Source organism: Candidatus Neomicrothrix sp. (assembly GCF_035329545.1).
GTDB classification, from domain to species: Bacteria; Actinomycetota; Acidimicrobiia; order Acidimicrobiales; family Microtrichaceae; genus Microthrix; species Microthrix subdominans.
In genome coordinates, this window is the sequence record NZ_DAOLGP010000002.1 from 172,108 (window position 1) to 212,765 (window position 40,658).

At 67.2% G+C, this 40,658-nt stretch carries 38 protein-coding genes, 1 tRNA gene and 1 pseudogene (1 of these 40 running past the window's edge); 19 read left to right on the forward strand and 21 right to left on the reverse strand.

All coding sequences use genetic code 11. The features are described from left to right. Both PKD89_RS02270 and PKD89_RS02275 read left to right on the forward strand, forming a co-directional pair. Positions 1–541: the final stretch of a DUF4349 domain-containing protein gene (locus tag PKD89_RS02270; RefSeq protein ID WP_324332250.1), read on the forward strand. The gene continues 662 nt to the left of window position 1, outside the view; 541 of the gene's 1,203 nt are visible here — the last part of the coding sequence; its start codon lies beyond the left edge, outside the window; it ends in the stop codon at positions 539–541. Positions 542–613: 72 nt separating this feature from the next. Next, positions 614–1,072, forward strand: coding sequence for a hypothetical protein (locus PKD89_RS02275; protein ID WP_287375875.1), 459 nt, complete (start codon positions 614–616; stop codon positions 1,070–1,072). Here the strand turns inward: PKD89_RS02275 and PKD89_RS02280 are convergent. The 7 genes from PKD89_RS02280 to PKD89_RS02310 all read right to left on the reverse strand — a co-directional run bounded on the left by PKD89_RS02280 (position 1,050) and on the right by PKD89_RS02310 (position 6,879). Beyond that, on the reverse strand, positions 1,050–2,312 hold the full coding sequence (locus tag PKD89_RS02280) for a serine hydrolase domain-containing protein (RefSeq protein WP_289011745.1): 1,263 nt from the start codon (positions 2,310–2,312) through the stop codon (positions 1,050–1,052). The two genes, PKD89_RS02275 and PKD89_RS02280, sit on opposite strands and share 23 nt — an antisense overlap. Positions 2,313–2,349: 37 nt before the next feature. Then, positions 2,350–2,898: a hypothetical protein gene (locus tag PKD89_RS02285; protein ID WP_289011746.1), complete on the reverse strand. Its 549-nt coding sequence runs from the start codon at positions 2,896–2,898 to the stop codon at positions 2,350–2,352. Beyond that, complete coding sequence (locus PKD89_RS02290; RefSeq protein WP_287375864.1) at positions 2,895–3,236, reverse strand: hypothetical protein; 342 nt, start codon at positions 3,234–3,236, stop codon at positions 2,895–2,897. The genes PKD89_RS02285 and PKD89_RS02290 overlap by 4 nt, the downstream gene beginning before the upstream one ends. A 51-nt stretch (positions 3,237–3,287) precedes the next feature. Then, positions 3,288–4,397 (reverse strand): nitronate monooxygenase, encoded by a 1,110-nt coding sequence (locus PKD89_RS02295; protein WP_324332251.1) that lies wholly within the window; start codon positions 4,395–4,397, stop codon positions 3,288–3,290. Beyond that, positions 4,390–5,172 (reverse strand): CoA-transferase subunit beta, encoded by a 783-nt coding sequence (locus PKD89_RS02300; RefSeq protein WP_289011750.1) that lies wholly within the window; start codon positions 5,170–5,172, stop codon positions 4,390–4,392. The genes PKD89_RS02295 and PKD89_RS02300 overlap by 8 nt, the downstream gene beginning before the upstream one ends. Further along, positions 5,169–6,032 carry a CoA transferase subunit A gene (locus tag PKD89_RS02305; protein WP_289011752.1) on the reverse strand — a complete coding sequence of 288 codons (864 nt, stop codon included), beginning with the start codon at positions 6,030–6,032 and terminating at the stop codon, positions 5,169–5,171. The genes PKD89_RS02300 and PKD89_RS02305 overlap by 4 nt, the downstream gene beginning before the upstream one ends. A gap of 88 nt (positions 6,033–6,120) precedes the next feature. Continuing rightward, positions 6,121–6,879: an enoyl-CoA hydratase family protein gene (locus PKD89_RS02310; RefSeq protein ID WP_289011754.1), complete on the reverse strand. Its 759-nt coding sequence runs from the start codon at positions 6,877–6,879 to the stop codon at positions 6,121–6,123. A 176-nt stretch (positions 6,880–7,055) separates the two neighbouring features. Here PKD89_RS02310 and PKD89_RS02315 point away from each other — a divergent pair, with 176 nt between their 5' ends. From PKD89_RS02315 to PKD89_RS02345, 7 genes are all read left to right on the forward strand, one after another. Beyond that, positions 7,056–7,886 carry an SDR family oxidoreductase gene (locus tag PKD89_RS02315; RefSeq protein WP_289011756.1) on the forward strand — a complete coding sequence of 277 codons (831 nt, stop codon included), beginning with the start codon at positions 7,056–7,058 and terminating at the stop codon, positions 7,884–7,886. 44 nt (positions 7,887–7,930) lie between these two features. Beyond that, on the forward strand, positions 7,931–8,707 hold the full coding sequence (locus tag PKD89_RS02320; RefSeq protein ID WP_289011758.1) for a DUF4349 domain-containing protein: 777 nt from the start codon (positions 7,931–7,933) through the stop codon (positions 8,705–8,707). Positions 8,708–8,827: 120 nt separating this feature from the next. Further along, complete coding sequence (locus PKD89_RS02325) at positions 8,828–9,331, forward strand: Zn-ribbon domain-containing OB-fold protein (RefSeq protein ID WP_287375845.1); 504 nt, start codon at positions 8,828–8,830, stop codon at positions 9,329–9,331. Continuing rightward, the gene (locus PKD89_RS02330) at positions 9,328–10,524 is read left to right on the forward strand and encodes a lipid-transfer protein (RefSeq protein WP_289011761.1); all 1,197 of its coding nucleotides are present in this window, start codon (positions 9,328–9,330) and stop codon (positions 10,522–10,524) included. The genes PKD89_RS02325 and PKD89_RS02330 overlap by 4 nt, the downstream gene beginning before the upstream one ends. Positions 10,525–10,581: 57 nt before the next feature. After that, entirely contained in the window at positions 10,582–11,820 is a 1,239-nt protein-coding gene (locus tag PKD89_RS02335; RefSeq protein ID WP_289011763.1) for an aminotransferase class I/II-fold pyridoxal phosphate-dependent enzyme, read from the forward strand. After that, positions 11,817–12,557: an ATP-dependent dethiobiotin synthetase BioD gene (gene bioD / locus PKD89_RS02340; RefSeq protein WP_289011765.1), complete on the forward strand. Its 741-nt coding sequence runs from the start codon at positions 11,817–11,819 to the stop codon at positions 12,555–12,557. Before PKD89_RS02335 ends, bioD begins: the two co-directional genes overlap by 4 nt. 9 nt (positions 12,558–12,566) lie before the next feature. Beyond that, the gene (locus PKD89_RS02345; protein WP_289011767.1) at positions 12,567–13,805 is read left to right on the forward strand and encodes a saccharopine dehydrogenase family protein; all 1,239 of its coding nucleotides are present in this window, start codon (positions 12,567–12,569) and stop codon (positions 13,803–13,805) included. 282 nt (positions 13,806–14,087) lie between these two features. On the opposite strand, the gene PKD89_RS02350 is transcribed toward PKD89_RS02345, so the two are convergent. The 3 genes from PKD89_RS02350 to PKD89_RS02360 all read right to left on the reverse strand — a co-directional run bounded on the left by PKD89_RS02350 (position 14,088) and on the right by PKD89_RS02360 (position 22,699). Continuing rightward, positions 14,088–18,101: a DNA-directed RNA polymerase subunit beta' gene (locus PKD89_RS02350; RefSeq protein WP_324332252.1), complete on the reverse strand. Its 4,014-nt coding sequence runs from the start codon at positions 18,099–18,101 to the stop codon at positions 14,088–14,090. Between the two features lie 94 nt (positions 18,102–18,195). Beyond that, positions 18,196–21,783, reverse strand: coding sequence for a DNA-directed RNA polymerase subunit beta (locus PKD89_RS02355; protein ID WP_289011770.1), 3,588 nt, complete (start codon positions 21,781–21,783; stop codon positions 18,196–18,198). Positions 21,784–22,003: 220 nt separating this feature from the next. Continuing rightward, a complete protein-coding gene (locus tag PKD89_RS02360) occupies positions 22,004–22,699 on the reverse strand; it encodes a class I SAM-dependent methyltransferase (RefSeq protein ID WP_289011772.1) in 696 nt (231 codons plus the stop codon). 207 nt (positions 22,700–22,906) lie between these two features. Here PKD89_RS02360 and PKD89_RS02365 point away from each other — a divergent pair, with 207 nt between their 5' ends. Continuing rightward, positions 22,907–24,565 carry a DUF2142 domain-containing protein gene (locus tag PKD89_RS02365; protein ID WP_289011774.1) on the forward strand — a complete coding sequence of 553 codons (1,659 nt, stop codon included), beginning with the start codon at positions 22,907–22,909 and terminating at the stop codon, positions 24,563–24,565. 30 nt (positions 24,566–24,595) lie between these two features. On the opposite strand, the gene rplL is transcribed toward PKD89_RS02365, so the two are convergent. The 6 genes and pseudogenes from rplL to secE all read right to left on the reverse strand — a co-directional run bounded on the left by rplL (position 24,596) and on the right by secE (position 28,831). Beyond that, a complete protein-coding gene (rplL, locus tag PKD89_RS02370; protein WP_287375823.1) occupies positions 24,596–24,973 on the reverse strand; it encodes a 50S ribosomal protein L7/L12 in 378 nt (125 codons plus the stop codon). A 2-nt stretch (positions 24,974–24,975) separates the two neighbouring features. After that, positions 24,976–25,716 carry a 50S ribosomal protein L10 gene (gene rplJ / locus PKD89_RS02375; RefSeq protein ID WP_289011775.1) on the reverse strand — a complete coding sequence of 247 codons (741 nt, stop codon included), beginning with the start codon at positions 25,714–25,716 and terminating at the stop codon, positions 24,976–24,978. A 275-nt stretch (positions 25,717–25,991) separates the two neighbouring features. Continuing rightward, positions 25,992–26,687, reverse strand: a complete 696-nt coding sequence (rplA, locus tag PKD89_RS02380; protein WP_320415448.1) for a 50S ribosomal protein L1 — start codon at positions 26,685–26,687, stop codon at positions 25,992–25,994. Positions 26,688–26,981: 294 nt separating this feature from the next. Beyond that, a pseudogene (gene rplK, locus PKD89_RS02385) lies at positions 26,982–27,401 on the reverse strand (50S ribosomal protein L11); the annotation flags it as partial. Positions 27,402–27,531: 130 nt separating this feature from the next. After that, positions 27,532–28,389, reverse strand: a complete 858-nt coding sequence (gene nusG / locus PKD89_RS19760) for a transcription termination/antitermination protein NusG (protein ID WP_289011776.1) — start codon at positions 28,387–28,389, stop codon at positions 27,532–27,534. Positions 28,390–28,465: 76 nt separating this feature from the next. Next, entirely contained in the window at positions 28,466–28,831 is a 366-nt protein-coding gene (gene secE / locus PKD89_RS02395; RefSeq protein ID WP_287375816.1) for a preprotein translocase subunit SecE, read from the reverse strand. 302 nt (positions 28,832–29,133) lie between these two features. On the opposite strand from secE, the gene PKD89_RS02400 reads away from it, so the two are divergent. The 3 genes from PKD89_RS02400 (at position 29,134) to PKD89_RS02410 (ending at position 31,353) form a co-directional block, all read left to right on the forward strand. Then, a complete protein-coding gene (locus tag PKD89_RS02400; protein WP_287391093.1) occupies positions 29,134–29,526 on the forward strand; it encodes a PPOX class F420-dependent oxidoreductase in 393 nt (130 codons plus the stop codon). Positions 29,527–29,624: 98 nt separating this feature from the next. Then, entirely contained in the window at positions 29,625–30,101 is a 477-nt protein-coding gene (locus PKD89_RS02405; RefSeq protein ID WP_289011777.1) for a MarR family winged helix-turn-helix transcriptional regulator, read from the forward strand. Then, entirely contained in the window at positions 30,091–31,353 is a 1,263-nt protein-coding gene (locus PKD89_RS02410) for an MFS transporter (RefSeq protein WP_287375808.1), read from the forward strand. Before PKD89_RS02405 ends, PKD89_RS02410 begins: the two co-directional genes overlap by 11 nt. 829 nt (positions 31,354–32,182) lie before the next feature. On the opposite strand, the gene PKD89_RS02415 is transcribed toward PKD89_RS02410, so the two are convergent. Further along, positions 32,183–33,496 (reverse strand): cation:proton antiporter, encoded by a 1,314-nt coding sequence (locus tag PKD89_RS02415; protein ID WP_287375806.1) that lies wholly within the window; start codon positions 33,494–33,496, stop codon positions 32,183–32,185. A 72-nt stretch (positions 33,497–33,568) separates the two neighbouring features. Here PKD89_RS02415 and PKD89_RS02420 point away from each other — a divergent pair, with 72 nt between their 5' ends. From PKD89_RS02420 to PKD89_RS02440, 6 genes are all read left to right on the forward strand, one after another. Next, complete coding sequence (locus PKD89_RS02420) at positions 33,569–34,669, forward strand: ABC transporter ATP-binding protein (protein ID WP_287375803.1); 1,101 nt, start codon at positions 33,569–33,571, stop codon at positions 34,667–34,669. Next, entirely contained in the window at positions 34,666–35,532 is an 867-nt protein-coding gene (locus PKD89_RS02425) for a carbohydrate ABC transporter permease (RefSeq protein ID WP_289011778.1), read from the forward strand. The genes PKD89_RS02420 and PKD89_RS02425 overlap by 4 nt, the downstream gene beginning before the upstream one ends. After that, positions 35,522–36,370: a carbohydrate ABC transporter permease gene (locus PKD89_RS02430; protein WP_289011779.1), complete on the forward strand. Its 849-nt coding sequence runs from the start codon at positions 35,522–35,524 to the stop codon at positions 36,368–36,370. Before PKD89_RS02425 ends, PKD89_RS02430 begins: the two co-directional genes overlap by 11 nt. 135 nt (positions 36,371–36,505) lie before the next feature. Further along, positions 36,506–37,876: an extracellular solute-binding protein gene (locus PKD89_RS02435; protein WP_289011780.1), complete on the forward strand. Its 1,371-nt coding sequence runs from the start codon at positions 36,506–36,508 to the stop codon at positions 37,874–37,876. 302 nt (positions 37,877–38,178) lie between these two features. Then, positions 38,179–38,421: a type II toxin-antitoxin system RelE/ParE family toxin gene (locus PKD89_RS19775; RefSeq protein ID WP_425591222.1), complete on the forward strand. Its 243-nt coding sequence runs from the start codon at positions 38,179–38,181 to the stop codon at positions 38,419–38,421. Positions 38,422–38,424: 3 nt separating this feature from the next. After that, positions 38,425–38,733: an XRE family transcriptional regulator gene (locus tag PKD89_RS02440; protein WP_287375792.1), complete on the forward strand. Its 309-nt coding sequence runs from the start codon at positions 38,425–38,427 to the stop codon at positions 38,731–38,733. A gap of 394 nt (positions 38,734–39,127) precedes the next feature. Here PKD89_RS02440 and PKD89_RS02445 read toward each other — a convergent pair. From PKD89_RS02445 to rpmG, 4 genes are all read right to left on the reverse strand, one after another. After that, a tRNA-Trp gene (locus PKD89_RS02445) sits at positions 39,128–39,200 on the reverse strand. Between the two features lie 94 nt (positions 39,201–39,294). Further along, a complete protein-coding gene (locus PKD89_RS02450) occupies positions 39,295–39,663 on the reverse strand; it encodes a hypothetical protein (protein ID WP_287375789.1) in 369 nt (122 codons plus the stop codon). Continuing rightward, on the reverse strand, positions 39,653–40,330 hold the full coding sequence (locus PKD89_RS02455; RefSeq protein WP_287375786.1) for an RNA polymerase sigma factor: 678 nt from the start codon (positions 40,328–40,330) through the stop codon (positions 39,653–39,655). Before PKD89_RS02455 ends, PKD89_RS02450 begins: the two co-directional genes overlap by 11 nt. A 100-nt stretch (positions 40,331–40,430) precedes the next feature. Next, on the reverse strand, positions 40,431–40,592 hold the full coding sequence (rpmG, locus tag PKD89_RS02460) for a 50S ribosomal protein L33 (protein WP_012229764.1): 162 nt from the start codon (positions 40,590–40,592) through the stop codon (positions 40,431–40,433). Positions 40,593–40,658: the final 66 nt, after the last annotated feature.

Here is a 40,658-nt window from a genome sequence, read left to right on the forward strand (position 1 = left end):
GGCGATCCCACCGAAGAACTTCGATGCGGCCATGGAGCAGCTGTCCGAGCTGGGCAAGGTGAAGAACCGCAGCGTGTCGACCGACGACGTCACCGGCACGGTGACCGACCTGGAGGGGCGAATCACCACGCTCAAGGCCTCGATCACCCGGCTTCAGGGCTTCCTCGCCGACGCATCGGATGCCGGCCAGATCGGCATGCTCGAAAGCGAGCTGCTGCGCCGGGAGACCGAACTGGAGGGCATCCAGGGGCAGCTGCGCACGATCGAGGCCCAGGTGGCCGAGTCGACGGTGACGCTGACGATCACCGAGCCCGGTAAGCGCCTCGACCCGGTGATCGACGAGGACGACAGCGTCGGCTTCATCGACGGGCTGACCAGCGGCTGGCAGGCCTTCACCGCCGTCGTGAACGCCATCGTCGTCGCCGTGGCCGCCATCGCCCCGTTCCTGGCCATCGGGCTGCTCGTGTGGTTGGTCGTTCGCCTGGTCCGTCGGCGCCGCGGCGCCGGGCACGCAGCCGACACCACATCGTCGGGCAGATGACATGACGCTGGCGCCTCCCGGTCCGGGGCTCCGCCCAGGAGGTGCCGACAGGCCCCTGGATATGGTTGCCACATGGGGAGATCGTTGACGGAGCAGCTCGTTCGATGGCCGGTGGACCTGGCCACCGAGGTGATCATGGTTCCCAGCACCCTCCGGTCGCTGCGTGAGACCGTCTCCGTGCTGCCGGCCACCATCCACGAGTTGCAGGCCCAGATCGACACGACCACCGCCGTCGTCAACCGTGCGGTCCCGCAGATCGAGCGGGTGGCCGAGCAGATCGGCGCCAACATCGACGGCGCAGTCGCGGTCGTCGATGCCATCGATGGCCGCATCGAACCGCTCCAACAGTCGCTGGACCGGGTCCTTCCCGATGTGTTGCGCCTGGTGGAGGTGGTCGACGGCAAGGTGCAGACGATCGGCGCCGACGTCAGCGAGTTGTCCGAGGCGCTGATGGTGGCGCTTCGGTTGATCCCCGGAGTTCGCAAGTCGTCCCGGGCGGCCGATCAGCTCAGGCGAGGATCGCCTGGCTGACCAGCTGGGTGAGCTGGCTGCGCAGCGGCCACGTACTCGACGGCAGCAGCTGGGTCATGAACAGCGCTGTGACCTCCTCGACCGGATCAACGTAGAAACCGGTCGAGGCGGCCCCTCCCCAGGAGAACGTTCCCGGCGAGGTGAGCACCTTGTTGGCCGCCGGGTCCACGACGACGGAGAACCCCAGCCCAAAACCGACCCCGGCGTAGGCGGTCTCGGCGAACATCGACCGGGCGTACCCGGCCAGGTCGGACCCGCCTGGCAGGTGGTTGCGGGTCATGTAGTCGACGGTGCGGGGGCTGAGCAGACGCACCCCGTTGCGCTCACCCTGGCGCAGCAGGAAGTCGCAGAAGCGCAGGTAGTCGTCCGCTGTCGACACCAGGCCACCGCCGCCCGACAGGAACGACGGCACGGTGCGGCTGACCGGCGCCAGCTCGTCGAAGCGCACCGCCTTCCTGGAGGCCGGGTCGGGCACGTGCAGCGCCGCCAGCCGGCTGCGCTGGTCCTCGGCCAGGCCGAAGGCAGTGTCGACCATGCCGAGCGGCCCCAGGATTCGTTCTGCCAGGAAGACGTCCAGGCTCTGCCCGCTGAGCACCTCGACCAGGCGGCCGAGCACGTCGGTGGACACCGAGTAGCACCAGGCGGTCCCCGGCTGAAACGCCAGCGGCAACCCCGCCCAGGTCTTCACTGCGTCGGCCAGGGTGACCCCGGCGGGGGCACCCAACTCGTAGCCGGCGTCCCGATACAGGGCATCGGTCGGGTGGCTGCGCTGAAAGCCGTAGGTGAGGCCCGAGGTGTGGGTGAGCAGGTGCCAGATCCGCAGCGGCTCGGTGATCGGCTCGGTGACCGGCGCCGTGCTGGAACCACCCCGCCACACGCGGGTGTCGGCAAACTCGGGCAGGTAGGCCTCAAGGGGGTCGGTCAGCTCGAAGCGACCCTCCTCGTAGAGCATCATCGCCGCCACCGACGTGATCGGCTTGGTCATCGAGTAGATGCGAAAGACGGTGTCGTCGGTGACCTGTCGCCCATCGGCGGGGTCGGCGGCGCCGTAGTTGGTTCGGTGTACCAGCTGGCCACGCCGGGTGACCGCGATGGTCCAACCGGGCAGGCGGCCATCGTCGACATAGGCGCGGAAGTGGTCGTCGATGCGCGCCAGACGTTCGGCGTCCATGCCCACCTTGGCGGGATCGGTCAGCTCCCGCACCTTCAGCACTGGTCCCCTGCGCTCCGGCAGCATCATCGTGTAGGCATCCTCTTCTGAGCTATTTTCAGCACCGTCAGCGCTCCCTGAAATCGGAACGACGGACCGTTATGAGGGTGAAGAGCGCTTCTCGGCTGGCTGCGGATGGAGCTGCGAGCAGCTCCCGCGACCGGGTCGCGTCCCGGAGCGCAGACAACAACGTCAGCTTGTCGAAGGACGCATCATGGTCGTAGTCAGCCAGATGTCGTCGCCCCTGAAGTTCGCTGAACAGTCTGAGCGCCTCGACCAGCGCCACATCCTTTGCAGCCATGTCTACGAGGGGCCCCCATGCCTGAGCGGGCTTTGGGAGTTCTGCGTGCGGGTCTCGCTTAAGAACGTTGGAGCGCTCGTCGATCATGTCAGCTGCCGCCGCCAGTTCTCCGTGCGACCAAGTGCGACGGATTTTGTTCTGGTCGAGCTGGGGTGCCGAACCAATAAGGTGCCGAGCAGCTTCGTCAGTGAGATGTTGAAAGACGGCGTAGTAGGCAGCGCTCGTGCCCCGCCGCAAGTCAACTTCCTTTGGACGCCCGCGTCGCGACGGAAGCAACGCCCGGGCGTGGTCCAACAGATCGTCGGGGCGGATCATTGACGGCCAGCACCGGCTTTCGTACCAAGGGATACCAACCACCGCCAACGGTCCATGTCGGTACCGGCGACCTTCGCTCGAAGCGCAGACGCCAAGACCTGCAGCTCATCCATCGGGTACTCCTCCGACGGAAGGTCGTCCGCTAGGTCGACATTGAGCTGAAACACATACAGAGGCTGGTCATCTCCCCCGATCGTCCGATGGACCGAGACTTCTGGGGCCAGATCGACGCGTTCGTAATCCTTGTTGAATGCCTCTGCCAGCTGCCGAGCCAATCTGTCGGCCTCTCCCAGCGCAAAGTCCTCTTCATTGAGGTCAGTCGAAGTGTGACGGCCCATGGAAAACCCTACCTGACCTTTTCGGACTGCGGGTTGGCAGTTTGGCACTGCTCAGCCGGCGAGGCGCTCCAGGGTGGCCTCGGCCTCGGTGACGATGTCGCCAAGCACCTCGGCGACCCTCGGCAGCGAGTCGATCACGCCGACCACCTGACCGGTGGGCAGGATTCCCACCTCGGCCTGGCCGTCGACCATCGCCGCCTTGGTCAGCATCGGCGCGTTGGCCGCCATCGCCAGCTGGGCCCAGGTGAGGTCCTGGTTCTTGCGCATCGCCAGCCCGGTCGTGATGAGGTCCTTCATCGAGGTGCCGGTCAGCGCCCGGAACTTCAGCGCGTTGCGCAGCGCGTTGGCCACCCGCACCGGGGCGATGCCCGACTCGAGCGCCGCGATGACGTCGGTGGCGATCACCCGCTGGGGCGCCCCGTCGATGGCGGTGGTGCGCACCGTGCCGGTCACCGGGGTCTTGAGGTAGATCGCCTTGATCTCGTCGGGCACGCCCGACTCGGCGGTGAGCAGAAAGCGGGTGCCCATGGCGATGCCGTCGGCCCCCTGGGCCAGCGCTGCCACCAGGCCGCGCCCGTCCCGATAGCCGCCGGCGCCGAGCACGATGACGCCGTCGCCGGTCGGGCCGGCCGTCGTGCCTGCACCGACCGCGTCGGCCACGTCGGGCACCAGAAGGCTGGTAGGCACTGCTCCAGTGTGGCCGCCGCCCTCGCCGCCCTGGGCGATGATGCAGGCGACCCCGAGGCCGGCCATTTTCTCGGCGTGTCGGCGTGCGCCGACGGTGACCATCGTGTGGATGCCGGCATCGTTGAGGCGGGTGACCACCTTGGCCGACGGGGGCCCGGCAAAAGACGCAACCGCCACGCCCCGCTCCTCCATCAGGCCCAGCCCCCTGTCCAGATCGGCCTGGGCGGGCAACAGGTTGACGCCGAACGGGGCGTCTGTGGCGGCCGCAACGCGGGTGATGGCGTCGTCGAGCTCGTCGAAGGTCATCGTCGCCGAGGCGAGGATGCCGAGACCGCCGGCGTTGGCGGTCGCCGCTGTCAGCGTCGCACCCGAGACCCAGCCCATGCCGGTCTGCACCACCGGCAGACGCACGCCCACCAGCTTGCTGAACCGTGTGGTGAGGGCAGCGTGCGTGGTGTTTGGCCCCTCACTCATTCGGGACTTCCCGTCCGGCGAGACCATCGGGATCGATCTGGTTGCGCAGCAGCGCCACCTCATCCGCGGTCGGAGCACGGGACTCGGGGACGTCGTCGGGTAGGGCCAGCTCGAAGCCGGTGGCGGCAACCACGTCATCGACGCTCGACCAGGGGTGAACCGAGCGCAGCCGGGCGCAGTGCACGCCGTTGGCGTCGGTGGCCTCAAAGTCGATGACGCACAGGTTGGTGACCACCCGGCGAATCTCGTGGAACCGTGAGGTCTCCGGGCCCAGCTCGGCGGCCCGGTCGTAGCCCACACCCGAGACGACGTCGACGGCCTCGACCAGCGACTTGGGCGAGTGATTGCCCACGAAGTAGCTGGTGGCGTGACTGATCGTGTTGCCCGGCGCCCCGCGGAAGCCCAGCAGCTGGGCCTTGGGCTTGTGCCAGTCGCCGATGGCGGCCAGGTTCTGGTTGCCGTAGCGGTCGACCTGGCTGGCGCCCATCATCACGTGGCGTTGGCCGTTCCAGAGCAGCTCGAACATGCGCCGGTAAGGGTTCCAGTGCTCGACGACGCGGTCGGGGTCGGGCCGTCCGACCGCGGGCGTGTTGGCGGTCAGGGTGGCGAGCCCGTCGGTGATCGCCAGGTCGGGCTCGAAGGAGGCCCGCGCCAGGCGGCCGCCGATCAGCGGCACGTTGCCGATCGGGTTGCAGAGGATCTCGCCGTCGCCCCGGAACGCCTCGGCGATGGCGACGGCGCAGTAGTCGGCGCGGGTGACATCTTGGTTGCTCATCGGGTGGCCTCCTGGCTGATCTGACGGCTGGGGTTGGCGATGAACGCGGCGAGCCACTCGTCCCACGCCTCGTCGCTCTTGGCGGTGGCGACGTAGGCCCGCTGGGCATCCTCGTCGCGTTCGTAGTCGGGCAGGCACTGGGTAAAGCCGGCGCCACCGGGGGCCTCGACGACGGCGTCGGTGTTCAACCGGCTGACCAGCAGGGTCTGCACCGGCCCCTCGTCGAGAAACTCGGCCGTGTCGACCAGGCGTTCGCAGCTGACGATCGCCCGGTCGGCTGCCCGCACAAACAGGTCATCGAAGAACGGGTCCTCGCCGAGCAACTGGGCGTTGCCCTGGGCGTCGGCGCGCTGGGCGTGAATCAGGGCGGCGTCCAGGTGCAGCGCCGGCACGGCGAGCAGCTCCTCGGGCTCACCGCCGTTGCGCCCGGGGTAGGGGCTGGTGACCATCTTCAGGTCCGGCATCACCCGGGGTACGTCGGAGCCCAGGCCACCGCGGGTGGGCAGGAACGGGAGGTTCCAGCCGGCGGCGTTCAGCCCGAGCAGGATCATGCCCTCGTCCCACTCGGCCGCCTCGATCGACCCGGTCTGGCGGGCGATGCGGTAGTGGGGCTCGAGCGGGATCGTGTCGAGGGTGACGAACCCGGAGATCACCTTGGCCACCTTGCCGGCGCGGCACAGGATGCCCACCTCGGGGCCGCCGTAGGCGACGACGGTGAGGTCGGTCAGGTCGTCGCGGGCGACAAGTTCGGCGATGAGCGCCAACGGCTTGCGCCTGGCCCCCCAGCCGCCGATGCCGATCGTCATTCCCGAGGTGATGTGCGAGGTCGCCTCGGCCGCTGTGGTGACTTTGTTGGCCACGTGGGCCCTCCTTGTTGAGACCTGAGTGATGCCGAACTGCGTGTTCAACATCTGAAGAACTGGTGGTGCCTTGCGCTCGCCGGTGGGGTCAGCGCTTGTAGGTCGGATCGCGTTTCTCGACGAAGGCGTCGCGGGCCTCGTCGGACACGCCGGACAGGTTGAGCTCGAACGTGAAGCCCTGCTCCATGCGGTAGCTGCGGCGCACGTCGACCGGATCGATGGCGTTCAGCGACTCCTTGGCCGCCCGGATCACCAGGTTGCTGTGGCGGGCGATCTGCTCGGCGATGCGCTCGGCGGTGGCCAACAGCTCGTCGCGTGGCACCACCTCGGCCACCGACCCCCACTCGTGCAACATCGAAACGTCGATCGGCTCGGCGGTATAGACCATCTGACGCATGCGGTGCGGGGGCACCAGCCGGGACAGGTGGGTGGCGGCGCCGAGCGCGCCCTGCTTCACCTCCGGCAGCCCAATGGTCGTGCCCTCGGCGGCGACGATGACGTCGGCGTTGCCGATCAGGCCGATGCCGCCGCCGAGCACGAAGTCGTGCACGGCACAGATCACCGGCACTTCGCAGTCATAGATGGCGCCGAAGGCCGCAGCACAGCCACGGTTGGCGCCGATCAGGGCGTCGAAGCCCTCGGTGTTCTGCATCTCCTTGATGTCGACACCGGCGTTGAAGCCCTTGCCTGCCGCCGAGAGGATGACCACCGCCACCTCCGGGTCACGCCCGGCCTCGGTGAGCAGTTCGGCCAGCTCGAACCAGCCGGCGACCATCAGGGCGTTGACCGGAGGGTTGTCCATCACCAGGTGGCGGATCCCGTTGGTGGTCGTAACTTCAAAGCCCATGGTGTTCGCCTCCACGCTGTGAGTGCTCGGAGCCATGGTCACCCGGCTCGAGCCTGCGATCGCGGCTCGCTCCCTGCGCCGGGACGACCCGTTCCCACACATCTGACGACGCGTCAGATTCTTGTGGCAACGTAGTCCAGCCCGCAGTCGAATTCGATCTGAGGAGAGGATCCCCCATGACGAACGCCCCCAACCCCCGCCCCACCCCGGTTGGCGATGCAGCCGACCCGTTGGACTTCTCCGGATCGGTCGTCCTGGTCACCGGCGGCTCGCGTGGCATCGGGCGGGGCATCAGCGAGGCCTTCCTCGGCCACGGTGCCGACGTGGTGATCTGCGGGCGCAACGAGCCGGACGAGCTTCCCTCCTCCGGGGGGCGGGAGGCCCGCTTCGTCGCCGCCGACGTCCGCGATGCCACCGCTGTCGACGCCTTGATCTCCGACATCGAGGCCACCGAGGGACGCCTGGACGTGGTCGTCAACAATGCCGGGGGCGCCCCGCACGTCGATGCCGCCGAGGTGAGCCCCAGGTTCCACGAGGCGATCATCGCACTCAACCTGACCGCCCCGCTCCACGTCGCCCAGCGGGCCAATCGGGTGATGCGTACCCAGGACACCGGTGGGTCGATCATTAACATCGCCTCGGTCTCAGGCGTTCGGCCGTCGCCGGGAACCGCCGCCTACGGCGCGGCCAAGGCCGGATTGATCGGACTCACCCAGTCCCTCGCTGTGGAGTGGGCCCCCAAAGTGCGGCTCAACGCCGTCGTCGCCGGCCTGATCGAGACCGAGCAGGCGCACCTGCACTACGGCGACGAGGAGGGCGTCGCGGCGGTGGCCGCCACCGTGCCGCTCGGTCGCATGGGCACTCCGACCGATCTGGCCAACGCCTGCGTCTTCCTGGCGTCCCCGCTAGCGTCCTACGTCACCGGGTCGACCCTCACGGTGCACGGGGGCGGCGAACGGCCAGCGTTCCTCGAGGAGGCCCAAGTTGATCACGAAGATTGCAGCTAGGCCGGTGCCACAGCGGGCCCTCCCCCGTCCCTTCCGGCCTGATCATGGTCGCTAACCCCCAACCCAAGAAGTCCCCAATCAAAGCAATCGTCATCGCAATCATCGTCGCCACAGCGACACTGCTCCTCGCCGGCGTGTTCCTCGGGGCCCGCGACTGGAACCCCGGGCCCGGCCCGAAAGGCGAGTACAACGCGAAGCTCAACATCGAGACGTCGGACGTTGCCGAAGCGCACGACGACGTCCGCGTCATCATTCAACAAAGCCATCAAGGTCAGCTCGAGAAAGAAAACACCGACCTCCCCCGCAAGGCGTTCGGGATCATTCCCCGGCGGTCCGAGACGGTCATGACGTTTCGTGTCCCGGCCGCCCAGTTCGACGCTGCGTTGGCCGACCTCAACACGGCTGGCGTGGGCACCGTGGTCGACCAGGAGATCAGGGGCCGCGACGACATCGAGCGCCGGAGCGAACTCACCGAGATCGCCCAGATCCTTGACGAACGTCTGACGACGGAGCCTGCAACCGACGACAGCGACCAAGAGGCGGTCGAAGCCCAGAAGAAGCTTCAGGAGCTGGCCGAGACGGCCAACTTCCCGGTGATCGTTGTGCAGATCCAGCCGGGCCGGGGAATCCTCGGTTCGACAACCTGGCTGCTCCTCAGCCGCACGGTTTGGCTGCTCATAGGCATCGGCATCGGATTCGTTTGGATGCGGCGCAAGACCCACCACAAGCCCAGCCCGGTGATCGGCCCGGTTGAGGAGGACCCCCGCCAAAACAGCCCGGAGAAGAACCCTGGCGTGCAGGATTGGGGTCAGACGACCTGACCCGTTCGACGCTGTGGATCGGGATCTGACAAGGTTTGTCTCAAGATCTGACGCATCGTCAGGTTTGGGCCCGCACCCCACCTCGATCGTCTGCCCCGCCCCGGACCCCAGGAGAACGCCATGAGCGCTCAGCAGTCCACCAACCCGACAGCGCAGCTTGCCATCGAGGGCTGGTTCGAGACCGATCCCGAGCCGGCGTTGATCGGCTCGCGCTGCATCGGCTCGGGCACCTACTTCTTTCCGCCCACCGACACCTCCCGGGCTCCGGGCCACGCCGGCGGCGCCACCGAGCCGGTTCGGCTGAGCACCCGAGGCACGCTGTGGAGCTACACCTCGGCCGGCTATCAGCCGCCGGCGCCGTACATCGAACCACCGGGCGGTTTCGAGCCGTTTGCCATCGCTGCGGTCGAACTGGCCGAGGAGGGGCTGGTCGTACTCGGCCAGGTGCCGAGCGACGTCGGCATGGCCGATTTGAAGGTGGGAATGGAAATGGAGCTCGTCATCGACACGCTCTTCGTCGACGATGACGGCGAGCGGGTGGTGTGGAAGTGGCGCCCTGCCGCCAACACCACAGCATCGAGCAACGCAACGGCATCGGGCCCGGCCGAGGAGGCAACGCAATGAGCAGCACCAACGAGGTCGCCGTCGCCGGCGTCGGCATGCACCCGTGGGGCAAGTGGGGTCACAACTTCGTGACCTACGGCGTCCATGCCGCTCTTGCTGCGCTGAGCGACGCCGGTATCCCGTGGGAGGACGTCGGCTTCGTGTCCGGCGCCGACACGATGCGCAACGGCTATCCCGGCTACGTCGCAGGAGCGACGTTCGCCCAGGCACTCGGGTGGACCGGCGTGCCGGTGACGTCGAACTACGGGGCGTGTGCCTCCGGCGCCATGGCGATCGAGGCCGCTCGAGCCCGCATCCTGTCGGGACGCTGCGACGTTGCGTTGGTTGTCGGTGCCGACACCACCCCCAAGGGTTTCCTGGCCCCGCAGGGCGGCGAGCGCACCACCGATCCGGACTGGCTGCGCTTTCGCCTGCTCGGGGCAACCAACCCCACCTACTTCGGCATGTACGCCCGGCGCCGCATCGACCTCTTCGGGGCGACCGTCGACGACTTCACCGCGGTGAAGCTCAAGAACGCCAAGCACGGCCTCAACAACCCGTACGCCCGCTACCGCAAAGCGTTCACGGCTGAGGACGTCGCCGCCTCGCCGGTGGTCGCCGATCCCTTGCACCTGCTGCACATCTGCGCCACCTCTGACGGCGGCGCGGCGATGGTGCTCACCTCGATGGAGTACGCCAAGAAGCGTGGTCTTGACCGCCCGGTGAGGGTGGCGGCGGTGTCGACGACGACGCCGACCTACCCCAACACGGTCATCGAGATGCCGCACTTCGCCACCGACTCGACGGTGGGCTATCCCCTGCCGGAACGCACCTTCAAGCAGAGCATCGGGCACTCCGCCTACGAGGAGGCGGGCCTCGGTCCCGAGGACGTCGACGTCGCCGAGGTGTACGACCTGTCCGCCGCCTTGGAGCTCGACTGGTACGAGGACCTGGGCTTCTGCGAGCCCGGCGAGGCCGAAGGGATGATCCGAGAGGGCGCAACCACCCTGGGCGGACGCCTGCCGGTCAACCCGTCGGGCGGCCTGGCCTGCTTCGGCGAGGCCGTGCCCGCACAGGCGATCGCTCAGGCCTGCGAGCTCACCTGGCAGCTGCGCGGCGAGGCGGAGGGCCGTCAGGTCGAGGACGCCAAGGTGGGCATCACCGCCAACCAAGGCCTGTTCGGCCACGGATCCTCGGTCATCCTGACCCGCTGAGCCCTGTCCCGACGGTCGCCGCCGCTCCGGGGCGGTCAGCCCGCTACCGTCGCGCCGGTGAGCCGATCCCCGCGGGAACACGAGATACCCGGTGCCTCAACGGCTGACTGCGCCCGGGGATCGGGTGCACGCCCGAGCAGCGGCGCCCCGAGACCCGAGGGACACCCCGACCGCAGCGCCTGGGCCGATCACCTGGCGGAGCGAACCGAGTCGATCCGCGCAGCTGGACGGTGGCGGACGACGCGCACCTACGACGCGCTCGGCCCCCGCGGGACCCTCGATTCGGCCGCCGCCCCGATCGTCACGTTTGCCTCCAACGACTATCTCGGTCTGAGCGCCCACCCGGCGGTGATCGAGGCGGCGGTGACGGCCACCCGCCGCTGGGGCACGGGGGCGGGTGCGTCCCGGCTGGTCTGCGGCACACGGCCGGTTCACGACCAGCTCGAGGCCCGGCTTGCCCGTTGGAAGGGCACCGAGGCGGCGCTGGTGTTCCCGACCGGCTTCGCCGCCAACCTGGGAGTGCTCAGCGTGCTCGGTGGCCCCGGCGCCCGGATCGTCTCCGACGAGCTCAACCACGCCTCGATCATCGATGGCGCACGGCTGGCCAGCGCCGACGTGGCGATCTATCCCCACCTCGACCTCGCTGAGGCGTCCCGGCTGATCTCCGAATGGCCGGGCCGGTCGGTGCTGGTCACCGATGCGGTGTTCTCGATGGATGGCGACGCCGTCGATCTGGCAGAGGCGCTCGAGCGCTGCGCCCGGCACGACGCTGCTCTGGTGGTGGACGAGGCCCACTCGGTATGGGGCCCTCATCTCCCCGACACCACGGGGTCGGACGGTCCTCCGGTGGTCCGGGTGGGCACGCTGTCGAAGACCCTCGGTGCCTTGGGGGGCTTCGTCGCCGCCTCCCGGTCGGTCATCGACCTGCTGGTCAACGCCGCCCGGCCATTCATCTTCTCGACCGGGCTCTCCCCCGGTGACGCCGCCGCCGCCCTCGCCGCGCTCGACGTCGTGGGCTCACCGAAAGGCGAGGATCTGGTGGCGCGGCTCCGGGCCCACACCGACCGGCTGGCCCCCGATCACCCCAGCCCGATCGTGCCGATCATCATCGGCGACGAGCGATGGGCGGTGGCGGCCTCCGAGGCGCTCCTCAAGCTCGGCTACTGGGTGCCGGCCATCCGGCCGCCAACCGTGGCGCCCGGCACCAGCCGCCTGCGCATCACGTTCTCCGCCGCTCACAGCGACGAGGACGTCGATGGGCTGCTGGCCTCGCTCGCCCGGCTGGGCCTGGGATGAGCGAGCCCAGCATCGACGGTGCGGTTCGGCCGAACCTGCTCGTCGCCTGCGTCGGCACCGCCACCGAGGTGGGCAAGACCTGGGTGGGGGCCCAGGTGGTCGAGTCGTTGCGCCATCGGTCCATCGACGTGGCGGCCCGCAAGCCCGCCGAGAGCTTCGCCGGCCATGGGCACGACCCGCTCGACTCCACGGTGCTCGCCCACGCCAGCGGCGAACCCATCGACCACGTCACCCCACCCCATCGGCGCTACGGCGTCGCCCTCGCACCGCCGATGGCGGCCAAGCAGCTTGGCCTGCCGCCTCCATTCCTTGCGGCACTGCTCTCCGAGCTGACCTGGCCCCGGGGGTGCCGCGTGGGCTGGCTGGAGACGGTGGGCGGGGTCCGTTCGCCGGTGGCGGCCGACGCCGACTCGCTCGCGCTGTGCGCCGCCGTCGCCCCCGACGTGGTCGTGCTGGTCGGCGATGCGTCGCTGGGGGCGATCGGGGCGGCCCGATCGGCCATCGACTCGATTGCGCTCGGTGCGCCGGCGCTGGTCGATCGAACCGTCGTGCTGCTGAACCGTTTCGACCCCGCCGACGCCGACCATCGAGAGAACCAACGCTGGCTGGCCGCGCACCTGTCCCAGCCGGTCCTCACCGACGTCGAAGCGCTGGTCGAGCATCTCGCCGTCCCACTACGGCGCACCGGCGGCTCCTCGGACCTGGGTGGGGAAAGCGCACGGGAAGACGGTCGTTAGCCTGGCCCAATGCCGACATCAGATCCCGCCGATCGCCCCTACGACGTGGTGCTCTTCGGAGCGACCGGCTTCGTGGGCAAGCTCACCGCCAGGCATCTGGCGGCCCACGCCGACGACTCGACCCGAATCGCGCTCGCCGGTCGCTCCCTGTCCCGCCTGGAGCAGACCCGCGCCGAGCTTGGCGGGGCCGCCGCCGACTGGCCATGGATCGTGGCTGACGCCGACGAGCCCGACACGATCACCGCGCTCGCGGAACAGACCCGGGTGGTCGCCACCACGGTCGGCCCCTACGCCAGGTGGGGTCTGCCACTCGTCGAGGCCTGTGCCCGGGCGGGTACCCACTACGCCGACCTCACCGGCGAGGTGCTGTTCGTACGCGACAGCATCGACCGATTCCACGACACGGCCGTCGCCTCGGGAGCTCGCATCGTGCACTCCTGCGGGTTCGATTCGGTGCCCTCCGACCTGGCGGTCATGGTGGCTGCCCGCGAGGCGGACACTGCCCACGGCGATCCGTTGAGCGAGGCCACTCTGGTCGTCGTCTCGGCCAAAGGCGGCGTGAGCGGTGGCACGATCGATTCGATCCGCAACCAGGTTGCGGTCATGGCTGCCGACCCGTCCAAGCGTCGCATCGGGATGGACCCCTATGCGCTCAGCCCCAATCGGGCAGCCGAGGCCGACCTTGGGCCGCAGCGCGACGTGGGCCCGCCCCGCTACGACCGCCGGCTGGGCATGTGGGTGGCACCGTTCGTCATGGCGCCATACAACACCCGGATCGTGCGGCGCAGTAACGCGCTACTCGACCACGCCTACGGCCGCCGGATGCGCTACTCGGAGGTGATCGGCTTCGACTCGCCGATTACCGGGCCGTTCCTGGCCACCGGCATCGCCGCCGGCACGGTCGCCGGTGCGGCCGCCATGGCATTCGGTCCCACCCGCTCGCTGCTCGACCGGGTGTTGCCCTCCCCCGGGGAGGGGCCCGACGCCGAGACCCGCGCCAACGGCCACTTCCGCGTCGATGTGCATGCCACCACCGCCGGGGGCCGCAAGGTGGTCTCGACGGTCGCCGCCGACGGCGATCCGGGCTATGCAGCCACCGCTGTCATGTTGGGCCAGAGCGCCTTGGCTCTGGCCATCGATGGTGACGCGCTCCCAGAGGCTGCCGGCGTGCTTACCCCGGCCACCGGGATTGGTCGGGCGCTGGTCGACCGGCTGATCACCCGCAACTTCGACATCTCGATCCGCTAACCCGGGGCCAATCGCACAGCACCTCTCGGCAACTCGGGAGCCCAAACAACCGCCAGACCGCGCCCTGGGCTCCCCAGTTCGCCCTGGTGACGGCGGCTCACCGCAACTCGGGAGCCCAAACAACCGCCAGACCGCGCCCTGCACTCCCCAGTTCGCCGGGTAAGGGTCAGGTAAGGGTCAGGTTCGCCGGTAAGGGCCGGGGCCGGACGCGGCACTGCCCGACAGCCGTCGCTGCCGGGCAGGGCCGTAGTCATCGGTGGCGGCACACGTCGTGCCGCCCGGCTAGCCGCCGACGCCGGCTTCGGGGGTGGTCCCGGCGTCGGGCAGGGAGCCGATCACGCCACTGCCCTCGGCGGGCGCTGCTGCGCCGACCAACTCGGCGTTGGCGCCGGCCTGCTGTGCCAGGTAATCGGCACCGCCCTGTCCGTCGTCGTCGGAGCTGAAGTACGCCATCGGCTCGTAGTCGGGGGCATAGGTGTCGATCTCGGTGAAGCGCTCCATACCGGTACCGGCTGGGATGAGCTTGCCGATGATGATGTTCTCCTTCAACCCCATCAGGCCGTCGTAACGGCTCTCGATGGCGGCCTCGGTGAGCACCCGGGTGGTCTCCTGGAACGACGCTGCCGACAGCCACGAATCGGTGGCCAGCGACGCCTTGGTGATGCCCATCAGCTCCGGGCGGCCGTCGGCTGGGCGACGACCCTCTTGAAGCAGGCGGGCGTTGGTCTCACGGAACGTCTGGGAATCGACGCGCTCGCCGGGCAGGAACGACGAGTCGCCAGGCTCCTGAATGGCCACGCGGCGGGTCATCTGGCGGACGATCAACTCGATGTGCTTGTCGTGGATCGACACACCCTGGTCGCGGTACACCTTCTGTACCTGGTCGACCAGGTACCGCTGGGTGGAGTACACGCCCTGGATGTCCATCAGCTCCTTCGGGTCGCGAGGACCCTCGACCATCGGGTCGCCGGCGGTGATCTCGTGACCGTCGGCTACCTCGAGGCGAGCCTCGCGGGCCACCGTGTAGGTGTCCTCCTCGCCGTCGTCGGAGACGATCGTGATCACGCGGCCCTTGCCGTCGTCCTCGCCGATGCGCACGAGGCCGGAGGTGCGAGCCAGCACGGCCTTGTTCTTCGGGGTACGGGCCTCGAAGAGCTCGACCACGCGGGGCAGACCACCGGTGATGTCGCCGCCGGCGGAGGCGATACCGCCGGTGTGGAAGGTACGCATGGTCAGCTGGGTACCGGGCTCGCCGATCGACTGAGCGCCGATGACGCCCACCGCTTCGCCGGGCTCGATCGTCTTCGACGTGGCGAGCGACGTGCCGTAGCCCTTGGCGGTGATGCCGAAGGTGGACTCGTCGGTCAGCGGCGACAGCACCCGAACCCGGGTGACCGAGTCGTCATCTCGCAGGGTGGCCATCAACTCGAGGCCAACCTCGGTGCCCTTTTCGACAACCCGGCCATCGCTCAGCGTGATGTCATCGGCCAGGGTGCGGCTGAACAGGCGGGTATCGAGGTAGCTCTTCACGGCGCGGTCGCTGGGCGACGTGCGCTCGGTGCCGACGAAGTTGCCGTCGGCGTCGGAGAAGCCGTCGGGGTGCACCTCGTTGACCCAGATACCGCGAACCGGACCACCGGTGGAGAAGGGGTCCTCCTCGTTGATGATCAGTTCCTGGGCGACGTCGACCAAGCGGCGGGTGAGGTACCCCGAGTCGGCGGTACGCAGCGCCGTGTCGACCAGGCCCTTACGGGCGCCAGGCGTGGCGATGAAGTACTCCAACACATCCAACCCCTCACGGAAGTTGGACTTGATCGGGCGAGGAATCATGTCGCCGCGAGGGTTGGCCACCAGGCCACGCATGCCGGCGATCTGACGTACCTGCATCATGTTTCCGCGGGCACCGGAGCCGACCATCATGTTCAGCGAGTTGAACTTCTCGTTGCCCATCGCCTCGGACACGGCCTCGGTCACCTCGGTGGTGGCCTCCGACCAGATCTCGACCGCTTTCTGGATGCGCTCGCCGTCGGTGATGACACCACGGCGGAAGTTGCGCTCCACCTTCTCGGTGTCGTCCTCGAAGCGGTCGAGGATCGACTTCTTCGACTCCGGGGTCTTGACGTCGGAGATCGCCATGGTCAGACCCGACTTGGTCGACCATTTGAGGGTCAGTTCCTTCAACAGGTCGAGGCTGTGAGCGACGGTCGAGTTGGGGTAGAAGATCACCAACTGGTCGACCAGATCGGACATCTCGTTCTTGCGGATCGAGTGGTTCCAGTAGGGGAAGTCCTCAGGCAGCACGGTGTTGAACAACACTCGGCCGGCGGTGGTTTCCAGCCGGTCGGAGCCGTCGGGGCCAGGACGCAGCGTGATGCGGGCGTGGGCCTCGAGCATGCCGGCCTCGATGTCGCGCTCGACCTGCTCGAGGTGGCGGTAGGTACGCCCCTCGCCGATCGCGCCGTCTTCGGGCTCGGTGAGGTAGTAGGCGCCGATGAGCATTTCCTTGGTCGGTGTGACCATGGGGCGACCGTGGGCGGGCGACAACAGGTTGTGCGCCGACAGCATCAGCACCCGGGCCTCGGCCTGGGCCTCGGCGCTCAGCGGCAGGTGCACCGCCATCTGGTCGCCGTCGAAGTCGGCGTTGAACGCAGTGCACACCAGCGGATGGATCTGGATTGCCTTGCCTTCGACCAGCACCGGCTCGAAGGCCTGGATACCGAGGCGGTGCAGGGTTGGTGCCCGGTTCAACATGACCGGGTGCTCGCGGATGACGTCCTCGAGGACGTCGTAGACCGCCGAGCGGCGCCGCTCGACCATGCGCTTGGCCGACTTGATGTTCTGGGCCAGCTCACGGTCGACGAGCGCCTTCATCACGAAGGGCTTGAACAGCTCGAGGGCCATCAGCTTGGGCAGGCCGCACTGGTGCAGCTTCAGCGTGGGACCAACCACGATGACCGAGCGGCCGGAGTAGTCGACGCGCTTGCCCAGCAGGTTCTGGCGGAACCGGCCCTGCTTGCCCTTCAGCATGTCCGACAGCGACTTCAGCGGGCGGTTGCCCGGCCCGGTGACGGGACGGCCACGGCGGCCGTTGTCGAACAGTGCGTCGACGGCCTCCTGCAGCATGCGCTTTTCGTTGTTGACGATGATCTCGGGTGCGCCCAGGTCCAACAGTCGCTTCAGGCGGTTGTTGCGGTTGATCACGCGGCGGTACAGGTCGTTCAGGTCGGAGGTGGCAAAGCGGCCACCGTCCAGCTGCACCATCGGGCGCAGTTCCGGCGGGATCACCGGCACCACGTCGAGGATCATGGCCCGCGGGTCGTTCTCGCGGGCGCCCTCTTCGGCGGTGCGGTTGAAGGCGGCAACGATCTTGAGGCGCTTGATCGCCTTCTGCTTGCGCTGGGCCGACAGTGGCTTCTGGCCCTCGGCCGGGTCGATCTGCGCCCGCAGCTTGACCTCTTCCTCCACCAGGTCGATCTCCTCGATCAACAGCTTGATGGCCTCGGCGCCCATGCCGCCGGTGAAGTAGTCGCCGTAGCGGTCCTCCAGCTCACGCCAGAGCTCTTCGTCCTCGATGATCTGACGGGCGTGCAGGCTCTTGAACTCGTCCCACACCCGCTCGAGGAGGTCGAACTCCTCCTCGTAACGCTCGCGGATGGCGGTCAGGTCCTTCTCCGCAGCCTTCTGGCGGTTGCGGATTTCGGCGTCCTTTGCACCACCCTTTTCCAGCTTGCGAACCTCGCCCTCGAGCTCGTCGTGGCGCTCGGCCAGCTCCAGCTCGAGCTCCTTGTTGATCTCGTCACGCTCGGCCAGGTAGTCGGCCTCCAGGCTCTGGAGGTCCTCGTCGCGCTGGTCGACGTCGATCGTCACCACCAGGTTGGCGGCGAAGTAGATCACCTTCTCCAGCTGCTTGGCCTTGAACTCCTCTTTGGGCTCGGTGCCCGACAGCAGGTAGGCCAGCCACGAGCGGGTGCCGCGGAGGTACCAGATGTGAACCGACGGGGCGGCCAGCTCGATGTGCCCCATGCGCTCGCGCCGAACCTTGGAGCGGGTCACCTCAACGCCGCAGCGCTCGCAGATGATGCCGCGGAAGCGCACCCGCTTGTACTTGCCGCAGTAGCACTCCCAGTCTTTCGTGGGACCGAAGATCTTCTCGCAGAACAAGCCGTCCTTCTCTGGCTTGAGCGTGCGGTAGTTGATGGTCTCCGGCTTCTTGACCTCGCCGTTGGACCACATACGGATCTGTTCGGCGGTGGCGAGTCCGATGCGCAACTGGGAAAAGTTGTTGACGTCAAGCATGAAAGGCGCTGGCTCCTCTATCTGGGCTTGTCTGGCTTGCTGGTGTGGCGGTGCGTTCTTGAAAGGGTCTCAGGTTGCAGGCGGGCGCAACGGGTCAGCCGCGCATGGCGGGGCGACGCATGTCGTCCTCGTCCGAGCCACGCTCGGGGCGGGACAGGTCGATGCCCAGCTCCTCGGCGGCACGGAAGAACTCCTCGTCGAGCTCCCGCATCTGAATCTCGTCGCCTTCCTCGGAGAGGACCTCGACATTGAGGCAGAGCGCCTGCATCTCCTTGATGAGCACCTTGAAGCTCTCGGGGATGCCCGGCTCGGGGATGTTCTCGCCCTTCACGATGGCCTCGTACACCTTGACCCGCCCGAGCGTGTCGTCGGACTTGATCGTGAGCAGTTCCTGCAGGCAGTAGGCGGCGCCATAGGCCTCCAGGGCCCACACCTCCATCTCACCGAAGCGCTGACCACCGAACTGGGCCTTACCACCAAGCGGCTGCTGGGTGATCATGGAGTACGGGCCGGTGGAGCGGGCGTGGATCTTGTCGTCCACCAGGTGGGCCAGCTTCAGGATGTACATGTAGCCGATGGAGATCGACTGGTGGAACGGCTCGCCGGTCAGACCGTTGAACAGCGTGGTCTTGCCGGTGGTCTCGATCAGCCGCTGACCGTCGACGCCCTCGGGGTTGAGGTTCTCGAAGATCTTCTGGATGGTCGGGTGCTTGCCGGCCAGCTCGGTCTCGTCCCACTTGGCGCCGTCGAACACCGGGGTGGCGATCAACGTGGCGGGCCGTGTGGTGGGCCGCGTCTTGGTCTCGGTGCCACGCAGCGGCGGCTCACCGATGAAGTCGCCCTCGTTCTGCCAGCCCCAACGGGCCGCCCAACCGAGGTGGGTCTCCAGCACCTGTCCCACGTTCATGCGGGACGGAACGCCCAGCGGTGTCAGCACGATGTCAACCGGGGTGCCGTCGGCCAGGTAAGGCATGTCCTCGATGGGCATGATCCGGCTGATGACGCCCTTGTTGCCGTGGCGTCCGGCCAGCTTGTCGCCGACCGAGATCTTGCGCTTCTGGGCCACGTAGACCCGAACCAGCTGGTTGACGCCGGGAGCCAGCTCGTGATGCTCTTCACGGCTGAACACCTTGACGTCGATCACCTTGCCCTGCTCGCCGTGGGGCACCTTCAGCGAGGTGTCGCGCACTTCGCGGGCCTTCTCACCGAAGATGGCCCGCAACAGGCGCTCTTCGGGGGTCAGCTCGGTTTCGCCCTTGGGCGTCACCTTGCCCACCAGCACATCGCCGGCGTCCACCTCGGCGCCGATGCGCACGATGCCGCGCTCGTCGAGGTCGGCCAGGATCTCTTCGGAGAGGTTCGGAATGTCCCGGGTGATCTCCTCTTCGCCCAGCTTGGTGTCGCGGGCGTCCACCTCATACTCGTGGATGTGGATCGAGGTGAGGACGTCGTCCTTCACCAGCCGTTCCGACAAGATGATGGCGTCGTCGTAGTTGTAGCCCTCCCACAGCATGAAGGCGATCAGCAGGTTCTTGCCCAGTGCCAGCTCGCCGTTGTCGGTGGAGGGACCCTCCGCCAGGATGTCGCCTTCGACGATCCTCTGGCCGGCGGCCACGCGGGGCCGCTGGTTGATCGAGGTGTCCTGGTTGGAACGCTCGAACTTGTGCAGGCGGTAGCTCTTGCGACCCGTCTTGGCGTACTCCACGGTGATGGTGCGTCCATCCACCTGGGTGACGATGCCGTTGTCCTCGGCGATCACCATGTTGGCGGCGTCGCGTGCGGCCCGGGGCTCGATGCCGGTGCCGATGAACGGGGCCTCGGCACGCACCAGCGGCACGGCCTGCTTCTGCATGTTGGCGCCCATGAGCGCCCGGTTGGCGTCGTCGTGCTCGAGGAACGGAATGAGGGCGGCGCCGACCGACACGATCTGCTTCGGCGACACGTCCATCAGCTGAACCTCGGCGGGCACCACCAGCTCGATGGCGGTGGTGGCACCGAGGAACACGTCGCGCTCCAGCTGCAACCTGAGGTCCTGGAGGGATGCGGCCTGCGGCGAGCGGCGCACCAGCACACGCTCGTCGAGGAAGGTGCCGTCTTCGTCGAGCCGGGCGTTGGCCTGGGCGACGGTGTAGAGCTCCTCCTCATCGGCGGGCAGCCAGACGATCTCGCTGGTGGCCACGCCGTCGGTGACCTTGCGGTACGGGGTCTCGATGAAGCCGAACTCGTTGACCCGGGCGTAGGTGGCCAGGGCCCCGATCAGGCCGATGTTGGGGCCTTCCGGTGTTTCGATGGGGCACATGCGGCCGTAGTGGCTGAAGTGCACGTCTCGCACTTCGAAGCCCGCACGCTCACGGGACAGGCCGCCGGGGCCGAGCGCCGACAGGCGGCGACGGTGGGTGAGGCCCGACAGCGGGTTCACCTGGTCCATGAACTGGCTCAGCTGGGAGGTTCCGAAGAACTCCTTGATCGCAGCGACCACAGGGCGGATGTTGATCAGGGTCTGGGGCGTGATCGCCTCGACGTCCTGGGTGGTCATGCGCTCGCGCACCACCCGCTCCATGCGGCTCAGGCCGATGCGGACCTGGTTCTGGATCAGCTCGCCCACCGACCGGATGCGGCGGTTGGCGAAGTGGTCCTGGTCGTCCAGGCGGTAACCGGGGGTTCCGGCGGCCAGGTTCAACAGATAGGTGGTGGCTGCGAGCAGCTCCACCCGCGACAGCACGGACAGATCTGCGTCGGGCACGTCGACGTGGCCCTCGAGCATGGGGAACACCTCGAGCAGGTGCTGCACCTCGGGGCCGAGCTTGCGGTTCAGCTTGTAGCGGCCGACCCGGGACAGGTCGTAACGACGGCTCTCGAAGAAGGCGTTCTGGAAGTAGTTGCGCGAGGACTCGGGCGTGGCCGGCTCACCGGGCCGGGCACGCTTGTAGATCTCGATCAACGCCTCTTCCTGGGTGGGTGCCAGGTCCTGGTCCTTCTCCCACTGCCCCTCGAGGAAGTCGAAGTGACGCACGAACGCGTCGAGGAAACCGGGGACGTTGTCTTCACCGAAGCCCAATGCCCGGATGAGCACGAACAGGCTGAGACGACGCTTGCGGGCCACGCGGGTGCCGGCGGTGACGTCCTTGCCGGGCTTCTGCTCGACGTCGAACTCGATCCACTCACCTCGGTAGGGGTGAACCGTGCCGGTAACCAGCTGGTGCTTGGACAGGTTGCGCAGGCGGAAGCGTTCCCCTGGCTGGAAGATCACGCCGGGCGAACGGACCAGCTGCGACACGACGACACGCTCGGTGCCGTTGATCACGAACGTGCCCCGGTCCGTCATCATGGGGAAGTCGCCCATGAACACGGTCTGTTCCTTGATCTCGCCCGTGTTCTGGTTGACGAACCGCGCCTTCACGAAGATGGGCGCCGAGTAGGTCATGTCCTTTTCTTTGCACTCCTCCACCGTGAACTTGGGTGGGGGGCGCAGATCCTCGTCGTGAGGATCGAACTCCAGCTCGAGGCTGAGCGTCTCGGTGAAATCTCGAATGGGCGAGATATCCCGGAAGGCGTTGGCCAAGCCGAAGTCAACGAACCATTTGAAGGACTTCCGTTGAACGGCGATGAGGTCCGGGATGTCCAAAACCTCTTGGAGGTTTCCGAACGAATAGCGTTCCCGAAGCGGTGGTGCTGACGACAAGGCCTACTCCTCGCTGACGCGATGCAATCGTGGTGAGTTCCGTGCCGAGGCGCGCAAGGTCCCCGGGGATGGATCCAGGGGGAAGAACGGGCGCTGGCACGGCTAAGAGAGTCTAGGACTCCCCAGGGGCAGCCCACAAGGCGCGATCCGCAGAAATCTCCACGATGAGCACAGACTCGGATCTCAGTCGACCACGAGGTTGCGCTGCAGGATAGGAAGATCAGGCCGGATCGTCAACGGTTTGTGCCAACTTGTTCTCCCCCGACGGCTCGTCGGGGCGGCGCAGACGGATGAGGTAGTGGGCATACGGGGCCAGAGCATGGTCAAGCCGTCGCTGTTCTTCGACGACCAGCCCGGCGGCCTCAAAGATCTGGGCCATCTCCCCGACCGGGCGGCAGTGGATCGGTTCGGGGCCGGCGACCAGCCGGTCGTGCAGCCGGTTCCAGTGGTATTTCCAGCGGGGGGCCACGTCCAGGTCCTTGACCAACGCCTGCCCACCGGGAACGAGCGCCGCCGCAACCGCCTGGGCCACCCGAGCATGGCTCTCCGCCGGGAAGTGGTGCAGGGCGTCGCAGATCAGCACCGTGTCGTACACGGCCGGCTCGTCGATCGCCGTGGCGTCACCTCGTCGCAGCGTGACCCGGGGGCTGCGCTCCTGAGTGCTGGCGATCAGGTCCACCTTGGCCTCGTCGAGGTCGATACCGACGAACTCCAGGTTGGGGTTGGTCTCGGCCAGATAGCGCTCCAGCATGCACAGCCCGCTGCCCAGCGACAGCACCCGCCCGCTGCGTCCGCGCAGCTCGGCATCGAGCGGGCCGACTGGCGCCACCAGGAAACGAGCGACGACGAAGGCTCGGGTCACCGGAGGCGCGCCCCGGTAGGAGGCGATCGTCGAGCGCAACGCGGCGAGGTTCATCGGTCGGCCAGGGCCATGGAGGGTCACCGGATCCTGCCAGTACACCTGGCTGAGCGATTGAGGACTCCAGGAAGCTAGCGGCCCGGCCCATCCGATCGCACAGCCCTCCTGGTTCGGTCACAAAGCCCTTCAGGTTCGATGCCCTAGCCTGCGGGAGCCGTTTGAACTCCCCGCAGCGAGATCGCCCCAAGGTTCGGACATGATTCGATGAGCACGACCGAACCCCCCCGGCGGCCCGCCGAGCGCCACACGTGGTGGCGAACCTTCGGCCTGTTGACGTTGGCGGGGGTGGCGTGGGTGCTGGCGACGCCGTTGATGACCGGCCCCGATGAGGTCTACCAGGCCAGGCGGGCCGCAGCCGTGGTGCGCGGCCAACTGACGGGGAACGAAACCTCGCTCTCCCCGTTGTTGGTCGAGGTGAAGGTTCCAGAAAGCTATCGACGGGCCGACGAGGTGGAGCGCTGCTTCCTCGGCGATTTGGTGGAGGGAGTCCCCCAGGAGGGTATGAAGCTCCCACCCTCAGACTGTCCCCCGTTTGGCGGGTCAGACCGGATCGTTGGCGCCAACACCGGTCAATACAGGGGCCAGCCCTTCTTTTATGCTCTGGTCGGGCTGCCGACGCTGATCGACTCCGGGGCTGCCGGCGCGTACCTCATGCGGCTCATTGGTGTGGTCGCCACAACGGCGCTGCTGGCCTCTGCGACGGTCTCGGTTCGCCGAAGCCAACGGTCCCGCTTGGCATGGCTGGCGCTGTTCGGCACCGTGACCCCGATGACGATGTATCTGTCGGCCTCGACCAACCCGAGCGCCGTCGAGATCGCCGCCGCCCTCGGAGTCTGGGCCACGGGCATGCTGCTTGCGCGAAGCGACGTCGAGTTCACCCGCCGGGAGGTCGCCAGGTTCGGCATGGCCCTCATCGTCCTCATCGGGGCGCGAGGACTCGGCCCCGCCTTCGCCGTGCTGCTGCTCGTCCTGCTCTCGGCGATGGCCGGCAGATCCAGGATGGTGCACCTCGCTCGACGGGTCGACGTGTGGGGTTGGGCGGTCGGGGCCGGGGCGATGACCGTCGCCTCAGCCGCCTGGCTCTGGACGATCCAGCGCGACTTCCCGCTCCCCGACCGCCCAGGATCGGGCTGGGCCACCGCCGTCAGCTATCTGCCCTTCTACCTGCGCCAATCGGTCGGCGTGTTTGGCCAGAACGACAGCGCGTTACCCGAACTCGCCGTTTGGGCATGGGTGGTGACCCTGCTCGTCGTCTTCGCCGTCGGAGTGTGGCGTTGCACGCCGAGGGCGGCGATCATCGCCGGCCTGACACTGATCGGGGGCCTGACGATTTCGGTGACGGCGGAGGGGCTCAGCCTGCCCCCCATCGGGTTCTTCTGGCAGGGTCGCTACGCCCTACCGCTGCTGCTGGGCGCTTTCTTGGTCGCCACCTGTTCCTCGCCTCGCCGGAACGCCGATGACCGAGGCATCGAAACGTCGGCACAGATCACCAGAGAACCGGTGAGGCCGGGCGACCTCGGATCATTGCTCCGTCAACCCGAGACCTCGACAACCGCCGTCCGAGTTGCGCTGAACGTGTTCCTCACCGTCCACGCCATCGGGTTCCTGAGCGTTGCCCGCCACCACGGGGCCAAAGGAGGTGCTCCGCTGAGTTGGTGGAACCTGCTCGTCCATCCCCGCTGGAGCCCACCGCTCACCTTCCCGGTGCTCCTCGTCGTCTACGTGGGCGCCCTGGGAGCGTTGGCCTGGGGGATCGGACGCTCGGACGCGACACCGCCTCCCAGCGAAACGCTGGGAGGCGGTATCGATCACATAGCTCTTCGCCTGACCGCTCATCGCGAGACCAGCAAACCAGCCTCGTGATCGAGCTGCGCCGCAGCTCAAGCTCCGTGCTTACTTGAGCTCCACGGTGGCGCCAGCGGCCTCAAGGGCCTCCTTGGCCTTCTCGGCCTCGTCCTTGGGCACGCCCTCGAGGACGGGCTTCGGGGCGGCCTCCACCAGATCCTTGGCCTCCTTGAGGCCCAGGCTGGTGAGCCCACGCACCTCCTTGATGACCTGAATCTTCTTGTCGCCTGCGCCGGTCAGGACGACATCGAACTCGTCCTTCTCTTCCTCGGCCTCGGCGCCACCGGCGCCGGGAGCGGCGGCCATGGCGGCCACGGGAGCCGCAGCGGTCACCTCGAACTTCTCTTCGATCGCCTTGACCAGTTCGTAGGCCTCGACCAGCGACAGGTTCGAGATTTCTTCCAGGATGTCGTCAACTTTGCTCATGCTCAGCTCTCCTCAGTGCTTTCCGCCGCGTCGGCGGCGGGTGCTTCGGTGTTCGTGTCTGGGGTTGCGTCGTCGGCGGGTGCCTCCGGCGCAGATGGGGTGGTCTCGCTCGCCTCGGCGGCGGGTGCCGCGTCGGTGGTGGGCTCAGCGGCCGCTGCGCCGTCGTCGGCGAAAACTCCGCCGTCGATCGCCGCCTGCAGCACGTAGGCCAGGGAACGGTGTGTTCCGTGGATCCCGGCTGCCAGCCCGCGGGCCGTGCCGTTGATGCCGGCCGCCAGCTTGGAGTAAATCTCCGGGCCGGAGGGCAGGTCGGCCAGCGCCTTGACGGCCTGGTCGTCGAGGACGTCGCCGCCCATGACTCCGCCCTTGAGGACCAGCAACGGCTGGGCCTTGGCAAATTCGGTGAGCGCCTTAGCGGCTGATCCGACGTCGCTGGCCACAAAGGCCATCGCAGTCGGACCGACCAGCAGGTCGGCCAAATCCCAGTCCAGTTCGTCTGCTGCTCGTCGAACCAAGGTGTTCTTGTACACCTTGTAGACGGCGCCGGCCGCGGTCAGCGAGGCCCGAAGGCTCTGCAGTTCCTTGACCGACAGGCCGCGATACTCGGTGAGGATCACGGCTTCTGCCTCACTCATCCGCTCCTTGACCTCGGTCACCACGGCCACTTTTTCGGGCCTGGGTTCCTTGGCGTCGGCCTCGGCTTCGTGCTCGGCTGCTTCCGGGTGTTCAGGATTGTCTGTCACGCTCACACCTCCTCTCGTTGTCTCGATGGTTGGTGATGGGGTTGAAGATCCCACCCGCTTGCCATGGAAAAGCGAAACGGGTGCCCGCAAGCGGACACCCGAACTAGAGAAGGCGGCACCGAAGTGTCACCAGATCTGAGGAGTCCGCCTAGTTCGGCAAGCCGGGGCTGATTACGGACGTTCCGGCCGAAGCCGGTTGGTCCACCGAAGGTCTCAGGCGATGTGATCTTGTATCGGCAAGGCTAGCGGAGCCGCCGGCCTGTGCTGAAACGGGCCTACTTGGTGTCGTAGGCGCCGGCGTCCACGCGGACGCTGGGACCCATCGTCGAGGACAGCGCGACCTTCTTGAGGTACTTGCCCTTGGACGCCGACGGCTTGGCCCGAACGATCTCGCCCATGACGGCGGCCAGGTTGGCCTCCAGCGCATCGGGCTCGAAGCTCGCCTTGCCGATCGGGACGGCCACGTTGCCGTGCCGGTCGGTGCGGTACTCGACCTTGCCGCCCTTGAACTCGCCGACCGCAGTGGCCACGTCGGGGGTCACCGTGCCGGTCTTCGGGTTGGGCATCAGGCCCCGGGGGCCGAGCACCCGGCCCAGCTTGCCGACGATCGGCATCATGTCCGGAGAGGCGATGGTGAGGTCGAAATCCATCATGCCGCCCTGGATCTCGGCGGCCAGCTCCTCGCCGCCCACGAAATCGGCACCCGCAGCGCGTGCTGCTTCGGCCTGCTCGCCCTCGGCGAAGACCGCAACGCGGACGTTCTTGCCCGAGCCGGACGGGAGCGACACCGTGCCGCGCACCATCTGGTCGGCCTTACGGGGGTCGACCCCAAGGCGAACCACCAGGTCGATGCTCTCGTCGAAGTTCTTCGTCGCCAGCGACTTCACCAGCTCCAGCGCCTCGCGCGGGCCGTGGAACATTTCGCGGTCGTAGCGACGTGCTGCGTCGCGGTACTTCTTGCCTTTCGCCATGATGGCTGCCTCTCGTTAGATGTGGATATGGATGTCGTCCCCGGGGCGAGGTACTCCCCCGACGGGTCGAATGTTGAGCGTCCCGGATGAGCGCCCGGGCCGCTGCGAAGGTCAGCCTTCGGAGTCGGCCGACTCCTCGGCGTCCCCAGCAATCGCGTCGGCGGCCGCTTCGGCCATCCCGCCACTCGGCGCCTCTTCGGCGGCCTGCAGCGCTTCCTGGGCGGCCATCATGGCCTCCTGGGCATCGGCGTCAAGCAACGGCGCCAGCTCCTCGCCCTTTCGGTCGTCCCACAGCACGCGGATGCCCATCGACCTGGCGGTACCGGCGACCTGCTGCTTGGCCTGCTCGAGGTCCTTCGTGTTCAGGTCGGGCATCTTGGTCGTGGCGATCTCGGCCAACTGAGCTTCGGTGATCTCGCCGACGGCACCGCGCCCGGGCAGCTGGCTGCCCTTCTCCAACCCGGCGGCGGCGCGGATCAGCACTGCGGCGGGCGGGGTCTTGAGGACGAACGTGAACGACCGGTCCTCGAAGATGGTGATCTCAACGGGCACGATCGTGCCTCGCTGGCTCTCCGTCTGGGCGTTGTAGGCCTTCGTGAAGTCCATGATGGCGATGCCGTGGGGGCCCAGGGCGGTACCAACCGGCGGCGCAGGCGATGCCTGGCCGGCCGGGATCTGGATCTTGACGACTGCCGAGACCTTCTTCTTTGCCATGATGTGCTCTCTCGTGTGGTGCGATAACTCGACGTTGCGGGGGGAATCTGTCGCCCGGAGTAGGCCCGGGGCGACGCAGGCACAAGGGACCAGTGTGCGCTGCGAACAGCCCACACGGCAAGGTGGGGCCCTACAGCTTGGCCACCTGGGAGAATTCCAGCTCGACCGGGGTCTCCCGGCCGAAGATGTTGACCAGCACCTTCAGCTTCAGCTGATCGGCGTTGATCTCGACGATTTCGCCGGAGAAATCGGCGAACGGACCCTGCTTGACGCGCACGGTCTCGTTGATCTCGTACTCCATGCGGGGCCGGGTGCGCTTGGGGGCGTCCTCGTCGTCCTTCTTCACCTGGAGGAACTTCTCCACCTCCTTGCGGGGCAAGGCCGAGGGCTTGTTGCCTGCGCCGACAAACCCGGTGACACCGGGAGTGTTGCGCACGACGTACCAGGCATCGTCGTTCAAGCGGGTGCGCACCAGCAGGTAACCGGGGAACATCTTCTTCTGGACGACCACCTTTTTGCCCTGGCGGATTTCGCTGACGTCCTCAACGGGGATGACGACCTCGTAGATCCGCTCCTCCATGTTCATCGACAGAGCGCGGGCCTCAAGGTTCTTCTTCACCTTGTTCTCGTAGCCGGACTGCGTGTGCAGCACGTACCACTTACCCGGCTTGTTGAAGGGGCTGATCTCCGGCTCGGGGGCAGCGCCCTCTTCGAGCAGTGCGTCCTCGTCGAGCACCTCGGGGCCAGGCTCGACGCCCGCCTCGTCGGAAGCGGACCCTTCGCTGGCGGCATCCTCGTCGGTGGAAGCATCCACGTCGGCGTCAACCTGCTCCGCGGTATCAACCTGCTCCGCAGTATCAACCTGCTCCGCAGCGTCAGCCTGCTCCGCAGCGTCAGATGCTTCGGTGGGAGCATCGACGGCCGTGTCGGGTGCCTCTGGGGCGTCGTCGACCGGGTCGGTAGCGGCGGTGGGTTCGATATCAGTCATGTGTTTTCCTGGCTGGGGATCGATGGGTGCGGTTCCTGCGGGCACGATCGGGTGCAGGCAAGCGGTGCTGGATGGATCACAGCCCGGGGAGAGACGAAGCGGCCGAGATCAGCCCGGCGGCGGGAGTCGCGTCGACGCCGCTGTCGAAGAGGAAATCCTGCACGAACTTCAGAAAGATCCAGTCGAGGACGGTGACGAAGATCGTCAGCGCCACGATGGCGACCAGGACGATGATCGAGTATCGGATCAGCTCCTCACGGGTGGGCCATGCCACCTTGCGGAGCTCGCTGCGCACCTCCTTGAAGAACTGCGTGGGCGAAGTGCGCTCCTCCTTGCGGACGGTCTTGGCAGGCTGACGCCGGTCGCGCGCCATCGGCGATCCCTCGGCGTCGACTTGTCCTGCCCGCTGCATGGCGCGCTTTTGCTCACGGTTCATTGCCATCGGTTCACCCTCCGGCGAAACAAGGGGGTTGAGTGCTGTCGGTTCACGTCGGGACCCTGCTCAGCAGCTCGGTTCGGGTTCCGGCCACCGCTTTTGAAGACGGCTGACGATTCTACTCAGCCGAACCCGATGTGTACCTACCCGAGCGGCGAGACTCGGCGACGCAACCCGGAGCGAACGCACCACCATAGGCGCTCCGGCCGACCGTGGGGCACCTCCTCAGCGACAGCTGTCGTACTCGTCGACCCGACTGCGCCCAGCGGGCGTTCCGCTCCCCCGAACTCATCGTTACCCTGGCACTCATGACACTCGACGCAGACCTCAAGACGATGGCCCAAGCAAAGAACTTCGCTGCGCTGACGACGCTCATGCCCGACGGGCAGCCCCAAACCCAGCTGATGTGGGTGCACGCCGACGACGAGCACGTGTTCATCAACACCGAGACGGGACGCCAGAAGTACCGCAACGTCGAGGGCGACCCCCGGGTGACGATCACCGTGTTCGACGCCGACAACCCCTATCGCTACGTCGAGGCCCGAGGCCGCGTGGTCGAAACCGAGACCGGCGACGTCGCCCGGGCAAACATCGACGAGCTGGCCCAGAAGTACACCGGCGCCGACTACGCCAACCCGATCGGCTCCGAGCGGGTGATCGTGCGCATCGGCGTCGACCACGTTCACAAGAACGGCATCTGAGACCTCGGCCCTGCGGATCAGGGCCGCAGACGAACACCAACACCCAGAGCTGCGCCCCCCCACCGGAAGGCTGCCACCGTTGGTAGCGTCTCGTCGTCATGGCTCCTCCGTTCAGCGATACCCGTTGGGACACCTTCGGCCTGCTCAAAGAGGCCTACCTGGCGCTCGATCAACGCTTCGCCGAGGTCACGGAGCGGATCGTGCCGGTTGACCGTTCGGTCGTCGACCTGCTGGTTCGGCTGGCCCGCAGCCCTCAACAACGCGCACGGCCGACCGACCTGGCCCGAGGACTGTCGATGGTGCCCAGCCACATCACCAGGTGCCTCGAAGAGGCCGAACGCCGAGGCCTGATCGAACGCTGCGCCCACCCGAGCGATGGCCGCTCGACGCTGATCGTGCTCGCCCTCGCGGGCGAAGAGTTGTTGTCACAGCTCGAGGGGCCCCTCGCCGACGCCCGGGATCGATTCATCCACGGCCTGCTCGGCGAACGCGACGTCGCCGAGCTGGAGCGCCTCACCCGGACGCTCCGCAACCATGCCCAGGGCGAGGCCGGACGATCCCCCGATGGCACGTGAGGACCCGATAGGCGCCCCGTCGTCCGCAGCACCGGAGCGGCGACGCACCCTCGCCTCGCTCAGCTCGCGCAACTACCGGCTGTTCTTCTTCGGTCAGACCGTGTCCCAGGTGGGCAACTGGTTGACGATGGTTGCGCTGACGCTTCTCATCCTGCGGCGCACCGACAGCGGCCTGGCGGTCGGTGCATTGTCTGCCTGCCAGTTTGGACCCGTCCTGTTGCTGTCAGCCTGGGCGGGGGTGGTCGCTGACCGTTCCAACAAGCGCAACCTGCTGCTGATCACGCAGTCGCTGGCGATGTGTGAGTCCTTCGCCCTCGGTGCGCTGGCGTTTATGGACGAGGCGCCGTTGCTTGCCTTCTACGGTGTCGCCGTCGTCGGCGGGTTGTTGCTGGCGATGGACAACCCGGTGCGTCGCTCGTTCGTCAACGAGATGGTGCCCCTCGAGGACGTGTCCAACGCAGTGTCGCTCTACAGCGCCATGAACAGCCTGGCCCGCATCCTGGGACCAACCCTCGCCGGCGTACTGATCGTCAGCGTCGGCTACGGCTGGGCGTTCACGATCGACGCCATCTCCTACGTGGCCGTGATCAGCTCGCTGGTGCTGATGCGTCCCGCCGAGCTGCGCCCGGCGCCCGTTACCCCGAGGGGGGCCGGACAGGTACGGGCCGGGCTGCGCTACATCGCCAGCGTCCCCGAACTGTGGATCACGTTCTCCATGCTGCTGGTCATTGGGATTCTCAGCTACAACTACAGCGTCGTGCTGCCGCTGTTCGTCGTGAAGGGCCTGAACGGGAGCGACGGGGCCTACACCTTGCTGTACTCGGCGTTCAGTGCCGGCGGCCTGATCGGGGCGTTGATCGTCGCCCGGCTCCACACGATCACACCCCGCACGGTCGGGACCAACGCCGCCGCATTGGGGGTGGGCCTGATCGTGTTGTCCGCAGCGCCCAACGTGCCGGTAGCCGTCGTGATCGCCGTGTTCGTCGGCGGCACCAGCATCGCCTACATGACCGCCACCACGGCGATCGCCCAGTTGCGCACCGACCGCCAGATGCTCGGCCGCGTGCTCGCCGTTCAGATGGTGCTCCTGATCGGCACCACCCCGATCGGCGGGCCCATCCTGGGGATGCTGGCCGATGCTGTCGGTGCGAGGGCGCCGGTCGTCATCGGCGGTCTTGGGGCCCTTGCCGCAGCTGCGTTCGGGCTGATCGCATCGACGCGCCTGATCGCCGCCGACAACGCATCGGCTTAAGCGGCCAGGGTCGGTCCCTCCGCCGCCGGTGGTCATCCGGCACGCAGCGCCAAGCCTGTCGACGACTCTGCAATTGCTCGGCTGTCTTACCAACCCGGCATCACCAGCCTGTTCACTATGATCGACCTGTTTGACGTGCCCAACACAAGTGAGGGGCCGGGGCGTGCTCGGTAGACGGCTTTTGGGAATCAAGTTGGCCTGTGGGTTCAGCGCTTGTCTGTTCGCTGCGGCCTGTGGCGGGCCCGACTCAGCACGCGAGCCAAACTTCACCGTGACGGCAGCCCCTGCCTCAGCGACCAGCATCGACGCAACGACGACACCAAAGACATCGATCCCCTCCCCCAGCTCGACCATCGTTGCCACGGTCAGCGCCCCGCCGACGACCAACGCACCATCGCTACCGACGGTCGACGACCAGGCGAGCCCGGCGCCCGAGGCCGATATCGGCCCAAGCAATGGGAGTCCAAGTTGTGACGCTGCGACTCTGGCCAACGTGTGGAATCAACGCTTCGACGGCGACTTCCCCCTCGAGTTGGGCCCGTACGAGTTGACAGACGCGGTGTGCGACAACGGCGTCGCCACGGGCTTTGTAAGCCAATCTCGGGACGATTTGGGGAATCCCGACTTCGGCCAGGCAGTCTTCATCGCCGGACCGAATGGTTGGACGGCCGTGGGCAGGGTCAGGGCCCCAACCTGTGACACCGAGATGAGGCTTATTGAGTCATACGGAATGAACTCGGAAGCTGCCCAGGCTGCAGCCAGGCTGATGCAGGTGGAGGCTTGTTAGCGCTCGACGCAAGGGCGGCGGCGATAACCCGTCAGCCACCGGCTAGCGCTGCGAGGGCTCGATCGGAGGTTGCGTCACGTCACGTTGCGGAGCATCCGGGTAGAGGCGCTTCAGCACCGGCCCGGTGAGGGCGGTGGTGACCAGAGCCATCACGACGATCACCGTGTAGGCGCGGGTGTCGATCACGCCGAGGGACAGCCCGACGGTGGCGACGACGATCTCGAGGGCGCCGCGGGCATTGAGCGAGGCGCCCAACCCGAGGGAGTCACGCCGGTCGACGCCACCCGCCCGTCCGCCCGCGTAGGAGCCGACCACCTTGGCGGCGGTTGCGGCCAAGGTGACGACGATCGCCCACAACGCCACCTCGGGGTCGGCGAGCTGGGTCAGGTCGACACGAATGCCCGCCACGGCGAAGAACAGGGGTGCGAAGATGCCGTTGGTGGCCCACTCCATCGCTTGAAAGCCCTCGCTGCGCGCCAGTCGGCTGCCCCCAATGGCGATGCCGGCGATGAACGCACCGATCACCACCTCGATGCCAACCGCCTGGGTGATCGTTCCCACCGCCACCAGCGTCAACGCCACCAGGCTGATCTCGGCGGCGGGCCCGCCTGAGCGTCGCTCGACCGCCAGCGATATGCGATCGAGGGCCCCAGGCCCGTAACGGATCACCACCACCCCGGTCACGGTCACCGCCGCGACCGCGGTCACCAGCGGGGCCAGCTCGAAGGAGCCCGACTCGGCGATACCCACCACTACCCCGAGCAGCAGCCAGCCCACGATGTCGTTGACGGTGGCGACGCCGAGCGCGACCTGGGCGAAGGGACGGTCGATCAGCCCCAGATCACTCAGGATGCGGGCGGCGACCGGGAGCGACGAGATGGCGAACGCCACGGCGAAGAACATCAAGAAGACGGCCCGCGCCGCGCCGGCGCCCACAAAGAAGTCCGGCAGCAGCGAGCCGACCACCGCCCCCACCACCAGCGGCATGCCCAGGCTCCCGACGGTCACGAAGATCGCCGCCCGGCCTTGGCTTCTGATCGTCGACAGGTCGACCTCGGCACCCGTCGTACCGAGCAAAAAGACGATGCCGACCCAAGCCAGGCCCAGCAGCAGACCCGCCTGGCGCTCGCTGGCAGGGAACAGCCAGGCGAACCCCGTCGGCCAGAGGTGTCCAAACAGCGACGGCCCCAGCACGACGCCGGCGAGCAATTCGCCGATCACCCGCGGCATGCCGATGCGGCGGGCGGCGTAACCACCAGCCCGGGCGAAGAACAAGACGACCAGGATCTGACACCACAGCACCAACAGGGAGTGCTCGTCCAGAGGCGGCAGCGGCGCTACCGCAACCAGGGGCATACCTGAGACTACTGGCGACCGCCGGTGCGATATGGCCGCTGTTGGTAGTCTCCCGGCCTCAAGGGGAGGGTCATGGCCGGTATTTCATTCCACGAGGTCACGAAACGCTTCGGTGACGTCGTTGCGGTCGATGACCTGACACTCGACATCGAAGACCGCGAGCTGCTCGTGCTGTTGGGCCCCTCCGGCTGTGGCAAGTCGACGGCGCTGCGCATGATCGCGGGGCTCGACGAGCCGACCAGCGGAACGGTGAGCATCGGCGAGGAGGTGGTGAACGGAGTCGATCCGGGAGACCGCGACATCGCCATGGTCTTCCAGAGCTACGCGCTCTATCCGCACATGACCGTCTTCAAGAACATCGAAGCGCCACTCCTGAGCCGGCATGTCTCGGTGGACGGTGGCACACCCCGTCGGCTCGACGCCGCCGAGCGCCGGTCGAGGGTGGTCGAAACCGCGGCCACGCTCGACCTTGGTGACTATCTGGACCGCAAGCCGGCTGCCCTCTCGGGAGGGCAACGCCAACGGGTTGCGCTGGCGCGCGCCATTGTGCGTCGTCCACGCGTGTTCCTCATGGACGAGCCGCTTTCCAACTTGGACGCCAAGCTGCGAACCCAGACGCGTCTCGAGCTCGTCGAACTGTGGCGTCGGCTGGAGACCACCTTCGTCTACGTCACCCACGACCAGGTTGAGGCCATGACCATGGCCAGCCGCATCGCCATCCTCGTCGAGGGCCGGCTGCAACAGGTGGGGCGCCCCCAGGAGGTCTACCAGCGTCCGGCCAACCTCTTCGTGGCCCGCTTCATCGGCAGTCCCCCCATGAACACGCTCGACGCCACGGTGGGCCAGGTCGGCGAAGGGTACGTGGCCCGGGTGGGTGATGTGGCGCTGCCACTACCGCCTGACGTGCCGGTGTCGGCCGACCAGCGAATCGTCGTTGGGGTCCGGCCCGAGCACCTCCGCATCGACGCGGACGGCCCGCTCGACGCGGTCGTGCGCAATGTGGAAATGCTGGGTCACGAACAGCACGTCATCTGCGAGGTGGCCAACCAGCTGCTCATCGTCCGGGCGTCCAGCGACGTGCCGATCGTGGAGGTGGGGACCTCGATGCGGCTCCGGCCGGACCCGGGACAGCTCCACATCTTCGAAGCCGAGAGCGGAGGACGTCTGGCATGAGGCGCCGTAAGTCGGCACTGCGTGAGGCCCTGTTCGGATACTCGCTCCTGCTGCCCGCCTTCGCGCTCCTGGGCGTGTTCGCCTACTACCCGCTGTACCGCCTGGTGCGCTTCTCGCTGTACCGGCCCAACCGGTTTGGGACCGGCGAGGTATACGTCGGCCCGTCCAACATCACCGACGTGCTCGGAGGAGAGGAGTTCCGGGACGGACTGTGGATCACGGTCAAGTACCTCATCTACACGGTACCGACGGGCCTGGTGTTGGGCTTGCTGCTGGCCCTGGTGGCGCACCGGCGGCTGCGGGGCATCAAGGCGTTCCAGGCCATCTTCGCCTCGACGGTGGCCACCTCGGTAGCGGTCGCAGCGGTGGTGTTCTTCGGCCTGGTCAATCCGAAGATCGGCAAGTTCGGCCAGGTGAGTTTCATCGATCTGTCGAAGTCGGACAGTGCCCTGCGGGGTGTCTCGCTCACCTCCATCTGGCAGAACATCGGCCTGACCTTCGTGATCGTGCTGGCCGGCCTCCAGGCGGTACCCGACCAGCTCATGGAGGCCGCGCAGCTGGACGGCTTCGGGCCGGTCCGCCGGCTGTTCAAGGTGACGCTTCCGCTGATCTCACCCACCCTGTTGTTTCTGGTCGTGGTGCTGATGATCTTCGGCTTCCAGGCCTTCGCCCCGATGGAGATCCTCACCAACGGGGACCCCGCCGGCAGCACCGAAACGCTGGTGTTCAAGATCTTCAACCGCCAGGGACCAAGCCTCATCAGCGAGGGTTCGGTGATGGCGCTTGGCCTGTTCGGCCTCACGTTTATCGTGACCCTGATCCAGCTCACGATCCTCAACCGGCGGGTTCACTATGGCGAATGAGTCCTCGGCGACCCGTCGCCGCACGCGGGTGTCCGTGGCGGGCTGGTATCTGCTGCTGACGGGGTTGTCGCTCATCATCTTGTTCCCCGTGTGGATGACCATCGTGCGCGCCCTCTCCGAGCCCTTCATCTACATCGAGGAGGGCCAGCCGCTCTACCCGGTCTCCATCGACTGGGGGGTCTTCTCGACCGCGTGGTCCGATGGCGACCTGGGACGGTCGATGGCCTTGACGCTCCTGGTCACCGCCATCATCACCGTGTTCCAGCTGGTGACCTCCGTGCTGGCCGCCTACTCGTTCGCCTTTGTGCGTTTCCCCTTCAAGAACACGCTGTTCGTCGTGTTGCTCGCCTCGCTGCTGCTGCCCGTCGAGGTCACCCTGATCGCCAACGTGCGCACCATCCGAGAGCTCGGGTGGCTCGACTCGGCTCAAGGCCTCAGCGCACCGTTCCTGGCCTCGGCCTTCGGCATCTTCCTGATCCGCCAGGGGTTCCTCGGGGTCCCCTCCGAACTGCGCGATGCGGCGCGGATCGACGGGTTCGGGCACTTCGCTTTCCTGCGGCGCGTCGCCATCCCGGTGAACCGGCCGATTATCGCCTCGTTCACGCTGATCACGGCCCTCGCCGCCTGGAACCAGTACCTGTGGCCCAGGACGGCAACCACCCAGGAACGCTGGGAGACCATCCAGGTGACGCTGCGAAGCATCAGCGTGCAACGACCTGAGCGCTTCAACGTGGGGGTGGCGGCGGCGATCATTGCCTCGCTTCCCATCCTGGCGCTTCTGGTGGTGTTCCAGCGACAGATCATTCGAGGCCTCACCGCCGGAGCGGTGAAGGGCTGACCCAGGAGGAACCAAGTGCAACGATCAGGAACGACCAGGCGGTATCGCCGGGGCATCGCTGCGGTGCTGACGGCCGTCATGGTCGCCGCTTCGTGCGGCGGATCCGACGCGACGTCATCGGCAGATGGTGGCGAGGTGACCTGTCCCGTCGAGGCACTTGAGCAGGCGGACGGCCCGGTGGAGATCACGGTGTGGCACAGCTACGTCGCGCTCGCCAAGCGCACGCTCGAATCCCTGGCCGATCAGTACAACTCCTCCCAGGACCAGGTGAAGGTCACCGTGGAAAGCCAGGGTGTCGGCCCCCAGGAGCTGCACCGCAAGATCGAACAGGCCGCCCCCGACCGTTCCCTTCCCGCCCTGGTGGTGCCCGACGACACCAAAACCCGTTGGATCGCCGACAGCGGCCTCTTCCTCCCGGCCGAGGCGTGCTTCGAGGCCGACCCTGCGGCGGAGAAGATCCGGGAGGACTTCCTGCCGATCGTCCCCGCTTCCTACACCATCGACGATCAGCTGTGGCCGGCGGCGTTCACCACCTACACGGCGCTGATCTACCTCAACCGGGAGCACTTCCAGGCGGCTGGTCTCGACCCCGACGACCCGCCGGAGACCATTGACGAGATGATCATCGCGGCCCGCGCCATCAAGGCGGCCAACGTCCCCGGGGTGGACAGGCCGATGGTGTTCAAGGCGCAGGCGTTTCTGCTGGAATGGTGGCTGTCCGGCGCCGGGCAGGAACTGGTGAACGAGGACAACGGCCGAAGCGGCACCTGGGCCACCGAGTCGAAGTTCGACAATCCGGTCACACGCAACATCCTCACCACGCTCCAGGAGGCGAAGACGGAGGGCCTGCTCGACGTCACGCCCGGCGCCGAGGCCAATGCCGATCACCTGCTGGCCATGGCAGGCCGCCAGTCGTCGTTCGTCGTCGACTCCTCGGCGGCGGCATCGACCGTGGCCGGAGTCATCGAGGGCACGGTGGCGGCCGAGGACCTCAAAGCGGATCTCGGTGTTGAGCTTCCGCCCGGCCTGCAACTCGACCTGGACATCGGGGTGGGTCCCTACCCCGGTGTCGAGGAGGCAGGCCGGGGTCAGGTGGGCGGGCAGGTCTGGTACATGACCAACACGGTGCCCGACGAGCAACAGGCAGCTGCGTGGGACTTCATGAAGTTCCTCAACTCCATCGACTCCCAGGTGCAGTGGGGTGTCGATGGCTCGACGGCCCCGGTCAGCAAGGCCGCAGCCGAGGACCCCAGGCTGCAGGAGGCCTGGACGTCGTCGCTGGGCGGCCGCTGGCAGAAGGTGGCCTACGAGGTGCTGGCCGGCATCAACACCGACTTCCCCGGCCCGGTCATCGGGCCCTACGACCAGGTGCGTCAGGCCATCAAGAAGTGCATGGACCAGGTACTGCTCGATGATGAGCCCGTGGACGAGGCCGTCAAGGAGGCCGACGCCACCATCACCGCTGCCCTGGAGTCCTACAACGAGGACGTCGAGGCCAGCGGATAGGTCTCGACCGGACCCGTTACGAACAGCGACATCGAGCGGGCAAATCGACGACCCCGTGGCGGCACCCGGTCGCCCCAACAAGGATCGGCCCCGTGCCGCACCTTCGACCGTGCCATAGCCATAGGTTGGAATCTATATCGAGTCGACCCTATACTGTTCGCGTGACTTGGGAGATCAACGGCACCGACGAGTTCTCCAACTGGTACACCCACCCTGGCTGAGCCCCAACAAGACGCCGTGATCGCCATCGTCGAGCTGCTAGCAGAGCACGGACCCAACTCGACCGGCCGCACGCCGACCGGATCAAAGGATCGAACTACCACAACCTCAAAGAACTCCGGCCCCGAGGCGCCGCCAAAAACTGTCGGGTCCTGTTCATCTTCGACCCACGTCGACAAGCCATCCTCCTCGTCGGCGGAGACAAGACCGGTCAATGGGCCACGTGGTACCGAACCGCAATCCCCGAAGCAGAACAGCTCTACAAGGACTACCTGGACGAACTTGAGGCCCTCGGTCTCCTCGACAGCGATGAACAAGGACAATAAGCCATGGGACACCGCAAATTCACCGACATCGTCGGCGAGATCGACGAGAACCGTCGAGCCCGCATCGACGCCATCAAAGAAGAAGCTCGCGCCGATGCCGTCGCGTTCAACCTGTCCGAACTTCGCCGCCACCGCTCACTCACCCAAGTGGAACTGGCAGAACGATTGCAACGAGCACAGGCGTCGATCTCAGCCATGGAGACCGCCGACGACAACCTGCTGTCCACCTGGCGATCAGTCGTCGAAAGCATGGGAGGCCACCTCGAACTCGTCGCAGTGTTCGACGATGAACGAATCGCCATACCCAGCTGACCACAACGATCCAACAGCCTGGGCAGAGACGGGCTCAACGACTCAGACCCCGAGCTAACACCACGGGTGGGACTCGCCCCTCGGCAGATGCTCGCGTTCATGCAATGGTTCCATCGTCGCTGGGTGCAGCCGATCGGATGTGCCGTAGTTGACGGCAGCGAGTTGCACGTGTCGGAGCGCTATTGGCGGTCTCTGGTCATGTGGGATGCCGCTCTACCTTGTGGCTGATGGCGCCGGACGGCCACCAAGTCGGATGCGTAGTTCCTCGCCGGGCTGTACGGACCTCAGCTCAACCGAGCCTTAGCGGTGCTGGAACCAGCGATCAGTTAGCGCGCCAGACTCGTGCAACTCGACGACGATCAGGTCGAGATCCCCCCGAAAGGAACTTGACTTGCAGGGCAGGAGGGAGTCGAACCCCCAACCGCCGGTTTTGGAGACCGGTGCTCTGCCAATTGAGCTACTGCCCTTCGCCCGATACCCGAGGGTTTCGGTGAAGCGACAGCCTACCGGAGGAAGCCGGCGTTCGGAAGCTGGGTTTCCGCCGGGGCAGCCTGACGGCCTTCAGGCCGATGCGGCGGTCCGCCCAGAGCGACGGGAGCGGACGGCGATGACGACCGCTCCGGTCACGCCCGCTGCGGTGGCAGCAGCGATGCCGCCGGCGTAGGCGGCGCGGCGCCGGTTGATCAGCGAGCGGATCGCCTGATGTTCGCCCACCTCGCCGACCGACGCCAGCAGCTCGGCGAGCACACCCGGCGCCGGCTCGACCACGTCGGTACGCAGCGTGTGCATGGCCCGCAGCAGCTTGCGGTACTGCACCAGCTCGGCCTGACAGCGCAGGCAGGTCTCGACGTGGGCACGCTCGGCTGGACCGAGCCCATCGGTGCCATCGACCGCTTCGGGCAACGAGTCGGCTATCCGTTCACAGATCACGGCTGCCCACCGCTATGTCCGGCAGCAGCTCGTCGCGCAGTTGATGTCGCGCCCGGTGCAGGCGCACCTTGGAGGCCGACACCGAAATGCCCAGCTCTGAGGCGATGTCGTCGTGGGGCAGATCGTAGATGTCCCGAAGCACCACGACCGCTCGCAGCTTGGGCGCCAGCGTGCCCAATGCTTCGTCGAGGCGAGCGCGAAGCTCGGTGCTCTCGGCCCGGCCGACCGGGTCCCGGCTTGGCTCGGCGTCGGCCGGCTCGCGGTGTTCGTCCAACTCCTCGTGGCGATGTCGCGACCGCTTCTTCAGGTAGCTCGACGCGCAGTTGGCCGTGATGCGGTACATCCACGTGGAAAACTTGGAATCCCCCCGGAACTTGTCCAGGCTGCGGTAGGCCCGCAGGTAGGCCTCCTGGGTGACGTCGAGCGCGTCGTCCTCGGAGCGGCACAGCCGCAGGGCCAACGTGAACACATCCCGGTAGCTGGCGGCCACCAACTCCTGGAACGCCTCGCGGTCGCCCCCCTGCGCTGCCTCCACCCACGCTGCGACCTGGTGGTCGTCGGCCTGACCGTCGGGCGAGCGCCGGACCCGGACGGGGCGCCGCCTCCGGGCGGGTGCGTCTGGAAGCGAGGGGGCCGGTGTGGTCGATGCTGGTTCGACTTGCGCCACGGCCTCAAGGTTACGCCCGCTCCGATGGCGGGACGCGGCAAGGCCGGACGCTTGGCGCCCGGCCTTGCCGTCGTACGTGGTCATCGGGGTGACCGGTTGGTCAGCGGGTCTCGCGATGCACGGTGTGCTTGCGATCCCACGGGCAGAACTTGGACAGTTCCAAACGCTCCCGGGTGTTCACCTTCGACTTGACGGTGGTGTAGTTGCGACGCTTGCACTCGGTGCATTCCATCGTCGCCTTGATTCGCTTGTCAGATGCCATGGCTCGTTCCTCTACTTGATGACTTTGGTGACCCGGCCCGCACCCACCGTACGACCACCCTCACGA

Bases quoted from the DNA above. Each gene is read 5' to 3' on its own strand.
- PKD89_RS02425 (WP_289011778.1), top strand. From the start codon at position 34,666: ATGAGGCGCCGTAAGTCGGCACTGCGTGAGGCCCTGTTCGGATACTCG.
- nusG (WP_289011776.1), bottom strand. From the start codon at position 28,389: ATGACTGATATCGAACCCACCGCCGCTACCGACCCGGTCGACGACGCC.
- secE (WP_287375816.1), bottom strand. From the start codon at position 28,831: ATGGCAATGAACCGTGAGCAAAAGCGCGCCATGCAGCGGGCAGGACAA.
- PKD89_RS02345 (WP_289011767.1), top strand. From the start codon at position 12,567: ATGCCGACATCAGATCCCGCCGATCGCCCCTACGACGTGGTGCTCTTC.
- PKD89_RS02310 (WP_289011754.1), bottom strand. From the start codon at position 6,879: ATGGGCTTTGAAGTTACGACCACCAACGGGATCCGCCACCTGGTGATG.
- PKD89_RS02400 (WP_287391093.1), top strand. From the start codon at position 29,134: ATGACACTCGACGCAGACCTCAAGACGATGGCCCAAGCAAAGAACTTC.
- rpmG (WP_012229764.1), bottom strand. From the start codon at position 40,592: ATGGCATCTGACAAGCGAATCAAGGCGACGATGGAATGCACCGAGTGC.
- PKD89_RS02440 (WP_287375792.1), top strand. From the start codon at position 38,425: ATGGGACACCGCAAATTCACCGACATCGTCGGCGAGATCGACGAGAAC.
- PKD89_RS02405 (WP_289011777.1), top strand. From the start codon at position 29,625: ATGGCTCCTCCGTTCAGCGATACCCGTTGGGACACCTTCGGCCTGCTC.
- PKD89_RS02410 (WP_287375808.1), top strand. From the start codon at position 30,091: ATGGCACGTGAGGACCCGATAGGCGCCCCGTCGTCCGCAGCACCGGAG.
- PKD89_RS02350 (WP_324332252.1), bottom strand. From the start codon at position 18,101: ATGCTTGACGTCAACAACTTTTCCCAGTTGCGCATCGGACTCGCCACC.
- PKD89_RS02285 (WP_289011746.1), bottom strand. From the start codon at position 2,898: ATGATCCGCCCCGACGATCTGTTGGACCACGCCCGGGCGTTGCTTCCG.
- bioD (WP_289011765.1), top strand. From the start codon at position 11,817: ATGAGCGAGCCCAGCATCGACGGTGCGGTTCGGCCGAACCTGCTCGTC.
- PKD89_RS02360 (WP_289011772.1), bottom strand. From the start codon at position 22,699: ATGAACCTCGCCGCGTTGCGCTCGACGATCGCCTCCTACCGGGGCGCG.
- PKD89_RS02280 (WP_289011745.1), bottom strand. From the start codon at position 2,312: ATGATGCTGCCGGAGCGCAGGGGACCAGTGCTGAAGGTGCGGGAGCTG.
- PKD89_RS02290 (WP_287375864.1), bottom strand. From the start codon at position 3,236: ATGGGCCGTCACACTTCGACTGACCTCAATGAAGAGGACTTTGCGCTG.
- rplL (WP_287375823.1), bottom strand. From the start codon at position 24,973: ATGAGCAAAGTTGACGACATCCTGGAAGAAATCTCGAACCTGTCGCTG.
- PKD89_RS02365 (WP_289011774.1), top strand. From the start codon at position 22,907: ATGAGCACGACCGAACCCCCCCGGCGGCCCGCCGAGCGCCACACGTGG.
- PKD89_RS02330 (WP_289011761.1), top strand. From the start codon at position 9,328: ATGAGCAGCACCAACGAGGTCGCCGTCGCCGGCGTCGGCATGCACCCG.
- PKD89_RS02275 (WP_287375875.1), top strand. From the start codon at position 614: ATGGGGAGATCGTTGACGGAGCAGCTCGTTCGATGGCCGGTGGACCTG.
- PKD89_RS02295 (WP_324332251.1), bottom strand. From the start codon at position 4,397: ATGAGTGAGGGGCCAAACACCACGCACGCTGCCCTCACCACACGGTTC.
- PKD89_RS02300 (WP_289011750.1), bottom strand. From the start codon at position 5,172: ATGAGCAACCAAGATGTCACCCGCGCCGACTACTGCGCCGTCGCCATC.
- PKD89_RS02320 (WP_289011758.1), top strand. From the start codon at position 7,931: ATGGTCGCTAACCCCCAACCCAAGAAGTCCCCAATCAAAGCAATCGTC.
- PKD89_RS02315 (WP_289011756.1), top strand. From the start codon at position 7,056: ATGACGAACGCCCCCAACCCCCGCCCCACCCCGGTTGGCGATGCAGCC.
- PKD89_RS02420 (WP_287375803.1), top strand. From the start codon at position 33,569: ATGGCCGGTATTTCATTCCACGAGGTCACGAAACGCTTCGGTGACGTC.
- PKD89_RS02325 (WP_287375845.1), top strand. From the start codon at position 8,828: ATGAGCGCTCAGCAGTCCACCAACCCGACAGCGCAGCTTGCCATCGAG.
- rplA (WP_320415448.1), bottom strand. From the start codon at position 26,687: ATGGCGAAAGGCAAGAAGTACCGCGACGCAGCACGTCGCTACGACCGC.
- PKD89_RS02415 (WP_287375806.1), bottom strand. From the start codon at position 33,496: ATGCCCCTGGTTGCGGTAGCGCCGCTGCCGCCTCTGGACGAGCACTCC.
- PKD89_RS02430 (WP_289011779.1), top strand. From the start codon at position 35,522: ATGGCGAATGAGTCCTCGGCGACCCGTCGCCGCACGCGGGTGTCCGTG.